The sequence below is a fragment of the Nostoc sp. genome, from assembly GCF_036919675.1.
Classification (GTDB): Bacteria; Cyanobacteriota; Cyanobacteriia; order Cyanobacteriales; family Nostocaceae; genus Nostoc.
The window spans coordinates 1-57,671 of record NZ_JBALCP010000072.1 but is presented as its reverse complement, the minus strand read 5'-3'; the positions used below and the strand labels follow the sequence as shown (position 1 = coordinate 57,671).

Annotated in this window: 42 protein-coding genes and 1 pseudogene; 27 read left to right on the top strand and 16 right to left on the bottom strand. The window is 41.3% G+C overall.

What is annotated here, in order from left to right; translation table 11 throughout:
• Nucleotides 1-35: 35 nt before the first annotated feature.
• Nucleotides 36-437: pseudogene (locus V7K49_RS15355) on the top strand (hypothetical protein); the annotation flags it as partial.
• A gap of 178 nt (nt 438-615) precedes the next feature.
• On the opposite strand, the gene V7K49_RS15350 reads toward V7K49_RS15355, so the two are convergent.
• The 4 genes from V7K49_RS15350 to V7K49_RS15335 all read right to left on the bottom strand — a co-directional run bounded on the left by V7K49_RS15350 (nt 616) and on the right by V7K49_RS15335 (nt 8,216).
• The gene (locus V7K49_RS15350) at nt 616-1,614 is read right to left on the bottom strand and encodes an RNA polymerase sigma factor, RpoD/SigA family (protein WP_334871512.1); all 999 of its coding nucleotides are present in this window, start codon (nt 1,612-1,614) and stop codon (nt 616-618) included.
• A 618-nt stretch (nt 1,615-2,232) separates the two neighbouring features.
• Complete coding sequence (locus tag V7K49_RS15345) at nt 2,233-2,514, bottom strand: peptidase (protein ID WP_334871513.1); 282 nt, start codon at nt 2,512-2,514, stop codon at nt 2,233-2,235.
• Between the two features lie 393 nt (nt 2,515-2,907).
• On the bottom strand, nt 2,908-3,333 hold the full coding sequence (locus tag V7K49_RS15340) for a DUF4363 family protein (RefSeq protein ID WP_335206278.1): 426 nt from the start codon (nt 3,331-3,333) through the stop codon (nt 2,908-2,910).
• Between the two features lie 227 nt (nt 3,334-3,560).
• Nucleotides 3,561-8,216 carry a GAF domain-containing protein gene (locus tag V7K49_RS15335; protein ID WP_335206277.1) on the bottom strand — a complete coding sequence of 1,552 codons (4,656 nt, stop codon included), beginning with the start codon at nt 8,214-8,216 and terminating at the stop codon, nt 3,561-3,563.
• Nucleotides 8,217-8,499: 283 nt separating this feature from the next.
• On the opposite strand from V7K49_RS15335, the gene V7K49_RS15330 reads away from it, so the two are divergent.
• The 9 genes from V7K49_RS15330 to V7K49_RS15290 all read left to right on the top strand — a co-directional run bounded on the left by V7K49_RS15330 (nt 8,500) and on the right by V7K49_RS15290 (nt 16,460).
• Entirely contained in the window at nt 8,500-8,823 is a 324-nt protein-coding gene (locus tag V7K49_RS15330) for a YnfA family protein (protein WP_334871516.1), read from the top strand.
• A gap of 366 nt (nt 8,824-9,189) precedes the next feature.
• A complete protein-coding gene (locus tag V7K49_RS15325) occupies nt 9,190-10,608 on the top strand; it encodes an ammonium transporter (protein WP_442948670.1) in 1,419 nt (472 codons plus the stop codon).
• A gap of 130 nt (nt 10,609-10,738) precedes the next feature.
• A complete protein-coding gene (locus tag V7K49_RS15320; RefSeq protein WP_335206275.1) occupies nt 10,739-11,575 on the top strand; it encodes an SGNH/GDSL hydrolase family protein in 837 nt (278 codons plus the stop codon).
• A 119-nt stretch (nt 11,576-11,694) separates the two neighbouring features.
• Nucleotides 11,695-12,909, top strand: a complete 1,215-nt coding sequence (locus tag V7K49_RS15315; protein WP_335206274.1) for a 4-hydroxy-3-methylbut-2-enyl diphosphate reductase — start codon at nt 11,695-11,697, stop codon at nt 12,907-12,909.
• Nucleotides 12,910-13,035: 126 nt separating this feature from the next.
• Nucleotides 13,036-13,815: a class I SAM-dependent methyltransferase gene (locus V7K49_RS15310; protein ID WP_335206272.1), complete on the top strand. Its 780-nt coding sequence runs from the start codon at nt 13,036-13,038 to the stop codon at nt 13,813-13,815.
• 13 nt (nt 13,816-13,828) lie between these two features.
• Nucleotides 13,829-15,061, top strand: coding sequence for a precorrin-6y C5,15-methyltransferase (decarboxylating) subunit CbiE (cbiE, locus tag V7K49_RS15305; RefSeq protein ID WP_335206271.1), 1,233 nt, complete (start codon nt 13,829-13,831; stop codon nt 15,059-15,061).
• 130 nt (nt 15,062-15,191) lie between these two features.
• Nucleotides 15,192-15,899, top strand: coding sequence for a hypothetical protein (locus V7K49_RS15300; RefSeq protein ID WP_335206270.1), 708 nt, complete (start codon nt 15,192-15,194; stop codon nt 15,897-15,899).
• A 133-nt stretch (nt 15,900-16,032) separates the two neighbouring features.
• Nucleotides 16,033-16,236 carry a type II toxin-antitoxin system HicB family antitoxin gene (locus tag V7K49_RS15295; RefSeq protein WP_335206269.1) on the top strand — a complete coding sequence of 68 codons (204 nt, stop codon included), beginning with the start codon at nt 16,033-16,035 and terminating at the stop codon, nt 16,234-16,236.
• A complete protein-coding gene (locus V7K49_RS15290) occupies nt 16,233-16,460 on the top strand; it encodes a type II toxin-antitoxin system HicA family toxin (protein ID WP_335206268.1) in 228 nt (75 codons plus the stop codon). The genes V7K49_RS15295 and V7K49_RS15290 overlap by 4 nt, the downstream gene beginning before the upstream one ends.
• Before the next feature lie 19 nt (nt 16,461-16,479).
• Here the strand turns inward: V7K49_RS15290 and V7K49_RS15285 are convergent, their stop codons facing one another.
• The gene (locus V7K49_RS15285) at nt 16,480-22,161 is read right to left on the bottom strand and encodes an alpha-2-macroglobulin family protein (protein ID WP_335206281.1); all 5,682 of its coding nucleotides are present in this window, start codon (nt 22,159-22,161) and stop codon (nt 16,480-16,482) included.
• A 481-nt stretch (nt 22,162-22,642) separates the two neighbouring features.
• Here V7K49_RS15285 and pbpC point away from each other — a divergent pair, with 481 nt between their 5' ends.
• Nucleotides 22,643-25,039 (top strand): penicillin-binding protein 1C, encoded by a 2,397-nt coding sequence (gene pbpC, locus V7K49_RS15280; RefSeq protein ID WP_335206267.1) that lies wholly within the window; start codon nt 22,643-22,645, stop codon nt 25,037-25,039.
• A 32-nt stretch (nt 25,040-25,071) separates the two neighbouring features.
• Here pbpC and V7K49_RS15275 read toward each other — a convergent pair whose 3' ends face one another.
• Complete coding sequence (locus V7K49_RS15275) at nt 25,072-26,712, bottom strand: sensor histidine kinase (protein ID WP_335206266.1); 1,641 nt, start codon at nt 26,710-26,712, stop codon at nt 25,072-25,074.
• A 57-nt stretch (nt 26,713-26,769) separates the two neighbouring features.
• Entirely contained in the window at nt 26,770-27,261 is a 492-nt protein-coding gene (locus V7K49_RS15270; RefSeq protein WP_335206265.1) for a hypothetical protein, read from the bottom strand.
• 835 nt (nt 27,262-28,096) lie between these two features.
• On the opposite strand from V7K49_RS15270, the gene V7K49_RS15265 reads away from it, so the two are divergent.
• The 6 genes from V7K49_RS15265 to V7K49_RS15240 all read left to right on the top strand — a co-directional run bounded on the left by V7K49_RS15265 (nt 28,097) and on the right by V7K49_RS15240 (nt 34,658).
• Nucleotides 28,097-29,140 (top strand): nitrilase-related carbon-nitrogen hydrolase, encoded by a 1,044-nt coding sequence (locus V7K49_RS15265; RefSeq protein WP_335206264.1) that lies wholly within the window; start codon nt 28,097-28,099, stop codon nt 29,138-29,140.
• Between the two features lie 319 nt (nt 29,141-29,459).
• A complete protein-coding gene (locus V7K49_RS15260) occupies nt 29,460-30,881 on the top strand; it encodes an aldehyde dehydrogenase family protein (protein ID WP_335206262.1) in 1,422 nt (473 codons plus the stop codon).
• 406 nt (nt 30,882-31,287) lie between these two features.
• The gene (locus V7K49_RS15255; RefSeq protein ID WP_335206261.1) at nt 31,288-31,734 is read left to right on the top strand and encodes a DUF3598 family protein; all 447 of its coding nucleotides are present in this window, start codon (nt 31,288-31,290) and stop codon (nt 31,732-31,734) included.
• A 159-nt stretch (nt 31,735-31,893) separates the two neighbouring features.
• Nucleotides 31,894-33,282: a histidine--tRNA ligase gene (hisS, locus tag V7K49_RS15250; protein ID WP_335206260.1), complete on the top strand. Its 1,389-nt coding sequence runs from the start codon at nt 31,894-31,896 to the stop codon at nt 33,280-33,282.
• Nucleotides 33,283-33,548: 266 nt separating this feature from the next.
• On the top strand, nt 33,549-34,184 hold the full coding sequence (locus tag V7K49_RS15245) for a restriction endonuclease subunit R (RefSeq protein ID WP_335206259.1): 636 nt from the start codon (nt 33,549-33,551) through the stop codon (nt 34,182-34,184).
• Between the two features lie 159 nt (nt 34,185-34,343).
• Nucleotides 34,344-34,658, top strand: coding sequence for a hypothetical protein (locus V7K49_RS15240; protein WP_335206258.1), 315 nt, complete (start codon nt 34,344-34,346; stop codon nt 34,656-34,658).
• 76 nt (nt 34,659-34,734) lie between these two features.
• Here the strand turns inward: V7K49_RS15240 and V7K49_RS15235 are convergent, their stop codons facing one another.
• From V7K49_RS15235 to V7K49_RS15225, 3 genes are all read right to left on the bottom strand, one after another.
• A complete protein-coding gene (locus V7K49_RS15235) occupies nt 34,735-35,949 on the bottom strand; it encodes a GUN4 domain-containing protein (protein ID WP_335206257.1) in 1,215 nt (404 codons plus the stop codon).
• 281 nt (nt 35,950-36,230) lie between these two features.
• Nucleotides 36,231-37,283 carry a glycerate kinase gene (locus V7K49_RS15230; protein ID WP_335206256.1) on the bottom strand — a complete coding sequence of 351 codons (1,053 nt, stop codon included), beginning with the start codon at nt 37,281-37,283 and terminating at the stop codon, nt 36,231-36,233.
• Between the two features lie 15 nt (nt 37,284-37,298).
• Complete coding sequence (locus V7K49_RS15225; protein WP_334871539.1) at nt 37,299-37,631, bottom strand: DUF565 domain-containing protein; 333 nt, start codon at nt 37,629-37,631, stop codon at nt 37,299-37,301.
• Between the two features lie 554 nt (nt 37,632-38,185).
• Between V7K49_RS15225 and V7K49_RS15220 the strand changes: the two genes are divergently transcribed.
• Nucleotides 38,186-38,818 (top strand): hypothetical protein, encoded by a 633-nt coding sequence (locus V7K49_RS15220; protein WP_335206255.1) that lies wholly within the window; start codon nt 38,186-38,188, stop codon nt 38,816-38,818.
• Between the two features lie 289 nt (nt 38,819-39,107).
• Complete coding sequence (locus tag V7K49_RS15215) at nt 39,108-41,105, top strand: ArnT family glycosyltransferase (protein ID WP_335206253.1); 1,998 nt, start codon at nt 39,108-39,110, stop codon at nt 41,103-41,105.
• A gap of 67 nt (nt 41,106-41,172) precedes the next feature.
• Here the strand turns inward: V7K49_RS15215 and V7K49_RS15210 are convergent, their stop codons facing one another.
• On the bottom strand, nt 41,173-44,436 hold the full coding sequence (locus tag V7K49_RS15210) for an ATP-binding protein (RefSeq protein ID WP_335206280.1): 3,264 nt from the start codon (nt 44,434-44,436) through the stop codon (nt 41,173-41,175).
• 687 nt (nt 44,437-45,123) lie between these two features.
• Here V7K49_RS15210 and V7K49_RS15205 point away from each other — a divergent pair.
• From V7K49_RS15205 to V7K49_RS15185, 5 genes are all read left to right on the top strand, one after another.
• Complete coding sequence (locus V7K49_RS15205) at nt 45,124-45,705, top strand: KaiA family protein (protein ID WP_334871542.1); 582 nt, start codon at nt 45,124-45,126, stop codon at nt 45,703-45,705.
• Nucleotides 45,706-45,809: 104 nt separating this feature from the next.
• Entirely contained in the window at nt 45,810-46,124 is a 315-nt protein-coding gene (gene kaiB, locus V7K49_RS15200) for a circadian clock protein KaiB (RefSeq protein ID WP_334794197.1), read from the top strand.
• Between the two features lie 449 nt (nt 46,125-46,573).
• Nucleotides 46,574-48,136 carry a circadian clock protein KaiC gene (gene kaiC / locus V7K49_RS15195; RefSeq protein ID WP_334871544.1) on the top strand — a complete coding sequence of 521 codons (1,563 nt, stop codon included), beginning with the start codon at nt 46,574-46,576 and terminating at the stop codon, nt 48,134-48,136.
• A 103-nt stretch (nt 48,137-48,239) separates the two neighbouring features.
• On the top strand, nt 48,240-50,480 hold the full coding sequence (locus tag V7K49_RS15190; protein ID WP_335206252.1) for a TolC family protein: 2,241 nt from the start codon (nt 48,240-48,242) through the stop codon (nt 50,478-50,480).
• 976 nt (nt 50,481-51,456) lie between these two features.
• Complete coding sequence (locus V7K49_RS15185; protein WP_292770842.1) at nt 51,457-51,834, top strand: hypothetical protein; 378 nt, start codon at nt 51,457-51,459, stop codon at nt 51,832-51,834.
• A 47-nt stretch (nt 51,835-51,881) separates the two neighbouring features.
• Here the strand turns inward: V7K49_RS15185 and V7K49_RS15180 are convergent, their stop codons facing one another.
• Entirely contained in the window at nt 51,882-52,055 is a 174-nt protein-coding gene (locus V7K49_RS15180; RefSeq protein ID WP_334871546.1) for a hypothetical protein, read from the bottom strand.
• Between the two features lie 12 nt (nt 52,056-52,067).
• Here V7K49_RS15180 and V7K49_RS15175 point away from each other — a divergent pair, with 12 nt between their 5' ends.
• From V7K49_RS15175 to V7K49_RS15165, 3 genes are all read left to right on the top strand, one after another.
• Complete coding sequence (locus V7K49_RS15175) at nt 52,068-52,574, top strand: hypothetical protein (protein WP_273763224.1); 507 nt, start codon at nt 52,068-52,070, stop codon at nt 52,572-52,574.
• A gap of 304 nt (nt 52,575-52,878) precedes the next feature.
• The gene (locus tag V7K49_RS15170; RefSeq protein ID WP_334871547.1) at nt 52,879-53,139 is read left to right on the top strand and encodes a GNAT family N-acetyltransferase; all 261 of its coding nucleotides are present in this window, start codon (nt 52,879-52,881) and stop codon (nt 53,137-53,139) included.
• Between the two features lie 2 nt (nt 53,140-53,141).
• On the top strand, nt 53,142-53,921 hold the full coding sequence (locus V7K49_RS15165) for a photosystem II S4 domain protein (protein WP_335206251.1): 780 nt from the start codon (nt 53,142-53,144) through the stop codon (nt 53,919-53,921).
• A gap of 98 nt (nt 53,922-54,019) precedes the next feature.
• Here the strand turns inward: V7K49_RS15165 and V7K49_RS15160 are convergent, their stop codons facing one another.
• The 4 genes from V7K49_RS15160 to V7K49_RS15145 form a co-directional block, all read right to left on the bottom strand.
• Nucleotides 54,020-54,796, bottom strand: coding sequence for an SDR family NAD(P)-dependent oxidoreductase (locus V7K49_RS15160; RefSeq protein WP_335206250.1), 777 nt, complete (start codon nt 54,794-54,796; stop codon nt 54,020-54,022).
• Nucleotides 54,797-54,971: 175 nt separating this feature from the next.
• Nucleotides 54,972-55,880 (bottom strand): hypothetical protein, encoded by a 909-nt coding sequence (locus tag V7K49_RS15155; protein WP_335206249.1) that lies wholly within the window; start codon nt 55,878-55,880, stop codon nt 54,972-54,974.
• A gap of 268 nt (nt 55,881-56,148) precedes the next feature.
• Nucleotides 56,149-56,283, bottom strand: a complete 135-nt coding sequence (locus V7K49_RS15150) for a hypothetical protein (RefSeq protein WP_335206248.1) — start codon at nt 56,281-56,283, stop codon at nt 56,149-56,151.
• A 191-nt stretch (nt 56,284-56,474) separates the two neighbouring features.
• Nucleotides 56,475-57,032, bottom strand: a complete 558-nt coding sequence (locus tag V7K49_RS15145; protein ID WP_335206247.1) for a hypothetical protein — start codon at nt 57,030-57,032, stop codon at nt 56,475-56,477.
• Nucleotides 57,033-57,671: the final 639 nt, after the last annotated feature.

Sequence of the window (57,671 nt, the reverse complement as noted above, 5' to 3'; positions counted from 1 at the left end):
ATCTGTAGCCTTCTTTTAAAAAGTTGGTATTATTTATGGCTGATATCCGTAAGCTAATCAACCAAATTGCGATCGCAGAAACACAGTTGTTTGCTACCCAATTCCTTGCGCCTTGTGTTAAAGGTGGACGAGTTCGCACAAGGGTAGCCGGGATGGTCTACACCTTCACGCCAAAGCCTAGTAAATTTGAAGGTTGGGGTATCTTTGAGGCTGTGGATGAGAAGACAGCAACGGTTGTAGAAGAAGCAGACTTCCCCCAAATTGCGGAATACCTGCAAAACTTTCCCCAAATACGGCTGCGGTTAGCACACCAACTGCGGAAACAAACTTGGTTAGGATATCCCGTGAATGAAGCAGATATACGTCAACGGTTGAAGGTAGTTAAGCCGATCGCAGTCCACTTAGTTACCGAGGGTATCGCCTTTGACCACGCGGTAGGGGCGCAAGGCCTTGCGCCCCTACGACAGATGTGGTTCAAATACTTGAATTCTGCTGTAAGCAAAGAGCAATTAACAAGTGGCGAGGTGTAAATCTCCGTTACAAAACTTAATTACTCTCTTTTTTAGGAGACGCTACGCGCAGCGTCTCCTAGAGAGCGTCATTACGAATTACAAATTAACTAGCTAGATAGTTGTGTATCTTATCCTTCTGTTTTCGTAGACTACCCAAAGCTTGTTGCTCTATCTGTCTTACTCGTTCTCGACTAATACCCATACGTTGACCAATCTCCGCTAAAGAAAGTTCCTTTTCATTTGTTAAACCAAAACGCAAAGTTAATATTTCTCGTTGCTGGGGAGTTAATGTTGACAATAAAAGTTGAATATTTTGTTGGAGAAACTTTTGGTCAGCGTATAATTCTGGGGAGAGTCCATCATCCTCCAACATATCTTGTAATTCTGTATCTTTTTCTGAGCCAACTCGCAATTCTAGAGAGACAGGTTGACGTGCTAAGAGGAAATAATCTCGAATTTGTTTAGGATCTAAAGATAGTTCTTCGGCGATATCAACTGCGGTAGGAGTCCGACCTAGTTTTTGAGTTAGTTCACGTTGAATACGCTTGATTTTGTTCAGTTTTTCTGTAATATGAATAGGCAAGCGGATAGTACGTCCTTGTTCGGCGATCGCTCGTGTAATTGCCTGACGAATCCACCAATAGCCATAAGTTGAAAACTTGTACCCTTTAGTAGGGTCAAATTTCTCAACTCCTCGCTCTAAACCTAAACTTCCTTCTTGAATTAAGTCGAGGAAATCTAGGTTATGTCTTTGATACTTCTTAGCAACAGAAACCACAAGTCGCAGGTTAGCCTGAATCATTTTCTGCTTGGCTTGATGTCCCTGATGTAGCTGTTGCAGCAGTGATTTTTCACCGATATTTATATTTTCAACCCACTCTTGTTGTGTCGGTTGACGTTTTAATTGAATAGCTAATTTTTCTTTTGCAGCAAGTAAAGCTATCATTTGTTGAACTTGCTTGGCGAAATTAATCTCTTGCTCATTAGTTAATAAAGGTATACGTCCAATTTCACGAAGATAAGTACGCACTGGATCAACAGTAGATAAATATTTTTCATTTTTATTGTTTACTTCTAGAGACTGCAAAGATAGATTATTCATACTTATTTTAACCTTCAGAAATACTTGTTGGTTTAGAGGTAAATAAATTTCAATCCGAGAAAATTAGTGTAACATTCAGAAATCAAATTATAATGAAATTATTAATTTTGGATAATTAATTTGCTAAGGTGACTTGTGACTGGAATCGGTTTTTAGCTTGATTTTAAAAGGTGAAATTCAAAGATTGGTCAAGATTTTTCTCGTTGTGATCACGGATAATTATTTCGCCAAAACTAATATTTTTTAAGTTAAGAGCTTGATGTTACAGGAGCTTGTCAAAGAAGTGAAAAGGTTATGTCTGTCCAAATTCCAGTTCGTTATGAAGCAATAGAAATACCTCTATAAACAGCTTCTGCAATGGGTTTTACGGCACTGGAGACAATGGGTTATGCCTTGATTACACAATTGCTTTACCAGGGGAACCTACTTGTTTTTATATCTTAAAAGACGCGATCGCTCTTGAGTGAGGTTATAGCGCTACTCGTTTGAATGCAATACAGTCTGACCTTTCTCCTTTTAGGAGAAAGGCTTTGAATCTTACTCCCCAACGCTACAAGGGTTGGGGCTGTTCTTGTTAGGTCTGTATTCCATGCAATTAAGAACCGCCATATGTCTTTTCTAATTCTTCTCAGATTTTGACCTTTTCCTACCAAACAAACTAGTCATACTTAATCCAGTAACCAACAACCCTAATAGTCCTAGTCCGTTCAAAATCGGGTAGATTCCCTGTAAACCAAAGATTTCACCACGATGAATCGAAAGCACTAGACTACGCCCAACTCCAAGGTTAGCTGACCACTCACCTACCAGCGTAGCTGCAATACCAGTTAACAATGTTATAGCAAGCGGTAAAGCCAAAATAATTGCTAGAGTCCGGTGGTACTTGCGAAATGAACGCATTATCCAAAATCTCCAGTGGAAACTATAGCAGTTTGCAACTTGATCAAGTACAGAACTATTTATCTCCAAGCCAGATATAAAGCTTGTTTTCCTAATGTCTCCTGTCTTTTGACCGAATTCTAGATTTTAAGTTTTGGATAATGGAATTCTAAGATTCAAAATTCAAAAAGGTCTGTCCCTTGCGCGTCTTGTAAGAGTTGCCCCCGAATTTAAACGCGAAAACAATTCTATTATCCAAAATCTAAAATTATTTATTCAGAGCAACTACCTGGAAACATGGGATCAATCTAAAATCTAAAATCGTTCGACTGAGCGACTTGTACTGAGCGAAGTCGAAGTAAGCCGAAGTCCAAAATCCAAAATTGTTTGACTCCTGCTGTATGTTAGTTTTCCCTACCCTTTAGAAACAGTGGCGATATTTGTGTCAAGTGTTTGTAACCCCTTAAGAGCTTTCGCTTTATCTTTTGCTTTCAGCGCACCCTTCACCTGGGTCGCACTATCTTCGATTACATTATAGGTTTTTGAAGATTTAGTTTTGACACCATCCTCAACCTTAGACCAAGAGTTTTCAAACTTATTAAATTCCTGTTGAGCTTTGTCAAAATTTCCGGCTTGCACCGCAGTTTTTGTATTTGAAACTACACTGACCAAAGGATCAAAACCTCCCTGCGTAGTAACAGGAGCTTTAGATGCTGTTGTCCCCCCAGTGGTTTCAGTGGTAACAGGAGTCTGGGTAGTAGATTTTTGATCGCTGTTACATCCTACCAATGTCAGTAAGCCAATTGCAGTAACGGGGATGATGTAGATTAAGCGTTTCATAAGACCTCTTGAATAATCATAAATCGCCAAGTACTGACGGTATCAGCTACTATATCAGCAAACCTGTCATCTAAAGTTGCTGGAGACGTAGGAAGATTTTATGCAGGTTTTGTTTTGGTGAATACTGTAACAATCTATACTTGTGGATACTACTACGGCTGCATCAAGGCTGTTTTTGTATCTTAATTGCGGGTTTATGCCCGATCATTTTTAATTGGTAATAATGTCTAATTTGTTACTTTGTTTCTGATTAAAAAGTCTTGAATGCAGTTGAGAAATTCTTTTAACTCTAAAATTAAGTTAGTAGTATCTTTAAGCTCTTGATGGTAAGCCAATTGTTCTAGTTTGTCAGCTGCTAGGTACATAGCTGTGGCTCCAATATTGACACTAGCACCTTTAAGGTGATGAGTTTCTCGCACAATTTGCCCAAAGTCATGAGATGCGATCGCTGCAATAATTATTTCTAAACGGGGTTTAATATCTTCGACGCATACTTGCAATAGATTTAATTCAAATTCTGCGTCATTTCCCGATATCCGATGCAAGTGTTCCCAATCAATTGCTAGGTCAGTGGAAACTGTCTGTTCATACACAACTGCCTCTTGTTGTGAGGAGATCACGCCTGTCCAATGCTCTAGAGTCGCAGCCAATTTTTCTTTAAACACTGGCTTACTCAGATAGTCGTCCATTCCGGCATTCAGACACATTTGTTCGTCTTCTTTCATCGCATTAGCCGTCATCGCAATCACCACAGGACGACGACGCAGGGCAAAAGCGTCCTCTTGCCAACGATGAATTTCTTTTGTGGTTTCCAAACCGTCGAGAATTGGCATTTGGCAATCCATTAGAATCAAATCGTAAGGAATTTTTTCTAATAACTGCAAAACTTCCTTTCCATTAGCAACAACATCGGCTTTATAGCCCAAACTCTGGAGTTGCTTCAAGGCTACTTTCTGATTTACCAAATTATCTTCAGCTAGCAGAATTCTTAACTTGGATTTAGTAGAGGGGTTAGGGGAAGAGAAAGTAAGAATGCCTGAAGTTTCTGTACTCTGGATTTCTTCAATAGCCTCAAGCCTTGAGCCTCTAGCCCCTTGCTCTGATTCCGGCACAGTTTCTAAAATAGTTATGATGGTATCGCGCAGTCGTGATGGCTTAATGGGTTTGACCAAATAAGCAGCAAATCCGATTTGGAGCGCCTGCTGCACTTGATCCCGTTGATTAGTAGAGATGATCATAATCAAAGGGATCTCAGCAATTGCAGAATTGGCTTTAATTTGTTCTCCTAAAGTCATGCTATTTGTTTGGGGTATTTGCATATCAACCAAGGCGACATCATAGGATTTTCCTTGCTCACAAGCTTTCTGAATAACTTTCAGGGCCGCAGCAATACTGTCAGCTTGATCTACCTGCATTCCCCAATGAGTAGCTTGATGGTAGATAATTTTGCAATTAGTAGCGTTGTTATCTACTATTAACAAGCGGCGATTGTGTAAAAGTCCGCGTTCGGATTTTGGCAAAACAGGCTCAACAAGCTTTGTAAAAAGCACCTCAAACCAAAACTTAGATCCTTTCTCCATCTGACTTTCTATCCCAATCACTCCTCCCATCAAGGTCACCAGTTGTTTACAGATGGCTAATCCCAAACCGGTACCACCATACTTGCGAGTCGTAGAAGCATCCACTTGGGTAAATGGCGTAAAGAGTTTGCGTTGGTCTTCAGGGCTAATGCCAAGACCTGTATCTGTGATGGCAAAATGGATGGTGGCTGTAGTGGAGGAAAGCGAACGCAATTCGGCTTGCACTAATACTTCACCAGCGCTGGTGAACTTGATCGCGTTGCTGATTAAGTTCATGAGAATTTGCCGCAGCCTACCACTATCTCCTTTCAGGTGGCTGGGGACGTTGTGCTCAATCATGGCGGCAATTTCTAATCCCTTGTTATGAGCTGAGGGAGCCAATAATTCCACTACTTCTTCCACACAAGTGGATAGGTCAAAATCTAGAGTTTCAAGAGCCATCTCTCCAGCCTCAAGTTTGGAAAGATCCAAAATCTCGTTGATTAAACTTAAAAGGGCCTCTCCACTACTCCGAATTGTTTCAATAAAATCTCGCTGTTCTGCATCTAAGGGAGTATCTAACACTAAACCGGTCATTCCCAATACAGCATTCATCGGAGTCCGAATTTCATGACTTATATTTGCCAAAAAGGCACTTTTCGTCTGAGAAGCTAATTCCGCTTGGCGACGGGCAATTTCAAGTTCTTGTCGCTGACGAGTTTCTGCTGCTAATAGTTGGGCTTGGGCTAAGGCAATACCTACTTGGTCGGCTATTTGCCGCAAAAGATCAGTTTCAAAATTAGACCAGTGGTGGGAATCATCACACTGATGAACTATGAGCAAACCGCGAAGTTCTTCTTTGACAAGAATGGGCACAACCAAATTGACTTTGACCCCAAACTGTTGCATTAATTCCAGATGGCTTTGTTCGACTTTCAGCAGATCCAAATTAGCCAGCCCTAAAACGTGTCCTTGACGGTACTGCTGTAGATAGTATTGTTGTAGATATTCCGCTTGGAAGTAGGGGGGAGTGATGCTTTGCTCTTTGATTGCTGGTAAGCCAGAAACTACTGCTTCAATAACGGTAGGTGCAGACTCATCTGGCAAAAGCTGATAGATCAAAACTCGGTCAGTCTGGAGAATCTTTTGCACCTCCTCGACAGTGATTTGGAGAATTTCTTCGATTTGTAAAGACTGGCGAATCTTGAGGGTGATTTCGGTAAATAGTTGCGATCGCAAGTTTTGGCGTTGTACTTCTTCTTCAGCCTGTTTACGCTGAATAAACTGCCCCACTTGCTCGCCAATCGAATTCATCGTTTTTGCTAAATCTTCGTCAGGTGGCTGGATTTCACGATTGAAACAGGTAATGACACCAAGGATTTTGTGACCGCTGCGGATCGGAAAACCAAAAGCTGCCTGTAATTCTACTTGAGCGTTAATTTTGAAGCGGGAGAAACTGAGTTCTTTAACAACATCAGCGATCCAAACAGGTTTAGAACTAGCCCAAACCCGACCAGGTAGTCCAATTCCTGGTGGAAAGGTGGTTTGGCGATTCAGTGCTTCAAACTCTTGCACCTCAAGGGATGCTTTATGCCACATATCGAGAAAACGCAGCACATTTGCTTGCTGATCTACCATCCAAATTTCACCCAAATCCCATCCCAAACTCTCGCAGATCCCTTGCAGTATTTGGTGAGTAGCTTCGCCCGTCGTGGTGGACTCCGCTAAAACGCGGGTTGCAGCATATTGTGCAGTCAGATGCTGTTCAGATCGTTTGCGATCAGTGATGTCAATGCCAGTGCTAACTATGTGTTCCACTGATCCTTCATAGTCTTTTAAGAAGGTATTCGACCAGGAAATCAGTCGCCGACTGCCATCCTTCATTAGCCAATAGTTTTCGTACTCTAAGAAGCCTCCACCAGTTAGCAATTGCTCAAAAACTGCTTTGACTGACTCCACCTCTTCAGGAATTAGGAACAAGTTCCAGAAATACCTACCCCTCACCTCATCGAATGAGTAACCTGTTATTTGCTCACAAGCTTGATTGAAGCGAACGATTTTCCCTTGAGAGTCAAAAACTATTACTAAAGCGCTGGCTGTATCAAGGACTGCTGAGATGAAGTTGCGTTCTTGATTTAAGGTTTCTTCTTTCCTTTGGCGCTCAATCACCTGACGATAGATGAAGTAGTAGACTACAGCCAGAACGATAAAACTGACGCAGATGGCGATCGCAAATGTCAGAATTGTGTTGCGACTCGTGGCCTTTTTTGCTTGTGACTGCTGTTGGAGTCGTCCCCCTTCCTCGGTTTCCATCTCATTGATCACCTTGCGGCTATCATCCATGAGATTTTGTTGATTATTTCTCACTATTACTTGCAATGCCGCCTCTAATCCCTTGTTCTGGCGCAAGTCGATAGTCTGTTTGAGTTGAGTGAGTTTAGCCGTTATCAGAGATTCAAGCGTTGTGATCTGCTGTCGTTGGTTCGGTTGATCTATTGTTAAACTCTTCAGTTTGGGAATTTCTTGATCGACGTTAGCAAGTGCTGTTTGATAAGGTTTGAGATAAATTTGTTTTCCAGTGAGGATATAACCATTTTGCTCAGTCTCCGCATCCTTGATTTGGGACAGTAGTTCTTCTATACTGTTAATTTTTTTAGAAGTATTTTTTCCGATACTGCCATTATTAGTATATGCTCTTGTATTTTGATCAGAAACCACACCAATCAAAACTAAAATTGCCGACGCCAAACTGAAACCTGCCACAATCCTTTTGAAAAATTGCTTGCGTACCCTCTGCGTCTGTTTGCCTTTGTTGGTCATAAGTACCAAACTTGCTAAATTTCGGCGCAATTCCAGTTGCTTAATGACTTGACGACCTAAGGTTCGTAATGCTTCTATCTGATCTGGAGTAAGTTCTCGTGGTACGTAGTCAATCACGCAAAGTGTTCCTAGCGCATATCCCTCAGGATTAATTAGAGGTACACCAGCATAAAACCGAATATTTGGGTCAGATGTTACCAGTGGGTTTGCGGCGAACCGTTCGTCATTTGTTGCGTCAGGCACAATCAAAACATCAGGCTGTAGAATAGCATGGGCACAGAATGCCAAATCTCGATGTGTTTCTTGGGCATCCAAACCGACTTTTGACTTGAACCACTGACGGTTTGTATCAATTAAGCTAATTAAACCAATAGGAGTCTGACAAATATACGAGGCTAAACGGGTGACATCGTCAAAAGCGCCTTCAGATGGCGTATCGAGGATTTTATACTGCAAAAGCGTCTCGATTCTCTGTACTTCGTTATCAGGTAATAGTGCTTTCATCCTTGAGCCTTATCTACATTCTGGGGACTGGGGAAGAAGCAGAGGGGCAGGGGGAAGAAGCAGGGGGCAGGGGAGGCAGGGGAGGCAGGGGAGGCAGGAGAGCAGGAAATAACCAATCCCCAATGCTCCATGCCCAATGCCTAATGCCCAATGCCCAATACCCAATGCCCAATGCCCAATGCCCAATGCCCAGTTCAACAAACTTACTTTAATTAATGACAATAGTTTAGTTAAAAGCGTTAGCGTAATTTCACTGAGTTCGACTTATTAAAAAATCAGTCAAATGATTAAGTCCTTACTGTATTTTTTGTGGGCTGGTTTATTTGAAATCGGGGGCGGCTACCTAGTCTGGTTGTGGTTGCGTGAAGGTAAGCCGTTCTGGTGGGGCATACTGGGTGGAATTGCTTTAGCTTTCTATGGGGTTATTGCAACTCTCCAATCAGCAAATTTTGGCAGAGTGTATGCAGCTTATGGTGGCGTGTTTATCGCAATGGCAATGCTTTGGGGTTGGAAGGTAGACGGGGTAACTCCAGACCGCTACGACCTAATAGGAGCAAGTTTCGCTTTAGTGAGTGTTTTTATTATCATGTTTGCACCCAGAACTTAATTGACACTCTTAGTGCTTTTAGGGCTGATATTTGGGCAGATTCTCTGATAATTTAGAATAATTATCAATTCTCACAAGGATCTTGGTTTGTAACAGTAGGTAACTAAAAATTTGGAATTTTGTAGCGGTTGAATAAAATGTTATTCTTCAAAAAAAAGATGCAATGATTGCACATGTACACCCTTATTTAAATCTTGGCAACTACAATCAGGATTATATTTTTGTTAACATTTGCAGAAAATTAAGGTTAAGTATCTTTCAAGACAAAAATGTCTAACTAAAAGGAATCAAATGTAGTGAAGTATACAAATAATTGGTGCTTAGGAAGAAAAACAAGTGTTGAAGAAAGTTGTAATGATTGGGGCTATGACCCTACTGATTTTGGGTGTACCGCTGATGGGCAATGCTTTTGCCCAAACCCCAGATGCTGCGCCGCCTACTGCTGATACTGGAGATACGGCATTTATGCTGATTTCAGCAGCACTCGTGCTGCTAATGACACCAGGATTAGCGTTTTTCTATGGTGGATTTGTGCGATCGCGCAATATCCTAAACACATTGATGATGAGCTTTGTGGTGATGGCGATCGTGGGAGTTACCTGGATTTTGTGGGGCTATAGTCTTGCCTTTGCGCCAGGTTTACCGTTCATCGGTGGATTGCAATGGTTGGGGTTGAATGGTGTCGGTTTAGAGATTCAAGGCTACTTGCCGCATCTGCCATACGAAGATGCGCTCAAAGCAGCAGACTCTAAATATGCTGATGTTGTCTTCTATGCCGGAACGATTCCCCACCAGGCGTTCACGATTTATCAAGCCATGTTTGCGATTATCACCCCAGCCTTAATTTCTGGGGCGATCGTTGAGCGGATGAGTTTCCGCGCCTATTCGCTGTTTGTGCTGCTGTGGTCAACCTTTGTTTACGCCCCCCTGGCCCACATGGTATGGGCGAAAGGTGGATTTTTAGGTTTGTACGGTGGTTTGGGTGCCCTCGACTTTGCAGGTGGCACAGTAGTTCATATTAGTTCTGGCGTTTCAGCTCTAGTAGCTGCGATCGTCCTTGGGCCTCGGAAAACCTATCCTGATCGTCTTAGCCCTCCACACAATGTTCCTTTCATTTTGCTGGGTGCTGGCTTGCTGTGGTTTGGCTGGTTCGGTTTCAATGCTGGAAGTGCCTTATCTGTTGCTAGTGGAACTTCTGGTAACTTGACAACAAATTTAGCAACAACAGCCTTTGTTGCCACCAATACAGCGGCGGCGGCAGCGGCTTTAATGTGGCTAATTTTAGAAGCAGTTTTACGGGGGAAACCGACTGCCGTGGGAGCGGCTACAGGAGCCGTTGCTGGTTTAGTGGGCATCACTCCCGCCGCTGGATTTGTGACACCGCTATCAGCGATTTTAGTTGGTTTCGTTACCGCCTTGGTTTGTTTCTATGCTGTGAGTTTCAAGCACAAGCTAGAAATTGACGATGCCTTAGATACCTATCCTGTGCATGGCGTTGGTGGTACAGTGGGGGCAATTTTAACAGCCATCCTTGCCACGACTGAAGTCAACGGTGGAGGTAAAGACGGAGTGCTGCGTGGTAATTTTGGTGAATTGGGAGTTGAACTAGTAGCAATTGCCGTTGCCTATGCGATCGCAGGTGTTGGTACGTGGATTATTCTCAAGGTTATCGATGCTACAGTCGGGCTGCGAGTCAAAGAGGAAGCTGAATTGCAAGGTTTGGATATCAACGAACACGGTGAAGAAGGTTACAACTCCGAGTTTGGCGATCGTCCCACTTTGTAAACAGGGCTGAGTCATTCAATTTTAGATTTTGAATTTTGGATTGAAAGAAAAATCTAAAATCCAAAATTGGGGTAATTTGCGATCGCTAGCGTTAAAATTTGATTCTAATAATTGGTAAATTTCGCTAGTCGTGTCTACTTCAGCAAAAACCTTTCCGATCTGGGCATTTTTCTCGCTGTTAACCAACGGCATCCTCATGTTGGCGGTCATCCTGCTAATTTGGCAACAGCAGAGATTGGCCGCCTTTTTTGGGGGGGTAATAACATCCCCAGAGCCAATCAACCTGAACAACTCACCTCAAATTGTTACACCTGATTTAGGTCGCCGTCACCAACTCACTTACCAGGAGTGGGTAAACATCCTTAAGCAAGAAGCCAAGGTAGCTGCTGACCAACGGACTCCGCATTTAAGCATACTGGCGGGAGATTCTTTGAGTCTGTGGTTTCCCCCCGAGTTATTACCCGAAGGTAAAAATTGGCTCAATCAAGGAATTTCTGGCGAAACCAGCAATGGACTTTTGAAAAGATTGAAGATATTTGACCGCACCCAGCCAGAGTTAATTTTTGTGATGATTGGTATTAATGACCTAATTGGGGGGATGAGCGACGGGGTAATTTTAGATAATCAGCGGCAAATTATTAGTTACCTACGAAAGGCGCATCCCACAGCCCAAATTATTGTCCAATCGATTTTGCCACACGGGGCAGAGGAAGCAACCTGGAAAGGACGAGAGAAACTCCAGACTATTGCCAATAGTCGCATTCGCCAGTTGAATCAGCAACTGCAAAGCATTTCTACCAAAAAAGGTGTCAAATATCTCGATTTATATCCCCTGTTTACCAACAAGCTAGGTAATCTCCGCCGCGAATTTACTACTGATGGCTTACATTTAAGCCCTGAAGGCTATATAGTTTGGCGTTCTGCATTGCAGATTTATAGCGAAATCGAATTAAAACCCCAGCGTTAACGTCCTTCGAGGGAAAAAGGGTAAAGCACAAAAAGAAGTAATATCTTTGAAGACAACTGTGTATAAATCGCCTCTTGGCGCGAGAAAATAAAAAATAGTGGTTTAAGTAGACAAATCAAATGGATACAAAAGCTTTTAAGCGCAGCCTGCAACATTCAGAGAATTACAATCGCAAGGGCTTTGGTCATAAAGCAGAAGTTGCCACCCAGTTGCAATCTGAGTATCAGAGTAACTTGATTCAAGAAATTCGCGATCGCAATTACACCCTACAACGAGGTGATGTGACGATCCGACTAGCACAAGCCTTTGGCTTTTGCTGGGGTGTAGAACGAGCTGTGGCCATGGCCTACGAAACCCGTCAGCACTTCCCCACAGAACACATTTGGATTACTAACGAGATTATCCACAACCCTTCTGTAAATCAACGGATGCAGGAGATGGAGGTAGAATTCATCCCCATTGAAGGAAAGAATAAAGACTTTTCTGTTGTTGGAACTGGTGATGTAGTTATATTACCTGCTTTTGGGGCTAGCGTTCAAGAAATGCAGATACTTCACGATAAAGGTTGCAAAATTGTTGATACAACTTGTCCTTGGGTATCTAAAGTTTGGAATACAGTAGAAAAACACAAAAGAGTCGATTATACTTCCATTATTCACGGTAAATATAAGCACGAAGAAACAGTCGCTACTAGTTCCTTTGCTGGCAAGTATTTAATAGTGTTGAATTTGCCAGAAGCAGAATATGTTGCTGACTATATTAGCAATGGTGGGAACCGTGAAGAATTTCTGACAAAATTTGCTAAAGCTTGTTCAGCAGGATTTGATCCCGATCAGGATTTAGAAAGAGTTGGCATTGCCAACCAAACTACGATGCTTAAAGGCGAAACTGAGCAAATTGGCAAGCTTTTTGAGCGGACTATGTTGCAAAAGTATGGCCCCACTGAGTTAAATCAGCATTTCCAAAGCTTCAATACCATCTGTGACGCTACCCAAGAACGGCAAGATGCAATGTTAGAGCTAGTAGAAGATAATTTAGATTTGATGGTAGTAATTGGTGGGTTTAATTCATCGAATACTACTCAATTGCAACAAATTGCTTTTGAGCGGGTAATTCCTTCCTATCATATTGATACTGTTGAACGGATTAAATCAGGATATTCGATAGAACATCGGCAATTAAATGGGCAGTTAATAACTACAGAAAACTGGTTACCAGATGGAGAAATTGTCGTGGGAATTACTTCTGGTGCTTCTACGCCAGATAAGGTGGTAGAAGATGTGATTAAGAAAATTTTTACTGTGAAAGCAACAGCAATACTGGTTGAACAGTGATCAGTTATTGATTTTATCTCTTGGTGAAACACTACACCTATAACAGTTATCAGTAACTAGTGAACAATAGTTACTGATAACTGTTGACTGTTCACTATATTTAAAAATTTGTGAGAAATTCAATAAATGGCTATTTATGAGCAAATTGGTAAAGGCTATGATTTGACTCGTCGGGCTGACCTGGAAATTTGTGCCCAATTAGCTGTTCACCTTCAGCTAAAATCAGATTACTCATATCTAGATGTAGCGTGTGGCACTGGAAATTACACACTAGCTTTGGCAAAATATGGTGGTGTTTGGTATGGAGTAGACCAGTCGAAACAGATGATTGATACTGCTACGAATAAGAGTAATGGTGTAGCTTGGCAAGTTGCAGAAGCTGAGGCGTTACCTTATGCTGATGAGACTTTCTCTGGTGTATTATGCACGCTAGCAATACATCATTTTGCTGCATTAACTCCTGCTTTTCAGGAAATTTACCGTGTCTTGGCTGCTGGTTGTTTTGTATTATTTACTGCCACACCTGAGCAAATAAATAAATATTGGTTAGTCGGATATTTTCCAGAGGCTATATATAAATCTGCTGAACAGATGTCAAGTTTAGAAAAGGTCAAATATGCTCTCAATGAGACAGGTTTTAAATCAATAGATATCGAACCTTATTCTATTTCGGAAAACTTACAAGACCTGTTTTTATATAGTGGAAAACATCGTCCGGAAATATATTTAGACGAGAATGTGCGTTCTGGAATTTCTACCTTTGCTTTGCTAGCTTCTGCGGATGAAATCGCAGCAGGGTGTGAAAGGCTAGCAGCAGATATTAACACAGGACGCATCACAGAGATTGTCAATAAATATGAAAACAATCAAGGAGATTACTTGTTTGTAATCGCCAGTAAAGTATGAATCATGAATTAGCATGACACAGAAATGGCTTTCTATCGTCGGTATTGGAGAAGATGGATTACAGGGGTTAAGCGCGATCGCTCTTTCCCTAATCACTCAAGCTAAAGTAATTGTAGGAGGCGATCGCCATTTAGCAATGCTCCCTACAGATGATCAACGTGAGAAACTAATCTGGACATCCCCGATTAGCGCCTCAGTTGAGGAAATCATCCAGCGGCGGGGTGAATCAATTTGTGTACTCGCAAGCGGCGATCCGATGTGTTACGGCATTGGTGTTACCTTGACACGGCGAATTCCCATTTCAGAAATGACGATTATTCCCGCACCTTCAGCCTTCAGCCTCGTCTGTGCCAAGGTTGGATGGTCTTTAACTGAGGTAGAAACCTTGAGTTTGAATAGTCGTCCATCCTCCCTACTCCAGTCTTACATCTATCCGGGAGCTAGGCTGTTAATTTTAAGTGAAGGGAAGGACACACCCGCCATTGTTGCCCAAATTTTGACAAATCGCGGCTATGGTGGCAGCAAAATCACCGTATTGGAGCGCATGGGTGGCATTCATGAAAGAATTGTGGAAGGTACGGCTGCATCTTGGAGTGAAACTGAAGTTGCTGCTTTGAATGCGATCGCAGTTTATTGTATTGCTGATGCTGGGGTTATCCCTTTACCAAGATTACCAGGACTACCAGATAACGCCTACCACCACGATGGACAGTTAACGAAGCGTGAAGTTAGGGCAATCACCTTAGCAGCTTTAGCACCCACACCGGGAGAATTGTTGTGGGATGTGGGCGCGGGTTGCGGCTCGATTTCTATTGAATGGATGCGAAGCCATGCTCGGTGTCGGGCGATCGCGATCGAACAAAACTCGTCTAGACTACTATATATTGCTGATAATGCCGCCACTCTCGGTACTCCAAATCTGCAAATCATTGAAGGGAAAGCGCCCCATACCCTGAAAGATTTGCCAGCACCAGATGCCATTTTTATTGGTGGTGGGGTGACAACAACGGGACTTTTTGATGTTTGCTGGGAAGCATTGCGATCGGGTGGACGTTTGGTGGCAAATGTTGTGACGGTAGAAGGTGAGCAAACTTTATTTCAATGGCATGAACGAGTCGGTGGCGATTTAACTCGTATTGGCATTCAGCGGGCGGAACCTATTGGTAAATTTTTGGGCTGGCGAGCAATGGCACCGGTGACGCAATGGGTAGTTGTGAAATCTGAAACTAAGCGATCGCTTTTGTAGTTTAGTTATAGTTGGTAAAACGAAATATCTAACGACAAGTTTGGAGCGCGTCTGTACTAGTTTAGTCTGGTCAAAAACCGAGAATTAGCATAATATCTCAGTAATATCCCCCTTGCGCCCAGTTGATTTTATGTACGTAAACGCAAGACTACCTTTCTTAGGATTGCTGAAAGTTTCTCTTTTGGGAGTTGCATTTCCCCTGTTGTTGACAAGTCATAATTGGGCGCAAGCAAATACTAAGCAAGAAAATAGTGTGCTGTACGCTCAAACACCAGCACAGTCTAAACCGCAACCGAGTAAGCCTGCTGATTCAAAAAAGACAAATTTACCACCTCAAGAGCAAAAGCAACAGGAAGGTGAAAAATCTGATGAAGATAAGCAGCAGGATCTACCTTGGACTGTAACAGCAGCTACGCTTGCAGTTGTGGTAGTTTTGTACTTGGGAATTCTTCGATTCTATCCCCTATTGCTGCTACGGCTACCTGCGGAATTGAAGGTTCCGAAAACACCAATCACACCAGCCGAGTTCAAATTTCCACTTGGTTTTGTAATTTGGTTAAAATATCGTCCTAGAGTATTGGATGCTTGGGTTCAGAAAGACATTAATCCTTTTGAGAAAAAATTTTTAAAGAATGAAACCATTGATGAGCGCAAAGATTACGTTTCTCTTCCTGTGGAGTTCAACAAGCAGGAGATTGAGGAACTGACAGCAATAGATTTAAGAAAAACTTTTGAAACAGAAAAGCGAGTACGACTGCTGATTTGGGGAGAAGGAGGTTCAGGAAAAACAACTATTGCCTGTCAAATTGCAAAATGGGCAATTGGGCGTAGGGGATAATGCGTAGGCTAGCAAGAACCGTAGGCATCGCGCCTTTCAAATTTTCGCACTTCAATTACAATGCGTAGGCGCAGCCCGGCGCAGGCATCGCTAAAAATCATTAAAAATAGAAAAGTAAGTTCATTGCCAAGTTATGAAACTCAAAGTTCTATTAGAACCCAGTGACGAAGGCGGATACACCGTTCATGTTCCCTCACTTCCTGGCTGTATCAGTGAGGGAGAAACAGTAGAAGAAGCATTAGAGAATATCCAAGAAGCAATAGAACTTTACCTTGAGCCATTGGAAGATGAATTGATTACTCAAGAAGGCGTAATTGTCAGGGAATTGGTACTGTGAGCAAAGTTCCCAATTTACCCTACACTCAGATTATCGCTGCTTTAGAACGGAATGGATGGATAGTTGTACGCCAGCAAGGTAGTCACATTAGATTGGAAAAAACCTTACCAGATGAAGTTTTGAAATTAACTGTTCCAGCTCATCGGCCAGTTAAGCGTTCCACCCTAGCTAAGATTTTAAAGCAGGCTCGTATAGACCTAGAAAGATTTTTAGATTTGTTGTAGCCAAAGATAGCATAAATAATTACTTCCCATCCTCCAGTATTAATGTAGACTCAGCTGTACGCCCAAATTCTTCTGGTGCATATTGCAGGTGAACTTGGGCACCAGGCCAAGAAAATGTACCTGGAGTAACAGAACGGACTAAGTAATGCAGGCTATAAACTCCTGGTTCCAAGTGGTCGGCATAGGCGATAATGCGATCGCGGTAGATATTTCTAAAGCTAAGTTCCCAGCTATCGGCTTTTGCTTGTAATGCAGCTGTGGTAGTTTGAAAACTCGCATCCACCGCCTCAAAACCTGATGGTAGCGGATCTTTAATCACCACATGATCCACAGGATGATCAGCGATGATTTCTAAACCAATATCAAACACATGTCCAGAAGCTAAAGTCAAGGGTTTATCAAAAGCGTAAAGACCTGTTTTTTGCAAAACTTTCTCTTCATTTAATTTGCTAATTTCCCGTGTAACCCGTAAACCGTTAAACCTACCTGACTGATTTCCTTGCAAGCGATAATTATAAGCAACTAGATAGTGCAAAGTCCCATTACCTGACTTTTGTAGCGTTAAATCATTACGACCACGAGGTAATTGATTCATCGGCACATTTAGCTGTAAGCTAGGATTTTGGTAGCCATCAAAGCGATTTTCTCCTAAGTTATTACCAGCTAATTGCACAGTGGCAACAAAATTAGGTGGCGTAGGTTGCAGTTGGCTATATTCTACCAAAGCTGTTAATGCTTGAGCATTATTATAATTAGTTTGCCATGTGCCATTCCGTCGCAATGCGAGAAGACTTTGGAATAACTTATCTATAACTTCGGGTTTACTCTGCTTGGCAATAAATAAGCGTAAAGCTTGTGCTTGCGTCGTGGTAGATGAACTCATCCATCCCCAACTAGCTGGTAAACTTACAACTGCTGTGCTACCAGTTTCATATATATTCTGTTGTAACTTGTTCACCAGTTGTTGAGATTCATTTTGCCATTCGGGGAATTGAGATAAGTATCGCGCTAATTTAATTTGAGTTACTACATCAAAATTATTGCGCTGTTCATAAATATCTGCGAGGAAAGTATTGCGTTTTTCTCCTACTTCTGCTAAAGCGATTAAAGCATTAAGTTGCAGTTGTCTTTTACATAGTAGCTGTTTACAAAATTCGTATTCACCAGGATTCCCTAGAACTTTTTGCAGATAAGTTTTGAGGCGAGATAGCATTCCAGAATCGACCAAATTAGGGAACACCTGACTGGCTTTAGCTAAAGATTCACCCACATAGGAAGAAACCCAAGGGTCGGATTTTTCTTGTCCAGGGAAAGCAGCAAAACCACCATCTGCTATTTGGAGTTTTTGTAATTTTTCAATTGCTTGATTTGCCTGTTGGCTAGGATTAAATTCTGCAAAGGTCTGACCATATTTTTGTGTAAGATTTTGCAGATTAGCAGCAATGATTAACTGACTTGCAGCAGGTTCTGTAAACGGCAAATCATCATCTTCTAAAACCTGCTTTGCTGGTGCTTTAATTTCCGTTATCAAAGTACTCGTCAACTGAATATCTAAACCTCCTGCATCAGGGAAGGTATTTTTATCAACATTCAGAGGAATCTTCACCTGTTTTTCAGTTACACCAGTTTCAACGACTTGTTCTGTAATTTCAATTGGCTTAATTTCCAAAGGTACTTCAAAAGCATCTGCGGCTGTACCATTTAGTTGAGTGGTAAAGCGAACTTTACCAACTCCCATACTATCCGCCACCATTGGAAAACGATAAGCATGAGTTGCGGATTCAGCTTTGGTTTGCAAAGCTGTAGTTGTGGGGTTTTTATCGGCAAACTTCACATTATCCCTAAGTTCACCATTTATTGAGAGATTTCCTGTATTTCCAGTGTTGTTAGTTACGGATAAACCAGCAAGGATGCGATCGCCTGGACGGGCAAATTGTGGCAAGATGGCATTAGTTAGCAGTGGCTTTGTGGTGATAAACGTCGCGTCCCCATTCCCGAAACGCAGATTTCCATCGGTGGCGACAGCCATCACTCGCCATGTAGTTAAATCATCTGGCAATTTAAAGGTTATCTGTGCATTACCATTAGCATCGGTGAGAACAGAACCGTTGTAGTAAGCTAAGGCTTGAAAATCTGTGCGAGTACGAGTATTGGCTGCACCAGTCGAGAAACCACCGCCATAACCCCAACCTTTGGGTTTAGTTACATCTTGTGATTGTAAAATTACATCTGGTCGATTATCGCTAAAGCGGGTAGATATTGGCTGTTCTGCATAAACTGTATCCACCAAATCTGGTGCACGATAACCAGAAAGTTGTAGCACCGCCTCATTCACCACCATGACTGTAAACTGTCCTTTGGTGGGATTGCCTTGATTATCCTTGAGTTCTAGCTGTATTGTTTCCTCTGCACCAGGTTCTAATGATGCTTGCACTGGCTTAACTTGCAGTTTTAAATACTTATCTTCTAAGTTAACTTTAAAAGGTGTAAAACCAATCTTCACCAAGTTATCTAAACTTCCCGCCTCCACTTGGTTAAGAGGTTTACCTTGCCTTACTAATACAGCTTCGATGGCTGCATTTGGCAGCATTTCTGGGGTAACTTGAAACTGAATTTTTGGTGTGCCTCCCTGAACTTTGGTAATCTGCTGATAAAGGGGTTTGTCTTTAATCACAGCAAAGTACAATTCTGCATCTGGATAGGGAGATTGAATTAGTGCAGTAGCAGTTTCACCTGGTTTAAACTCTTTTTTATCTAATTTAACTTCTAAGGCATCTTGTTCTCTAGAACCCCAAAATACTGGATTTCCTCCAGTTGCCCAAATTTGTAAATCTGTGGTACTTAATTCGTTTTTGGCATCATTAAAATTGGTTCTAATCCGGTATGAACCAGATTCGGGTGCTGTTAAATTTACCGATTGTGGGCTGCTACTAGATGTAATTTCTGCTTGTCCGACTGTCTTATATTCGACTTGATTTTTTGGTATTTGGCTACCTTCTACCAGTTGAGCGACGCTACTGTATTTAATCTGTTGTAATTCCAGACGCACCCGTTGACCTGTTATCGGTTTTCCTATAGGGTCGCTAACAACCACATCAATTGGAAAAGCCTTACCAGCATCAGTGATAAAATTACTTTTTAACCCGATGAGGCGATTGCTTGGTAAGGCTGTAAAAGTTTTGGAATTAGCTACAGATAGATTAGAAACATCTGCAACTTGCACATCCACCTGGTAAGTCATCGGATATGGTAAATCCTTAGCCACTGTTACCGTTTGGGTAGTTGTCCCATTAGCATCTAATTGGGCATTAGTTTGCAACACATCACTAGATATAGTAGGAGTTTCCTCCGGCCATAACCATTGCCTACCAAAAGTAAATTCCTCCCAACCTTTAGGGATAAAGTTAGCCTGTTGGCGAGTAATAAAATATTTTGCTTCTCCACCTTCTACAGGTGCACCAAATAAATAATTACTTTTAGCATTAATATCAACTTTCTCCTCTATGAGAGCAAATTCTTTATCTAAGTTGAGTTCGACTTTAAAGTTGGGTGGCTTAAACTCAGCTACCCGAAATTCTCCAGAAATTTCTTGCCCGTTTTTCCCTTTTGCCTGGATTGTATGGTAGCCTAAGCGCTGAGTAGTCTTGATTGGCAATTCTAGAGAAAATGTGCCAAATTCATTTGTAATTTGCGAACCTAAGTTGGTCTTTTGTCCATCAGGATTTACCAAAGTTAATTGGTATACAGCATTTTTATCTTGCTGGATTGTGCCATTTTGTAAGAAGTCAGCAAACCCAGTTAACCAAGCTTTTTCACCTGGTTGATATAACTGTCTATCTGAGAAGATTACCCCGCGTGATTCTGGCTTACTAGCTTGCCAACCTGCATCAATGCCATATCCATAAACGCCGCTATATTCTTCAGTTCTGGCGAATGCCCAATCTTGATTTTCATGGGCAATTACTAATAATTGTGGTGATTTACTAGAGGTTTCATTCCCAGAATAACATTGCTGTAATCCTTCACGGACAATTCTAAAAGTTCCATTTTCATCAGTTTTACCCGTTGCACAAGGTAAAGGTTCGGGGCGAGATTTTGCCTGTAATTTTGATTGATAAATTTCAATAGCGCTATTTTTAACTGGTGAACCATCTGTAAGATGATTAACACGAATTAAGCCTGACTCAGGAAACCACTGAGTAAATACGCCTAAATTCGTCAATTCAACCAAGCCATAAGTTGTCGGTTCTCGCCACAATTCCTTACCATTCTCCTGATATTTATTAGTCCGGGCTTGCACTCCGTAAGCTAACATTCCTGTAGCAGCACTTATTTTTTCCCGGAGAGGAACAGCAATATCAACTGATTGATTTTTCTTACCTGATACCTTAAAGCTTTGCCAATCAGAGGGTTGTGGTAATAAATCATTACTATTATTAAAATAAACTAAATCTGTTGGTTTAACTACTCGATAAGCTGCTTGATACTTAGATTCTGGCAGATTTCCCGTACTAATATTTAGCTGTAAATCTTTACCTGTGGGGAAAATATTCAAATCTGATGGTACCCAGATATCCCCAGCTAAATCTCCAGTATCATATTTAACTGTGACAGGTTTACCCAAAGTTTGCCCAAACTTATCTTTGAGATTAGCACCCATAGTAATTGTATAAGTCTTGGCAGGTTCTAGCGCATAAGGATTGATGCCGACAATTTTATCTTCATCGTTTACTTGCAGAATTCTCGAAATGGCTTTTGGGGCTGGATTAATGGTAATATTTTCTTTAGCTGAATCTGCTAATAAGACATTATTAAATTCTAGCTGCGGACTGCCTTTAAGAAATCTTCCAAAAGTTCCACCTGCATCTGGCTGTCCATAAAAGTTAATTTTCTGAAATGCTAAAGGCGAATAAGTTGCTAACTTAGTGGCAAATTCTTTCTCTGTAGGTAGATTGCCATAAGCAGGACGTATTCCTGGAGAAAATACCAGGCGATAACGGGTTGCTTTTTCAAGATTTTGCTGTGGGATGAGATTATAAATCCAATTGCGTGCTGAAGGGTCAAATTTTTCTAAAGGGTCTTCATTTTCTTCTTTTAATGGTTTTTCTTCTTTGTTTAATTCAACTTTAAAACCTGTACCTTTATTTTTACCTTCAGGAATTAACTGTAAATGTTCTTGTACAGAAGCTAAATCTAATTCTACATTGGAAGTAAACTGTAACTTTTGTTGTAAATTAATTGGTTCAACATCAGCCTTCTCAATGGGATTGACACCGGGTAAATTAGTCAGCTTAATAGATTCGGTATTGAAAGTCCAAGGTAAATCTTTGTCTAGGCGATGATTTTTTAAATCAACTAAACCTGCTTTGAGAGTGACTTGAAATCTTGTCGCTATTGGCAATGCTTTCTCAGCTTGAAAACCTAGCATCCGCGGTGTTAAAAAGCGAAATTGACCGGGTAAAGGTGGCGAAAGCGCAAATTTTTGTAATAATTTTTGCTGTTCTGGGCTATCAAGACTTTCAACTGGTATTAAAGCCTCTTTAAAACGGATGCGGATTTGGTTAAGAGATTTTGCATCTCCAATGGGACTAATTTGTTCAATCCAGTCTGGTAATTTCGGCGGTGTGAGTGGGGAAACTGTTGGTAGTTGTTCTTTACTTGAGTTGATACCAAAAAAATTACACCCTGCGATCGCTAGCATTAATGTAAAGATAAGAAAAAACTGTATTGTTCCCTTCCGGCTTGAAGAATGGCTAATTTTTTTTAACAAACCGCCAAAGACGCGATAGGTAATCTTATGGTGGAAACGCTGTAGAACTCTGATAATCATCTTTTTAGTAATTCAAAATTAAAAATTCACAAATTATGGCTAACAAAAGTTCGCACTCCCTGATTAAGTGAGCAATGCCAACACTAATAAAGTCCGCCCATTGACTAGCTATTTATACTCAAAACTTGGATTTGACTATGTTTATTTACATAGATAGCTAATTCAGTGTGATTGTTCCAAAAAATAACTACAATTCTTAACTATAAAGAAGTATTTAAATTTCGCAAACATTAATTTAGATTTGCTAAGTTAGTAAAAATGAATTATTAAGGATTTGACATATTTACTGATGTAGATGTAAGTAAGTCGGCGGGAAAATTAAGGTAAGTTTTCTTAGACAGGGGATTCCCTGATGAAACTAATTTCACGATCGCTAACCAAAATTAAGCACAAACTGCGTAAAACTAGTAAAGTTATCTTAGCTGGGCTGCTCATATGCCTAGTGGTACGCTTACTACCTTATTTTGCGCCCCTTCGTGCCGCAGATATTGCCCAAAATCAGTTGGCAATGCAATTTAGCGATCGCAATGGTTTACCATTAGGAACACTGCTCACCCGTGACCAAGAGCATACATCAGTAGTACCACTAAATCAGGTTTCTCCCCAGTTTATCCATGCTATTTTAGCCGCCGAAGATGGCAGCTTTTACGATCACGGGGCGTTGGATATAAAAGCAGTTGTCCGCGCCAGCAAAGAAGCCATCCACGCGAAAAGAATTGTTTCCGGCGCTTCCACAATTACCATGCAATTGGCGCGGATGTTAGATCCTGTCCCCCGCAACTTCTCTGGTAAACTGAGTGAGGTTTGGCTATCTTGGCGGTTAACAGCAGGGATGAACAAAGATGAAATCCTCTCTGCATATATCAATCGGCTGCCAATGGGAGGCAATATATATGGTGTGGAAGCAGCCGCGCGGACTTATTTTTCTATCCCAGCTAGTGAATTAAATCTTGCCCAAGCTAGTTTGTTGACTGCTATTCCCAATAATCCCACATACTTTAACCCTTATGAGCATGGGGAACGGCTGAAGCAGCGACAAAAATACGTCCTTAATCGGATGGTACAGGAAAAGTATATTAGTGGAGCGATCGCAGCCCGAACACACACTGAAAAGGTTGTGTTTCTGTCTCGCCAACAGGGAATTATCGCCGCACCACACTTTTTGTTTTGGTTAGCCAATCAGATTCCCCCAACCCCCCTTGAAAAGCAGGGCTATGTTCCCCCCTTATTAACGGGTGTTAGGGGGGATCAATCCGTTATTCGCACGACTATAAATCGTCCTTTACAGCAGTTTGTCGAAGCACAGGTGCAGCAGGTAATTTCTTCCTTAGCCGCGAACAATGTCCATGATGCATCTGCATTGGTGATTGACAACCGCACTGGTGAAGTTTTAGCTTATGTCGGTTCACCTGACTACTTTAATGAAGCAAAACTGGGACGCAATGATGGAGTGCAGGCGCTACGTCAACCAGGATCTACTCTCAAGCCTTTTGTGTATGAATTAGCTTTAGAAAAAGATTTAATTCACCCAAATACCATTTTGGCAGATGTACCCGCCCATTATGCAATTCCCGGCGCGAAACTTTATAGCCCAACAGATTATACCGAACGCTTTCTTGGCCCAGTGCGGGTGCGAATCGCTTTAGCAAATTCCCTAAATGTACCAGCAGTGCGGGTATTAGAAAAGGTAGGCGTGGAAACTTTCTTAGAACGACTGCATCAACTGGGATTTGAACACCTCAATCAAACTCCAGAACATTATGGTTTGGGTTTGACTTTGGGTAGTGGCGAAGTCACTTTATGGGAATTAGCTAGAGCTTACGTTACTATGGCACGACTTGGAGATAGCATTCCTTTAGTAAGCACATTTTCCAATTCCCCAATCCAAAATCCCAAATCTAAAATCCGTCTTGAAAAGTTTGCTATCAAGGGAGACTTTCCTTACAACTTTTCGCAAAATTCGACGACGATATGGCAATTAATCATCAACATACTCAGTGACAGCCATGCTCGTGCAACAGCTTTTGGTGTAGACTCTGTGTTAAATTTACCCTTTCCTTCTGCTGTTAAAACTGGCACTTCTTCCAATTTTCGTGATACTTGGACAGTTGGCTTTACCACAGATTACACCGTCGCTACTTGGGTAGGCAATTTCAACGGTGAACCAATGCGACAAGTTTCAGGCGTTACAGGGGCAGCACCTTTGTGGAATCGGATTATGTTACACCTGCACGAACATCAAGAACCAGCAGGTTTTCCACCCCCAGAAGGTTTAGTGCAATTACCTGTTTGTGCAATTTCTGGGTTACGACCAACACCAGATTGCACCTCAGTAGTGCAGGAATATTTCTATCCAGAAGATAAAATTGCCTACGAACGAGAAAACAAGTTCAATTTACCACCAGAGTATGATGAGTGGTTGGCAAAACAACAGCAATCAAATTTTACTTCTACCAATTTGAGAATTTTATCTCCGCATAATGGCGATTTATTCTTACTGTATCCAGGTGAAGAAGCGAAGCAAAAATTGGAATTTAAGCTAGCGGGAAATAAATTTGCGCCTGTAGAGTGGTGGCTGAATGGGAAAAAGTTAGATACAAACTCAGCTAATTCTTTATTTTGGTATCTGCGTCCTGGTAATTGGACTTTGGAAGCGAGAAGTGGGGAAATGAGCGACAAGGTAAGTTTTCAGGTAGAGTTAGCTAGTATTAAACCTACGCGTCGGGGATTTTCTATTAGTAATTCTTAGGGAGATAGGGTAGACGCCCAGAGTTGTCGGCATCATTTAGACCTGCTATCTGGTGTTAATATAGTTACTTCCCGTGTCTGCTTCATAGGAATCTCAATCACAAACTCTGTACCCTTACCAGGTGCAGAAATACACTTGATTTTTCCCTTATGCTTATCTGCTATAATCTGGTAACTAATAGATAATCCTAAGCCAGTACCTTTACCTATAGGTTTAGTAGTAAAGAAAGGGTCAAACAATTTAGTCTTAACTTCCTCGGTTATTCCTGGTCCATTATCTTTAATACTAATAATCACGCAATCTTCATCTTTAACTTGAGTATGGACAATAATAGAACTATGGTGTTTTTTAACCTCTCCTTTTAAACACTCTGCTTCTAGTTCATATAAAGCATCAATAGCATTACTAAAGATATTCATAAATACCTGATTTAATCCTCCTGCATAACATTCAACAAGAGGCAAATTACCATAATCTTTGATTATTGCAATTTCTTGCTGTTTATGCTTTTCTTTGAGACGATGCTGTAAAATTAATAGCGTACTATTAATTCCTTCATGAATATCAACAGGTTTCATTTCTGCTTCATCAAGACGCGAGAAGTTACGCAAAGTTAGCACAATCTCGCAAATGCGCTCAGTACCAACTGCCATTGAGGATAAGATTTTCGGCATATCATCAATAATAAACTCTAAATCCATCTTCTTAATCAGACTAGTTATTTCTGGGTTATAATTAGAATCTTCTTGCTGATACAGTTTAATTAAAGTTAGTAATTGCAAACTATATTCTTTAATATAGAGCAGGTTACCAGAAATAAAATTAACTGGATTATTAATTTCATGAGCAACACCAGCAACTAGCTGACCTAATGAGGACATTTTTTCAGTTTGAATAAGTTGTACTTGAGTGTATTGCAATTGTTGCAGTGTCTGTTGTAGTTGAAAATTTTTGTATTTTAATTTTGCGGTTCTCTCCGCCACTTGCATTTCTAACCTACAATTCGCTTCTTCTAAAGCGGCTTGTGCAATTTTTTTAGCCTTTAAGTATTGCTGCAATAAATGCAATACTAAAAGCCATGCCGGAATCAGCATTGTTAAACTTATAATAGATTCTAAAACTGCCCAAAATATTTTTTTGTAATATTCATCAACTTTCTGCTGTAACTCAAGTGAGATATTACGATTTCTTTTTGCAACACCATCAGCATAAATGTGTTTCTGAGTTTCATATTCGCGGTTGGAAAGTAGTAGTTGTGCTGTCTCTTTGTGATTTTTCTTAACTAATTCAAAAGATTCATATTCCATTGTAACCAAGCGCTGATTAGCAACATCAATTTTTTTGGCATCCTCATTTTTATATGCTTGAGGAGCCAGTTTAATAGATTCTTTAATAGCAATGTCAAGTTTAGGTTCAAATTGGCGATATCGTTCCTCCCAAGTAGAGTTACCTGTAGCAGCATTCATGCGGGCTGACATCGTTAATACTTCATCAAGATAAGTAATTTCATCACTCAGCGTTTGTAGTTTAAATTCATGTTTAGTAATACTATTGAAGTTATAATATGCTTGCCAGTTGAGCCAAATTTGAGGAAGAAACAAGAGTAATGTCAGCAGTACTGTTACAGTTACTAGTTGAGAGGCAACGAATCTCACTTTATAAGGTAGGTGCATTTTAATAGTATTCTTTAGATATATATTAAAAGTAGATATTAACCAAACTTAATCCGATTATATAAGTTTGCCATGCTCAGTATTAATCCCAAAAAAGTTTCTCAAATATCCTACATTTTCAGCTTCATAGATTTCAAAATTAATTGTATTTATTTGTTTGACTTTAATGCTTTTGCCATAGATAAAACCTAAATTAAAAATTATTAAATCTAACGTAGAAAAATTATAAGGATATGGATATATAAATTTAGCAAAAAATTTATATATGAATAAATGTAGTTTATTAGTCTTTAAGTCATTACCCATTGTAAATCCAATTACAAAAGCTTCATCTTGAGGAGAAATACCTCTACCTAAAAGTATGTGAATATAATCATGATGGCGCAGACTAATTTTTCCAGGTAACGCCAATAGACTATTAGGGTTCTCTAATAACCAAATTACAAAAGGAATTTTAGGTTTATGTAAACTAAATACTACTGAATGTACTTCATTTAAATTCATTTGAGCTATATCTAGTTGAACAGTTTCATCTAAATCAAAAGCCATATGTCTATTTGTAACAAAGGAACTAACTTATTAATATTTCCTTTTCTTCTAATTTGTCTATATTTACCAAAAAAATTATTTTTATTTTCATATTATATATAATAACACCTAGTTTTTCCAAATCTTAAGTGTTATTACTTAGCTTTTTAATCAGGGCAAAGACATCTAAATGAGGAATCATCGACTGATACAGATTGCTGCAATTCTGCTGTGAGAAACTGCCTAAAATAATAATTATGAAGAACTAAAGCAATCTACTTACACTTGAGAAGATAAAGAAGTGCAAGTAAACAATAACTGTAAAAGAATAAGCTATATGCTATCCATCTTTTGAAAGGGGAAAATCTAGTTTAGTTTTTTCAAGCAGCGATCGCCTTCCAATCCCCAGTTGGACTCCAGAACCCGAAATCTTGACCTCAGACTTACAACATCCGAACAAAAAGCCTGAAACTTACCCTTCTGAACTCCAAGCTTCACTCTCAGAACTGCACATTTGACCCTGTGAACTCGAAACTTGGACTTCAGAAGCTCAAACATCCCCTTCTCACATTGGAAGAGGCTAGCACCTGCCGTAGGATGCCCGTTCGCCGCAAGGCGTCCCGTTAGGGAAGGGCTGTAGGGAGAGGACCGCACCGGCTCTCCAACGCAGTGGCTCCCCGATGTATTTCAAAAATCAAATAGGAGTCCTGAATACTATCTAATTATCCTTGCTGGTACAGTTATCACAAGACCAAAGACTAGGACTTACGCACAGATGTTTTGATCTGAATTGACAGATAAACTTGTACGATCGCTCTGGGGTGACGATCGCATTCTATAGAATTGGTGAGGAATTTTGGACAATAACACCGATAATCTCAACTCATTCCGGGCCTTGGCACTCCAAGTTACGTGCCATGCAGTCAACCAAGCAAGCGATCACTACGAAGCGCGATCGCTCATGCAAAACTCCATCAACCGTCTAGCTCAACAAATTGCTGCCAGTATCGCTTTCATTGGCTTTGATTGTCGTTTAATTGTACTGCCAGAATATTTCCTCACTGGTTTCCCGATGGGAGATTCTCTCTTAGGGTGGGCAGAAAAAGCCTGTATAGAAATGGCTGGTGCTGAGTATGAAGCACTTGGTAAAATTGCCCAAAAGCATAAAATCTTTTTGGCTGGTAACGCCTACGAAGTTGACCCCAACTTTCCCGGATTGTACTTCCAAACCTGCTTTATACTTGACCCCTCTGGCTCAATCGTCTTGCGGTATCGACGGCTGAATTCTTTGTTTGCTCCCACCCCCCATGATGTTTGGGATAAGTATCTTGACTGCTATGGTTTAGAGGGAGTTTTCCCCGTAGCCAAAACTGCGATCGGTAATTTGGCAGCTTTAGCATCAGAAGAAATTTTGTATCCAGAAGTGGCGCGGTGTTTGGCGATGCGAGGAGCGGAGATTTTTGTGCATTCCACCTCAGAAGTGTATAACAAAAACCTCACCCCCAAAGACGCGGCAAAAATCACTCGCGCTGTTGAAAATATGGCATACGTGGTTTCAGCGAATACCGCAGGCATCGCTAATATTGCCATCCCCATTGCTTCGGCTGATGGTGGTTCTAAAATCATTGACCATCGCGGAATCGTTTTAGCAGAGACAGGTGCAGGCGAGAGCATGGCAGCATTTGCAGAGATTGATTTAGGAGCATTACGCCGCGATCGCCGCCGACCGGGGTTAAATAATTTACTTGCACGCCAGCGGTTTGAGCTATACGCCGAAAGTTACCGCCAGTCACACTTTTACCCCGCTAATACTATGCTGGAGGGAGAAGTAGACCGCAAACACTTCCTCCAAACGCAGCAAGCCACCATTGAGCGGTTAGCCAAACTGGGAATAATTTGAATTTGGGAATGGCGCATTGAGGAGCCACTGCGTTGTCCGGATTCCCCCGCTTGTACCCCTACGGGGATCTTGCTAGCAAGAGCGTCTCCCTTAGGAGAAGCGAGTGGTGTCATTGGGGAGCCACTGCGTTGCCTGGGTTCCCCCGGTTGTCCCTTGCGCGTCTTTCTTAGGAGAAGCAAGTGGCGTCATGGGGCATTGGAATACAAAAAAATAACTTCTAACTCCTGTACAGACGCGATTAATCGCGTCTCTCCTAACTTCTAACAGACGCAATCAATCGCGTCTCTACTCCTAATTCCTAACTCCTAACTCCTGCCTCATGACAAAACCAATAGAAGTCCGCAATCCCCGAACTGGCAAATTTGACTACGTAATTATCCCGCCGCCCCCAAGGCTGCTGGCACAGCAATGTAAGCGTACCCGCAGGGCGCAAGTTCGCTGGCAGCAGTTGGGTTTAGAGGGGAGAATTGAAGCCTTACAGCAGTGGAAACAAGCTATATTATCCGGGCGCGATCGCTTAACGGAGGCTTTGGTAAATGATACAGGAAGATTGTCAACCTCAGTATTAGAAATAGATTCCTTCCTCTCTAGCATTGATCGCTGGTGTAGATTAGCGCCGGAATTGCTGCAAGAATCTGCAAAAAATACAGCCATTCCGTTTATCGCCTTGCAACAAACATCTGTTCCTTATCCCCTAGTTGGGGTAATTAGCCCGTGGAATTTTCCGCTGTTGCTGTCTAACATTGATACCATTCCGGCATTGCTGGCGGGTTGTGCTGTCATTGTCAAACCCAGTGAAATTGCTCCCCGCTTCGTAGCACCACTGACAACAGCACTCAACGCCGTTCCCAAATTGCGCGATGTATTAACTTTTGTTGAAGGAGCAGGCGCAACCGGTTCTATTTTGATTGAAAATGTAGATTTGGTATGTTTTACAGGTAGTGTAGCGACAGGGCGAAAAGTAGCAGAAGCTGCTGCTAAACGGTTTATTCCAGCTTTTTTAGAATTAGGGGGAAAAGATCCTGCGATCGTCTTGGAATCAGCCAATTTAGAATTAGCAACCTCAGCAATATTGTGGGGTTCCGTCGTCAACACCGGACAGTCATGCCTATCAATTGAGCGAATTTATGTTGCTGAATCGATATTTGAAAAGTTTTACCATCAACTAGTAGCCAAAGCTTATCGCCTTGAGCTAGCCTACCCTACAGTCGAAAGTGGAGAAATTGGCCCCATCATCGCCGAAAGACAAGCAGCCATTATTAGCGACCATCTCCTAGATGCAGTTGAAAAGGGAGCTGTAATTCACTGCGGCGGTGTAATTGAAGACTTAGGTGGAGGTTGGTGGTGTCGTCCGACAGTTCTCACCCAGGTTAATCATTCTATGAAAGTGATGACCGAAGAGACTTTTGGCCCGATTATGCCAGTCATGCCTTTTTCCACAGTAGAGGAAGCAGTCTCTTTAGCGAACGACTCAATTTATGGATTGAGTGCTGCTGTGTTTGCCGAGTCAGAAGCAGAAGCCTTAAAAGTTGCCCACCAGATAGATGCAGGTGCCATCAGTATCAACGATGCTGCACTCACTGCCCTTATGCATGAGGGAGAGAAAAACGCCTTTAAATTCTCTGGTTTGGGAGGGTCACGCATGGGTGCGGCAGCGTTGAAACGGTTCATGCGAAAAAAAGCTATTTTGATCAAAACTAACGCTACTAATGACCCTTGGTGGTTTGATAGTGAAGCTTGACACTCTCAGTTAATAAATTAAAATATAGGGTGCGTTATCTCTGAGAGTACCGCACCGTCAACAATTCAAGGTGCGTTAGCCTACGTCATAACACACCCTATAAATTTATGTGGATTCATATACATTGAATTTTTCTTGCCGATTTACTTAATGCATCGACTCACAATGCCATTGTATCGACTCAGAATGCCATTGCATCGACTCACAATGCCATTGCATCGACTCACAATGCCATTGCATCGACTCACAATGCCATTGCATCGACTTACAATGTTAATGCATCGACTTACAATGCCAATGCTAACATTTAGCAGTTTTTGTAGGGTGAGCACTGCTTACCCGCTCAAACTGTTATTTTTACCTTGTGTTGTGCGTCTTACCTATGTTTATTGAGAGGTGAATTGCAATGTCAAATATTCGAGAAGGAATGCCCGTACTTGCCCGTCATGAAGGAGATTGGGTAGGAACTTATACATTAATTGATACAGCAGGAAAAATCCTTGACAAGTATGAGTCTCACTTAACTTGTCAATTTCCAGAAAATAGCCCTCATCCCTACTACCAAATCAATCGCTACAATTGGTCTGATGGTAAACGAGAAGAGTATGAATTTCCCGGAAGCTATAAAGATAATAAACTTTGGTTTGATACCGATCGCATTCAAGGAAAAGCTTGGGAAGTAGATGATTCAGTTGTTATTTTGTGGTTTGCTTATAAGACAAATCCAGAAATGACCATATATGAAATGATCTACATTAGTCCTGATAATAACAATCGTGCCCGCACTTGGCATTGGTTTAAGAATAATCAAATCTTTCAACGCACCCTAGTTCAAGAAGAACGGCTAAAATAGTAATTTCTCCCCTCAGAGATAAGCACTCATTTTTTTATTATTCAGTAGTTTTGTAGTTTTGTAGGGTGTGTTATGCCGCAGGCTAACACACCATCTTAGATTTTCAGTGCATTAGGACTAATGTCCATAATGCACCCTGCCGATTAGTAAGGTACATGCATGGCAAAAGGTGACAAAATAAACTTTTCGACTCCTAGCGGTTTTCCAGAATTTCTGCCTAGTGAAAAGCGTCTAGAATTATATTTGCTATATATCATCCGTAGAGTTTTTGAAAGCTATGGATTTACGCCCATCGAAACACCTGCTGTAGAACGTTTAGAAGTGCTGCAAGCTAAAGGAAATCAAGGTGACAACATCATTTATGGCATTGATCCCATCCTGCCACCAAATCGACAAGCTGAGAGAGATAAATCGGGCGAAACTGGTTCGGAAGCAAGAGCTTTAAAGTTTGATCAAACAGTTCCTTTGGCGGCTTATATTGCCCGTCACCTAAATGAGTTAACCTTTCCCTTTGCCCGCTACCAAATGGATGTAGTTTTTCGGGGAGAACGGGCAAAAGATGGACGTTTTCGTCAGTTTCGTCAGTGTGATATTGATGTAGTTGCTCGTCGTGAACTCAGTTTGCTCTATGATGCTCAGATGCCTGCAATTATCACTGAGATATTTGAAGCAATTAATATTGGTGATTTTCTGATTCGCATCAATAATCGCAAAGTTCTTACTGGTTTCTTTAAGTCAGTGGGAATTGCTGAAGACAAGATTAAATCCTGTATTGGTATTGTTGATAATCTAGAAAAAATTGGTGAGAATAAAGTAAAACAAGATTTAGAAAAAGAGGGTATTTTAGCAGAACAGGCTCAAAAAATTATTGATTTTATTAAAATTGATGGTTCGGTTGATGAAATATTAGACAAGCTTAAGCACCTCGCAGAAAATCTATCAGAAACTGAGCAATTGAGCCTGGGAGTTACCGAATTAGAAACGGTAATTGCAGGCGTGCGTAATCTCGGAGTTGCCGAAAATCGTTTCTGTATTGATTTATCCATTGCCCGTGGTCTTGATTACTATACTGGTACAGTTTATGAAACAACCTTATTAGGACATGAAGCCTTAGGTAGTATTTGTTCTGGCGGTAGATATGAAGAATTAGTCGGTGTATTTTTGGGTGAAAAAATGCCTGGTGTAGGCATTTCTATCGGCTTAACTCGCTTAATTAGTCGTTTACTAAAAGCTGGCATTCTTAGTACTTTAGCTGCAACACCAGCCCAGGTGATGGTAGTGAATATGCAAGAAGATTTAATGCCAACTTATTTAAAAGTTTCTCAACATCTGCGTCAGGCTGGAATTAATGTTATAACTAACTTTGATAAGCGCCCCTTGGGTAAACAATTTCAGCTAGCTGATAAGCAAGGAATTCAGTTTTGCGTAATTATTGGTTCTGAGGAAGCAGCAGCCCAAAAGTCCTCGCTGAAAGATTTGAAAACAGGTGAGCAAGTAGAAGTGCTACTGGTAGATTTGGCTGAGGAAGTTAAAAGAAGGCTCGGCTAATAAACTTTCAAGATGACTTCTAAAATCTCTTTTTCTCTCTGCGCCCTCTGCGTCTCTGCGGTTCAAAAGTTTTTTATTTAACCACAGAGGCACAGAGAACACAGAGTCAAGAAGTTGAAGAGGAGTTTCTTGAGGGTTAATATTTGATTAACTGACAAATCTTTTTTGTTGCAGCTTAACAAACTTGGTCAGTCAAATAGGGGGTAAAATAGATTTTATATAGATATTTGGATTAGGTTGCACCTTAATCAAGCAAAAAAAAATATATGACAATTCTCAACGCTAGTAATTTATCCTTAGAAGAAGTTCATCGTCTGTTTGGCTTTCAAAAACAGTACAATGACTCATTTTCTAATTATTTATCTCTGGAGCCTCTCACCGAAACAGAACAGCAGGAACTTAAACAAATTCAGCATGATTTTGATAGATATCTTACAGCAGGCAAAGTTTCTGAAGGTCAAGTAAAGTTTCTTGCAGTTGCGCCTTTACTAAGATTAGCTGGTTTTTATCGCTATCCTATCGAGATTGTTTTGGAAGAGAATATTGCTGATATTGAAGTTGAAGATGAAGATATCAAAATTAAAGGAAGATTTCATATTTTAGCTATTAGTAAAGCTAAACATACAAAACCTAAAACATATTTTTGGGTACTGTTAATTGAATCTAAAAATTGTCAAGTTGATATATCAACAGGTTTACCTCAGTTACTCACGTATGCTTATAAAAATTTAGATAATCAAAAATCAGTTTGGGGATTAACGACTAACGGTAGAAGTTATCAGTTTGTTTATATTGAACAAGGAAATCCACCTATTTATTATCTTTTATCAGAATTAAATTTAATGGAAAGAGAGCGTTCAAGTCAGTTGCTACAAGTTTTAAAAGCAATTTGTCAGCTTTAAAAGGGAATTTAAAGATACATTTAACAATAATCAATAGTAACGAGTAAAGAAAAACTCTAATAATCTTGTGACTTTTGACTTTTACTTCGGCTACGCTCAGTACAAGTGACTTTTAACTTTTGACTTCCCGACAGGGAGTGGCATCCAGCGTTTTTGAAGTTGGGTAAAACTCTGGATGAATGCGCTGCAAAGTATCGAGGATTCTGCAAAAAATACCGCCCTCAAGCAAAAAAAGAAACGCGCAACTACTGGGGAAGCAAGTTATTGCTAGGGTTGAAGGCTAAGGCTAAAGCAAAGGTGAAAAAATCGTCTCCAGGACAAATGAGACTACCTTGGGATGAATGGGAAGCAATTAACCAAGAAATAGAAAAAGTAGCGAGTAGATTTATCTTTGCTAATTGCTATGACAGCCAAAAAGCTAGCATTGTACTACAAGCACAACAAGAAGACTTTTTTATGCCCCGTACCAGGTAACGGAAACGTATAAACCGCAATACTTCCTGCGAAATGACTTGTTTGTGAATCTTTACAAATTCCTGTAAGCCTTGCCTTATATGTTACAGTTTATAAGTATCCACGCGAGACAAGACGCGAACGACTGTAGCCGTATCCCCCCCGTAAACCTTTTCTCAAAGCCTTCAAATGGATAGCTCCCAAAAGCAGGCAAATATCCCTGGGGCGAATCGGTGTTAAAGGTCATGTCTGAGTAAGATTGCCAGTCGTTTAAATGTAAAAATATTCCTTTTCGCCATCCGACGCGATCGCCAAACTTTTTGTAGTCTTTTCCAACGCTTTCCCAAATGCGCTTTTGCACACTAAATCCAAAGTGCCCATCACTGTATTTTACCCACAGTTGGTCAATGGTGCGTAAGTCAGTGCAAGGAAAGTTATTAATAGATTCAGAATTAAGCCAGCCTTCATGTTCTCTGTCTGATGCTTTGAGCATAACAGTCAGAGTTTCTTGATCTGCTTCTTTCCACTGGCCAGCTTTCAGTAAATCGCGCAACCGCCTATAGTCTACACCCTTTTCAGAGAGGAGATCATTACGAGTAGATTGCTGTTGTAGTCGCAGCTTATCAGCTTTTGCTTGTTCTCGTTGTCTTTGTAGCCTATCTGCCTGTTCTTGTTCTTCTTGTTGTCTTTGTAGTCTTTCTGCTTCCTGTCTTTGTAGCCTATCTGCTTGTTCTTGTTGTTCCTGTAGCCGCAGCCTTTCTCGTTGCTGTTGTTGCAAGTTTCTGGTTTCCTCTTCTTGTTCGCGTAGTCGCAGCTTATCTGCTTCCTGTTTTTGCCTTTGTTCGTCTCTTTGTTTATTTAACTTCTCAGCAGCCGCCCGAATTCCTCTAGCTACATCTGTAAAGGCTTCATCTTGATTGTGCCAATTCCTTGACACTACAGGATCAGCATTCTTAGGCAAAGCTTGAAGTTTTGCAAATAGTGCGCCACCCCAATCAACGCTTCGCAGAATAACCGGGATAACACAAGCCTCTCCAGCATGGTGACGTTCTATTGCCTTCTTCACTTGGACATCCCAGCAATATTTAGAAAAAAGAAAATCTGAACTGATGAGCAACAGAATGATGTCGGCGGTATTTAGATTATCATTAATTTGGTAATCCCACTCCTCTCCAGGTAGTATCTTCCGATCGTGCCAGCTTGAAATCACACTTTGCCGTTCTAATATGATCAGGTGTTTAGTTAGTTCATCCCGTAGAGCTTCGTCTTTGTGAGAATAAGAAAAGAAAAGCTTTAACGATACCTCTGGCATTTTTGGTTTAAGGAGTAGGATAAATCACGCTTTAAGCAAATTATAGTGTTTTTAGCTGATTTGCTTAAGAAGTAACGCCAATAGCTAAGGCAGAAGTGACGACAACAAGCCCGCCTCAGAATTCATTCTGAGTCTAATAGCGAAAGTCGTCTAAAGACGACTGAGTAACGGTTATAGTCCGTTTTAACGGACTTTAGCTATTAGCCCGGAACTTTAGTTCTGGGCGGTTTATGTCTCAATACGGTTGGGTTTCGTTCCTCAACCCAACCTACAACTTGAAATTACGAATTAGCCCGATCGCAATACACTTCACCAAAGCTATGATCGGCATGAATCTCAATCACTAGATCAACCACTGTTCCATCTTTTACCAACGGCTTGATGAATAATTCGGGGTGAAGCGATCGCCAAAAATAATTGACAAATTCCTCTATCTCTGCATTACTCATCCCCGATTTACCCGCAGCAATCATCTGCTGTTCCGCCTGTTTGCGCCACTCCAAAGAATAGCGATAATCGGTGGGATATAACAAAATTAAGCTGTCTAATCGCTCCCACAGTGGTAAATAATCGTGGAGGCGATGATTAATATCACGGGCAAATGCTCTATCCTCATCTGTGATAATTGGCGGTGGTGCAGTATCAAATACATCTGGCTCAATTGGGCGCACACCCACAAACCAACCTTCAAATAGTATAATATCCACATCTGTTACCATTTCTGGAGTCGTGCGATCGCCAGCGCCTCCATAGGCAGATTTATCAAAGCGGGGAACTATAACTGGACTTTGCAACTGGCGGATTTGATCTAGTACATTTAAGCCTAAATCTACATCGTGGGTTCCTGGTGGCCCACGCCAAATCAAGCGGGGATCTTGCTGTGTTAAGATCAAGCGTTCGCTGTAAGTTTTATACAAGTCATCCAAAGACAAACTCAGAGTCCGGTATCCCAACTGATTGAGAATCAACTTGAGAACATTGGACATTGTGGTTTTACCAGTGCCTTGTCCTCCCAAAATGCCTTGAATCAGAGGGCGTCCCAACTGTTGGCGATGCGATGCGAGTTTGATCCCCAAAGGAAGCCACAAGTCCCACAATACCTGTAACATTTCCTTGGGTTGTACCTGGAGAGTAGTTAGGCAGAATTGGCTAAAAGCTGGGAGGATAGATTTTAGTAAATGCGATCGCCTCTCGATCACTTCATCGACATTTTCCGGTGTGATCCCAAAAGCATTTGCCCTGACTCTATCTGCCAGCGCGGCAACTCTAGCTTGCTGCTGCCAAGTTTCCCCCACCGCATCCGTTGTCAAAATTTCACCCAGCCACAAATTCATAAATTCCTCATCTCACTACGATCCCAGCTTAAAGGCTTCGAGAAACAGGCTGTAGGTGAAACCAACTTTCAGGAGATTTAGTGAGTCTACCAAGAGCGATCGCTTTTCCAAAAAGCTGCGACTATAAAATATCCTACTAGTAATTTCTGTCAGCAGTACTAAAAAAGCAGCTACCACAATGTCGAATACACCTTCTTGACCGGCTGTAGTGGAAACTGCGTTTCCCAGAAAAAAACCGAACAAAAAACTAATTATCAGCAACGATAGTCGCCGCCAAGGATTTAAAAACCATTGCCCCAAGCGTGTAGCAATGGCATCCAACAAGTTATTCAGACGAGTGTTTTGCATCAGATAGACTTCTGGGGAAAAGTCAAGATATCTTGAAATATCTTTATATTCAAAGAGGATATTGGTTTTAGCCTAAGCTTGTTTGTTAATATTATAGATATGTGCTGGGCTTCCAGTATTGATTTAAATTTGCACATCCGATCATCTTTAGGGAAGTACAGGTCCTTAAAAGGGTGGTTATTATAACGCAAGATGAAATATACATCTTAGATTTATCTAAGGTTTGGCAAAGGACGCTTTGTTGAGGCCGCTAGGGGTTTTAAGAAGCTTTGATTTTTTTATCCAAATGAATTGGCTGGCTCGGTATGTAATTTTATTGTTTTTATCTAAACCTCCGGTCAAGATACAAAGCAGTGCGTGTTTATACCCTTTGTTTGTCATCAAGGAAATAATATACTCCGAATATTTTCTACTCAAAATGATATTTATAATACATTGGTATCCCTAATTTTAGGAAAGTCTATATTAGGCTACTTTCTATGATTGCCTTTTGTGATAATAGGCTACTATTTGCTCAAGCCTAGACAAAATATTTATTTCTAAAAATTATCAATATGAAATCTTCAGTGTATCGCAACGTCGGTGTTACAGCTTGTTGCTTGGGACTGCTTGTTACTCTAATGGGATGCTTTGGAGTGAGCGTATCCTTAGAGTCCACAAACCCAGATACATCTTCACAACTGCCAACTGAAACTACCCAGTGGAATACAACTTCGTCTACACCCGTTTCACCTGAAAAACGTATTTCCACTAGTCTATCGACTCCAGGAGCGACCCCAACCAATCAAGTAGAACATAGCAGTATAGAGAATACTCATCCTGTCTTGGCAGATCGTGATAAATCAGCAAGCATTGCCAACGCTCAAGGGACTTTGCGAATGAGCAATCAAACAAATCAGCCTGTGCGGCTGGCTCTACTGGCGCGACAGTCCGTAGCAAAAGGTGGTACTAAACAGACTAACTATGATGTACCAGCACATTGGGATTTTGCTCCCCAAGAAGGTAGTGATAAGGGACTGATTCTATCCCTACCTCAGAATAATTTAAAGCTGGAGAAGGGAGATATTTTAGTTGCTTTTGCACAAGATGGCTCCCGTCGTTACTGGGGTCCCTATGTTGTTGGGGAAACTCAATTACCTAAGTGGAATTCCCAAAACAGAGAATGGCAACTAGTGCTGAGTCCATAGTTGATATTTAGTAGTACTGAAGAAATAGTCCGGTGGGCGCGTAAATTCAGCTACCATCACCCAGACAGAGGACTTAGACAAGGGGCAAAATCCCCTTGTCTAAGCTAGGTAAACGCCATAGTGTACTAGTGTGTTGGAGAACTTTCTCTAGTGACTTGGAGCAACTGTCGTTACTGAACGGGAAAAAGTGTAGAGTACTGAGTAGAAGAAAATTGTTGAATTTCAAACTCCGAAGAACAAAAGATAGATAACCAACGACTATTGATTAGTGATTGTTGACTATTGACTAATGAGAATGAAATTGAGTGTTAAGCACACTGTTGATCAGTGGTTCAACAAAATAGCAAAGAATCCAGCCCTTGGTTTAACTGTGTCCATTTTGTGGTTGATATTGATTGGCTGGATAGCTTTTGGGTGGAATTTGGGCAACACTGGCTTGGTTGATGAGACAGAGCCGCTATTTGCCGAAGCTTCCCGCCAGATGTTCGTCACAGGTGATTGGATTACCCCATTTTTTAATGGTGACACTCGTTTCGATAAACCTGCTTTAGTTTACTGGTGTCAGGCGATCGCCTATGCAATTTTTGGGGTGAATGAGTGGGCAGTACGCCTTCCTTCAGCGCTCGCAGCCTTAGGCTTAATTTGTTTAGTTTTTTACACCATCCAGTGGTATACGGCTAAACAAGACGAATTAGAGGAAGTTTCACGTCCTACTCGCCGCTATTTAACATCTTTTATGGTAGCAGCGCTCATGGCACTCAATCCCGAAACTATTATTTGGGCGAGAACGGGTGTCTCTGATATGCTGCTCACTGGATGTATGGCATCAGCTTTGTTATTTTTCTTTCTAGGGTACGCAGGAAAGCAAGGGAGCAGGGGAGCAGAATTAATAACCAATACAACTCTTGGAGAGGCTGCGCCAACGGCTTCGGCTCCATCGAGTGTTCGCGTAGCGTCTCGTAGAGAAGCCGAGATGCTCAGTACAAGTGCCCCATTCCCTAATAAGTGGTACTTAGCTTTTTATGTGCTGATTGCAGGCGCAATTTTGACTAAAGGCCCAGTGGGAATTGTTTTACCAGGGCTAATTGTTGCGGCCTTTTTGCTTTATGTGGGAAAGTTTCGAGAGGTGTTGCGGGAAATGCGCCTTCTCATGGGTATACTGATAATTTTAGGTTTATCAGTACCCTGGTATGCTTTAGTAATTTGGCGCAATGGCTGGAATTACATTAACTCCTTTTTTGGTTATCACAACCTGGAACGTTTTACAGAAGTAGTTAATGGTCACTCAGCACCTTGGTATTTTTACTTTTTAGTCGTACTGCTGGGTTTTGCGCCCTACTCAGTGTATTTACCAGTCTCTATAGTAAGACTAAAGTTTTGGCAGCGATCGCACTGGCGATCCCTTGAACGTTTTCAGCAGTTTGGTTTATTTGCCTGGTTTTGGTTTGCTAGCGTCTTTGGCTTTTTCACCATTGCTGTTACCAAACTCCCTAGTTACGTCTTGCCTTTAATGCCAGCAGCGGCAATCCTGGTAACCCTGTTGTGGAGCGACCTTTTACCAAAAACGGATAATCCAAATGACACCGCGACACAAGGACACGGAGACACGGAGAGAGGATTTAATCATCTCCCAGCGTCTTCTTCCATCCCCCCCTTACTCCTCTGGAGTGGTTGGGTGAATGTAGTGTTTTTATCATTTTTGGCAACAGCACTGTTTAACATCAGCCACATATTAGGCACTGATCCAGCTATAAGTAACTTCCACGAATTAATTCAACGATCTGGTTTACCACTAATAGCCGCCGTAATTTGGCTAGTTTGTGCTGTTTTAGTTGCAGGTTTATTACTGAGTCGCCGTTGGAACTACATTAGCAGTATTAATTTAATAGGATTTGTGGCGTTTATAATTTTTGTCTTAACGCCTACTTCGTTCTTTATTGATCGAGAACGTCAATTACCTTTAAGGGAGTTGTCTGCGGTCATTCTACAAGCAAAACAACCAAATGAAGAATTGATCATGCTTGGCTTCAAAAAGCCTAGTGTAGTCTTTTACAGCCACATTCATGTAAATTATTTAGGATTTCCCCAACAGGCTGTAGAGCATATTAAAAACCAGGCTGCCAAAGGACTAAAACCTCCCTCAGTGCTGGTGTTGGCTGAACAGAAAAAGTTTTTACAAATGGACTTACAGCCAGATGATTACAAGAGTTTATCAACCAAGGGTGCTTATAACTTGGTGAGAATTCCTTTTAAGAAAAAGAAAAATGAAAAAATAGATATATCATAATTGGGCATTGGGCATTGGTTATTAATTCTGCTCCTCTGCCCCTCTGGCTCTTCCCCATTCCCCCCCATTAACACTTGTGATTGTAACCGTTGACAGCTAAAGCTTGATTGATTTGGTTTAAGAGGTCTTCCATTGATATTGATCGCGGTAATATTTGGGTAGCGATCGCACCCACAACAGTTTCTAGAGATTCCAAACCATTCTTCTTCTGCTTGTCAATTTTCTCGTAAGCTACCCCAGGCTGGGAAATAGTTTCCGGACGATTTAATCGCTGATTGAGTACCAAAATTGGTGGTAACTTGTCAGGCGAATCTCCCAATGTTTTCAGTGCTTTTAGCATGTCTTTGTGAATAGCGGATTCTCCTAAACAAATTAGCAGTAAGTCAACGCTTTGGTGGCGAATTTGTTGTAACACTTCTGCCCAACAGGGACTGATCGCCGCTTTGAAGCCTGCTGTTTGTAAATACTGAATTAAAGCTTGGAACCACTCAGACCCCCGTTTAGCAGTTTCACTACTAATTGAGCAATTTTTTTCTGTCTGATAACCGTTAACTTGCTTGCGTCTTCCCTGTGGAAAATCACGCAGCATTGTCAAATCCACTACCAAGATATTGGCAGGACAGCAAATACCAGAAGCAATTTGCAGTACTGATAGTAAGGCATCTGTTTTCTCGGTGCGACTGCTTTTGTCTTTAGCAAATGGTGTTAAGTAAGGAAATACAGATAACCCTGGTATCTTAGAAGCTATTAGTGTGGTTGCAACATCGCAAGTAACCAGTGGTATAGCCGCCAAACGTGGATGCCCAATTAGTTGTTGCAGATAAATTTGGGCAGTGGTACTTTCAACATCTAGCAAAATTACATCAAACTGCCATACCCTTGCCAAGAGTTCTGCCTGATCGAGGTCATCTACTTCAATCACCCGGTGTTCTCGAAGTGAGGGGTGGGGATTGACCGATTCCAAATGGGGATTCACCAACCTGAGAATTCGCAGTGGAGTCTTAGTTGGGATAATTGCGCTATTGTCTAACCCTAGCTGCAAAACTGCTTGTGCAGTACATAATTTTTCTAGAACTGGTGCTAATACCTGATGCTCTATTGGCAAACTTAAGAAACCATCGGCTCGGTTAGCAAATGCTTGCTCCTTTTCGGCTCCCGTCGCTGTCACAATTACAGATATATGACGGGTTGCGCTGTCAGATTTCAGTAAAGTCAGCACATCCCAGCCTGATAGCAGGGGTAGCAACGGATTCAAAAATATTGCTATTGGTTGCAAGCGCCGAGCTTTTTCGACTGCTTCTGTCCCCGCACGGGCAATCACTACCCGATATCCTAAACTTTTGAGTTTTTCGGTCAAGTCTTCAATATATCGAGCTACTGCCTCGACTACCAAGACCAACCGTTGTGAACTAGCGGGATGATGCTGTGTGGGCGTACTGACATGCTGACGATCTGCCACAGGGTTTTCCCGTGTCTTTTGGTATCGCGTCTGTTCGTCTTCTCTGATTCCCACATCTGGCTCAGAAAAGCCTGTTTTCGGGGGACTGGGTGGCAGAAGTAGTGTAAACTGGCTACCTTTACCTTCACGAGATAAGAAGCTAACATCTCCTCCGTGGAGGCGAGCCAGGGCCCGAGTTAATACCAGCCCCAAACCAGTGCCTTCAAATTGGCGGGTGAGGGGATTTTCTAGTTGTTGAAATTTTTGAAAGATTAAGTGTTGCTGGTGTTCAGGAATGCCAATGCCTGTGTCCCAAATTGTAAAGGCAATCCATCCTTCCCAACGACTCACCCGCAGCCCAATTTCGCCAGATATTTCGGTGAACTTAAAGGCGTTGGAAAGTAGATGTACTAGCATCTGGCGTAAGCGCAGCTCATCTGCCACGATCTGATCTAAGCCTATTTCAATAGAGAGGCTGAATTGGGGAGCAGATGAACGGGCATTTTGTTGAGTTTGGGACGTAGCTTTGCTAGGTTGGGTGTGGATGGCTTTGGCTTCCGACAGGGCGCGATCGCACACAGCCTGAATTTTTACTGGCGTCAGTGTCAGATCCATTTGTCCCGTTTCCATGCGGGTCAAATCTAAAATGTCATTAACCACACTCATCAAGTGGCGTCCGCTTTGATGAATCAGTCCCGCATAACGGGCTTGACGCTCGTTAAGTTCTCCCAATTGCTGATCCACAAGCAACCGTGATAATCCCAGAACCGCAGTTAGGGGAGTTTTGAGTTCATGACTAATACAAGCTAAAAACTCATCTTTCAACCGATTTAGTTGAATTAAATCAGCATTCTTTGCTGCCAGTTCTTTGCAAAGCTGTTGTTGCTCAGTGACATCAGTAGCTAAAACCAACCACAAATCATTGCTGAGTGCAACCTCTGACCCTGCACTCATGACTTTAAACTCAGGACTATCTAATGGAATTTTGGCAAACTGCCAGATTCGCTCCTGACCATTTTGCACTTCGACAACGCAGGTACAAGTACCCACCTGACTATCCAAATAGCAGCGACTGTATACAGCATCTGGTGATGCTTCTTGCTGGGCCGGTTCCTCTGCACCACCATGCTCATTCTCCCTACCATTGGGATGAACCGTGATTGATCGTTGAGTGACATATTCGGCTTTTTCGGAGGGCTTCGGCACAAGTATTGCCTCCACTTGTTGCCTAACTCCTTCTGGATCTTTCAAGACTCCTAATTGCTGCCACCAGGCGGGATTTCGTGCTACCACCTCGCCAGTACCCGTTTGCAACATCAAAGGCCAAGGCAGTCTTTCCAGCAACTGCACCAGTGGCTGGTGTCCCAATGATTTGGGTTCATTTGGTGGTGTCTGCACACTAGGATCATACTCATGGCGATGCTCACCAGACGACCTCTGGATGCCTGAGCTTAGTGACCCAGCTATGCGTTCCTTAGCCAACAATCGCAACAGACGTGAACTATCCAGCAGCCCCAAATATTGACCATCAGAGTCAATCAATGCCCAATCTAAGTTCTGGTATTTTTCGGCTTGTTGATAACCCAAGCGCAAGCTCAATTGCTCTACAGGCTCAGAACCTAATATTGTCTGTATTGGCTCAATTAGACCTTGACCCCAGGTAGAGAGTGATTGGTGTAAATTTAGATTTTTATCGTCACTATATGCTAATAATATTTGGATTAAACGGGCAGAATACAGCAATCCTATGGGGCTTTGCTGTTGATTCACTACTACCAAGCGATCGCACTGCTCTTGCTCAAAAATCTCTAGCACTACTGCCAGGGAACTTGTTTGGGGGCAGCTAGGTACGGTTGCCTGAAAGTCATAAAGCGGGTAATCTAGCATTAACATAGGGCTTTGGGGGTTCTTCTTCCTGTGGAAACCTCCGGCATCTCCATCTGCCAACTGTTGATGGTCTTTTCGCCTGAAGCCATATCCTCTAAGAAGACTCATATAAGCAACTCTGGTTATTTCAACGCTATTAAAACAACGGGATTTCCCCTCACGGACACTTACTTGCAAACGAGTGCATTTTTCCAAGAGGCGACTTTTCTTTTTGCCGCTTCTCATTTCTAGCAACTAGCCTCCCCAGTGTCTTACTGGTATTTAAACTCCTCATCGATAGCGACGGCTACAACAATTATGGCCCCAAAGGTTCGCTTTAGAACCTTGAGGAATTATAATGATTTAGAATGCGACAATCCTTTAAGTTCGTTTAAGTATCTTATCAAGGAGCAAAATAAAAAAATTTATCTATTTATTTATTTATATACATAGATGAGATGCAAATAATAAATTAGCTACTCTGTCTTGTTATGCCGACAGATACCTGATCATCAAAGACCTACTAAGTCCTAACACTCAGTTACTGCACTAGGTTGTTGAGTGGCTAGCATTATCTGTTAACACAGAGCGTTATTTTTTTGGGGGTGGAATCACCAGTTTACTCTACACCCAGTATTACCCTAGAAGCGTTAACCAAACTTATCAGCCCACGTTTCTTGGTCAGGGCGATTAAGGAGATGTATTCAAGAATAGATGTTATTACCGATATTGATTCTGCAACCTGATGTTAATAAATGTTTAGATAATCCAGTTGACTTAGACAACCAAAAAGGTTTGAGCCGGTGGATGTGGAAATTTATTGACGCGATTATTGCCCAATTTTGCTACCTACCTGTTGTTGCAACTACCTCTGGAAAAATCAACTATTTACCAAATTGGCTGCAACCAAATCCAAATAAGGCATACACTGACAAGTACATCTATGTATTTGCCTGTCACACCCAAAAAAGCAAACAGCATTTTCAGGAGATGACTCCAGCAGAACGGCAAGGATTATTAAGACAGCTTAAGTTAGATTACAGCCTAATTCTTATAAATTATTTTACCACAGACAAAACACTCAAGGAAAAAATTGATAAATTTATCAATACTATATTTTATGCTAATATTCCTGTGCCCCAAATGATCGAAATTCATATGGAGGTAATTGAAGAATTTTCTCACCAGCTAAAATTAGAAGGAAGGAGCAATGAAACGTTACTTGATTACCGCCTGACGTTGATAGAGATCCTGGCTCACCTGTGCGAAGTCTATAGGAGTTCGATTTCTAAATGAATTAAATTTATTGATGTTTAACTTGGAACAAGCTCCTGCTGTTAGTTAGTCCCAATGCGCGAACGCATCTTGTATTTCTATTATAATAACTAGGCATTAAATATATGAATAAAGCCAACAAAAACTACGTTCTCAAGCTTTACGTAGCAGGGAACACCCCTAATTCAGTCCGGGCATTAAAAACACTCAAAGATATTTTAGAACAGGAGTTTGAAGGTGTTTATGCTTTAAAAGTGATCGATGTACTGAAAAGCCCACAACTGGCGGAAGAAGATAAAATATTGGCGACGCCGACATTATCTAAAATTTTGCCTCCACCCGTTCGCAAAATTATCGGGGATCTTTCAGATAGAGAAAGAGTATTGATTGGATTAGATTTGCTCTATGAAGAACTGAGTGAAGATGATTTTGAAGAGTAAAATAATTAATGATGCAAGAGACCATTTCTAAAGTAAATTTGAATTGTGTAGGGGAGCCAGTACGTTGCTTTAGTCAAGAGAGTTGTAGCACCTGGTGAACCAGCGCACCCAAGTTGGTTTCCTTCTGTAGGCGACTGGTGTTAGCGCAGCGTTAGCGAGTCTTCTCCCAAGGGGAGACGCCAAAGGCGACGAACGAGCGTCACCCGAAGGGCGTTGCTTTAGAGCAAAGCGTAACGCACTGACATGAATGGTGCGTTACTGCAAAAATATTTGTTCTCGCTATCTTTAGTCAGATTGTGTGGTAACACAACGGCAATTATGAGCTAAGGAAGCCTGAGCTACTTCTACCTTCCCTACTTAATATGAAAGTTTATAAATAGTCTCGAAAAAATTGAATCCAAACTTTAGTAATAAAAAAACAGGTTGTAATACCAATTTATTATCAAGCAATGAATGAAAACGAGCAACTAGAACCAAAGCAACCACCGATAATTAGGGGTGTAGAAAAAATTCGCACGATGATCGAAGGGTTTGATGATATTACTCATGGTGGTCTACCACTTGGTAGAACTACCTTGATTAGCGGTACATCCGGCACAGGCAAAACTTTATTATCTCTTCAGTTTCTCTATAACGGTATCACCTACTTTGATGAGGCAGGAGTATTTGTTACCTTTGAAGAATCACCCAGTGATATTATTAAAAACGCCCATATTTTTGGTTGGAACTTGCCACGCTTAATCGAAGAAGGCAAGTTGTTTATTCTTGATGCATCTCCCGATCCAGAAGGTCAAGATATCGTTGGTAATTTTGACCTTTCTGCACTCATTGAGCGCCTGCAATATGCCATTCGCAAATACAAAGCTAAACGAGTTTCAATCGACTCAATAACAGCGGTATTTCAGCAGTATGAAGCGATGGGAGTAGTGCGACGCGAGATTTTTCGCCTAGTAGCACGTCTCAAACTACTGAGTGTCACCACTGTAATTACCACTGAACGTAGTGAAGAATATGGTCTTGTTGCCTCTTTTGGTGTGGAAGAATTTGTTTCCGATAATGTAGCAATTGTTCGCAACGCTTTAGAAGGAGAACGCCGCCGTCGCACAATTGAAATTCTCAAGTTGCGCGGCACAACTCATATGAAAGGCGAATATCCTTTCACGATTACTAATGAAGGAGTTAACATCTTCCCACTGGGAGCAATGCGTTTAACTCAACGATCTTCTAATGTCAGGGTATCTTCTGGTGTCAAAACCTTAGATGAAATGTGCGGTGGTGGTTTCTTTAAAGATTCAATTATTTTGGCAACAGGAGCCACAGGTACTGGCAAAACCCTCTTAGTCAGTAAGTTTATTCAAGATGGCTGCCTCAATGGAGAACAGGTAATATTATTTGCTTATGAGGAATCACGCGCCCAACTATCTCGCAATGCTTCTTCTTGGGGGATTGATTTTGAAGAATTAGAGGATCAAGGTTTACTCAAAATAATCTGTACTTATCCTGAATCAACTGGTTTAGAAGACCACTTACAAATTATTAAATCCGAAATTGCTGTCTTCAAACCAGCTCGCATCGCCATTGATTCTTTATCAGCACTAGCTAGAGGAGTGAGCAATAATGCATTTCGGCAGTTTGTGATTGGTGTGACGGGTTATGCTAAACAAGAAGAAATTACTGGTTTCTTTACCAACACAACTGACCAATTTCTGGGAGCACATTCGATTACTGACTCTCATATCTCCACGATTACCGACACAATTATCATGTTACAGTACGTAGAAATTCGCGGAGAAATGTCGCGGGCAATTAACGTGTTCAAAATGAGAGGGTCTTGGCATGATAAGGGCATTCGTGAGTATAATATCACTGCTGATGGTCCCGACATTAAAGATTCTTTCCGGAACTACGAACGGATTATCAGCGGTGCTCCTACTCGCGTTAGTATCGATGAAAAGGCGGAACTTTCTCGCATTGTTAGACGTTTTGAAGACAAACAGAGTTCCGAACCCTGAATTTAGTATCGTAGTATATTCTTTCCTAAATTTAGTATCGTGTTATATTCTGTGGTGAAGAAAGGTTTTCTGCCGCTAGATTGATTTTCGTGTGAGGGATGCGGTGAAAGGACAGCAATTATTCTATAGCTTCTTGCCTGGTGTGACGGCAGCGGTCTTAACAACTCAGCCTGTTTGGGCTGGTACTGCAAAACTAACTGAGGTACATCTGGCGTCTTCTCCTAGTGTTTTGACTTCTATTTATGGTCAAGACTCGGTTGTGGACACCATGAATACCCAACTGCCTAACGGTGCAGATGTTAGTACTCCAACCCAAGTACCTGCTTTTGGTTTCACTAAACTTAGCATGAAGCCTTTAAGTAATAACAGTATTCCAGTTTTCACGGTTGGAAATACTGTTGTGCCAATAAAACAACTACTTAAGAAAGATGAAGGTAGATTTTTCAGTTTGACACCTACCTCTAATCCTTCCCAACAGCTTGATGTCAGTCGTTCTGCTCTAAATAACCAAAAACAGAGTAATTCAAACGCTTATGGGCATAAATCAAAGAGGATAGTAGTTCCCAACTACACTTCAAAATCCCCTTCTGTCCAAAAAGAAATTTTGTCTCTGTCTTCTGCACAGCAGCCAGTAGTTCAAAAGCTAAATACTGTTACTCAGTTGCAGACATTTTTACAAACTTCAGCCACAGGTGTAGGAGCAGCAAAACTGCTGTCAGCGCAGAGGTGTCCACAGGAGTTGGGAAAAAGTAAGACTGACTCGTTGGCTAATTTGCTCCTGGACTCAAGCACCTGCTTACAAAAAAGTGCTATTGGGCGCGTGGCTCAGAGTAATACTCCGATTCCGACAGATTCGACGCCAACTCCCACTGTGCCAGAAACCGTAACTCCTGTACCAGGGGGTTCAGTGCTACCTCCCATTGTGCCGACAACCGTAATTCCTGCACCAGGCGGTTCAGTGCAACCTCCAACTGTGCCCAGAACCGTAACTCCTGTGCCATCAGGACCGGTGCAAATTCCCGATAACCTGATTCCTAGCTCAAATCCTCTGCAATTTCCCACCAAACCAGAGGAAGTGACATTTCAGGGAAATCAGCCGATTACTTTGGCACAGGCTCTGGAGCTAGCACGGCGGAATAATCGGGATTTACAGGTATCCCAATTGGAGCTAGAACGCAATAAAGCGGCTCTACGCGAGGCGCAAGCTGCTTTATTGCCCACTCTGGGAATTAGCACTGATATTACTCGTAGTCAGTCTGCTAGTAATCAGCTCGCGTCGAAACTCCAAGAACAACAGACGGGTATATCATCCCCAGATAAACCTAGTACAGGTTTCAACGGTCAAGCACAACTGTCATATAACCTTTATAGTTCTGGGAGAGTGCAAGCACAAATCAGAGCGGCTGAAGAACAGGTACGTTTCTATGAGTTGGCTGTGGAAACTGAGTTTGAGACAATTCGTTTGAATGTTGCCACTGACTACTACAATCTGCAACAAGCGGATGAACAAGTACGTATTGCCCAGTCAGCGGTGCTGAACTCCCAAGCTAGTTTGCGTGATGCAGAAGCTTTAGAGCGAGCTGGGGTTGGTACACGCTTTGATGTGCTACGCTCTCAGGTGAATTTAGCAAATGCCCAACAAGATTTGACTAATGCTAGATCCCAGCAGGCAATTGCCCGTCGTCAATTAGCAACTCGGATAAGTTTGCCGCAGGCGATAAATATCAGTGCAGCCGATCCTGTACAGTTAGCTGGTCTTTGGAACCCAACGCTAGAACAAAGTATTGTGCTGGCTTATCAAAATCGTCCGGAACTGCAACAGCAGCTAGCACAACGCAATACTAGTGAGCAACAGCGTAGGCAGGCCCTTGCAGAACTGGGTCCTCAAGTTAGTTTGGTCGCCAGCTACAACGTGTTAGATCAGTTCAATGATAATGTCAGTGTTACTGATGGTTATTCATTGGGAGTTCAGGCAACCCTAAATTTGTATGATGGAGGAGCAGCAAGAGCAAGGGCAGATCAGTCAAAAGCTAATATTGCGATCGCAGAAACTCAATTTGCTGAACAGCGTAACCAAATTCGCTTTCAGGTAGAACAAGCCTATTCTACCCAGCAATCTAGTTTGGAAAATGTTCAAACCGCTAATACCGCTTTAGAACAAGCTAGAGAAGCTCTACGTTTAGCGCGTTTGCGATTCCAAGCTGGTGTAGGGACTCAAACTGATGTGATTAACTCTGAAAACGACCTCACACAAGCTGAAGGTAATCGAGTCAGAGCAATTTTGGATTACAACCGCGCTTTAGCTCAGTTACAACGGTCTGTTACCCTCAGAGCACTACGCTAATTAGCCGAAACTCAACCGTCAATACTTTTGACAGCTGTTGTGTTTTGTAATGCACTTTGTACCTGCCCTCAAGGCATCACAAAGTCCAGTAGTGTTTCTGATCAAAAGCTCCCACAAGCCTCATTTTATCAGTCAATACATTGATAAAATGAGGCTTTTTAGTAAGAAAAGCAGTAGTGGAAACTTTTATTTTTTATAGGACTTACGCACAAGCAACGGAAAATCGAACCACAGAGTCCGCAGAGAAGCCAGTGCGCCCTTGCGGTTCCCCGACTTGTATTCCTACGGAGAAGCAAGCTACGCGCAGCGTCTCCCTTAGGAGAAGCAACTGGCGCGACACGGAGGAATAAGAGTTTGAGAGGTTTTTTGCGTAAGTCCTATTTTAGAAGTCCTTTAGCGATCGCTTGTGGATGATAACTCAATACAGTTTAGTTAAGAATTTCTTCCTTCTCTTTGCGACGGCAGGGCGGTTGGAGGGATCTAAGACTTTGAAAACACGCCCTACGTCTACGCTTAAACCTTTAGCAATAAGGGACTGACAAAAAATAAATTATCCAAAATTATTTGTACATTTGTAGGGGATCTCGGCCTTGCGCCCCTACGTTCGCGGAGCGTCCCGCAGGGATGGGATGTTTTTTTAACTGGAAGTCCCTAAGCAAGAGTTAATGAGATTTTTTTCAGTCTATTGAGAATAAACTACTATTATTGATATGATGCAGTCGCCCTGCGATGGTTTTGGACTGACAAAAGAATTCGTTTGCGATCGTGTACCCACCCAAACTAGGCAATCGCAGGAGAGTTTAGTTGCAAGAAAGTTACTCGAAAAGCAAATTTTATTCTGGTTCTCAACACGCTGTCAAAAACGCCACTATTCATAAAAAGTCTCAAACCAAGACTTTTATCAACAGGTCTATTGTATTAGTCAAAATTGGACTAACATAACTGAGTGTTCGATTGCTCGCCTTGTCAAAGACTCATGACTAAAGTAACATCTCAAGAAATTGCACAGTTTCGCTCTCAATTGGCAGATGATCCCAGCGATATGGAAGCGCTGGATTTGATTGAAGACTGTGATGGAGATTTAGAAGATGCGGCAATGACGCTAGCTATCCGAGCAGGACAACAACCAGAAAGAGCAAATTCCGAGTGGTTAGATGCCTTGGCTAGAAAATGGCGTGTGGTCATTTGCGAACAAGAATATCGAGAAGATTTGCTTAATACTTCACTTCAAAAGATGATGGAACATCTAAAAGCAACGCCGACGTTTCCTAAGATTTTGGCAACGCCAGTTTTAATTTATGTTCTCAAGCAAGGCGTGAACAATTTTTGTGAGCCACTAGATTCGCTAAAGTGATCAGCCCATGTACATTTAACTTGTATTATAACGGTTTGCAGTTGAGTTCAATACAGACCTAACCCCCAACCCCAACCCTTGTAGCGTTGGGGAGTAAGAATCAAAGCCTCTCCAAACTCCTGTACAGAGGCGATTAATCGCGTCTCTACTCCTACCCAATGCAAGATTGATTCCACCAGGACTGATACGCTGTTAATTAAGGCAAAACTTCTATTAGACAAATTGTAAAATCAATGAATTACCTTGTTGCCGTATTACCAGACCGCATTCAAGCCGAAGCTGCTTACTTAGCTTTAGAAGAAGAAGGCATAAACAGTACTATCCTGGGGAAGGGATATAAAACGGCTGACGAGTTTGGCTTAATTGACCCCAAAGACCAAGCCAAAAAGCAAGCACAACTGATGGCAACCTGGCTGATACCATTTGGCTTTTTTGCAGGTTTTACATTCAGCCTGATCACTGGTTTAGATACTTTTGCCTGGGCGGGTGAAGTTGGCAATCACATAATTGGTGGACTGCTGGGTGCTGCTAGTGGTGCTATGGGTGGTGTTTTAGTGGGTGGCGGAGTCGGTTTACTCGTGGGTAGTGGTGATGCATTACCTTATCGCAACCGCTTAGATGCGGGTAAATACTTAGTTGCCGTTCAAGGTTCTGAAACTCTCACTCGGCAAGCAACCCGAATATTACGTCAGTTTGATCCAGAAAATATCCAAGGTTATGCTGACACAAGTAGCGTGTAATGAATCATAGTTTACACATTACGACACAGCGACTTAAGTTGCTTCCCTGTCTTTGGAAGTGGCGCGAGCGGTAATTACAAGAAATAAATCATAAGTAGAGAGGCTTTTGGGGGTAAGGGTTCCTGATGATTGGTATGGATTTGAGTATTAGATATTTTCCCAATGTATGCTCAGATGCTAATAGATGATCTTTCCCAGTTGGGTTGGGGTGTCTAGCTAATGATTCACATTGCCGATTCTACTTTAATTGGCGATTTGGGTTTTATTGACAAACCCGATCAAACAGGAACTGTAGAAATGGCTTATGAAATGCTATCGGCTGATCGCCAGCAGGGATTTGCTTTTGAGGCAGCAAAAGCACTGGTCTATATTTGCCTTTACTCGGCGAGAACTCAAGAGAATTATCGCTCAATCTCCAGACAATCATGCTGCCTCGATTCGCATTCTGAAAAAATTAGGAATGCAACAAATTGGTAGAGATGAAAACCTGCCCAAATGGGAATTAAAGTTAGAATCAAGACAGTTTTTGCAGATAAATTCTCAACTCATAACTCATAATTTTTAAGAATGTTGCCACGAGAAGAACTTTTAAAAGGTGTTGATAATCGAGATAGTGTAGCTCGTGTAATTGATCAAGCCCAGCAAGCCATCAAAACTTGGGAAGTCGTTTTGACAGATTTTCTATCTCCCCCAGAATTGGCGGAAATTCAACGGGTGTTTAACCGATTAACAGAAGTGCAATTAGTTGTGTGGGGTGGATATCCGCAAGCTGAACGCCAAAGAATTGCTATCGCTCGTTCGGAACTTCCCTTAGATCAATCTCAAGTCAGCCTTGTCGCCGTGGAAATTGCTGGTAATTTCCTGTTTGATACCGCCTCTCACCGAGACTTTTTAGGCGCAATGTTGGGAACGGGAATTGTTCGGGAAAAAACGGGAGACATTATAGTTTTGGGAGAACGGGGGGCGCAGGCGATTGTCGCACCAGAGTTGGTAGAATTTTTGGAAATGAGTCTTAAACAGGTGCGATCGGTTCCTGTGAAAACTCAACAGATTGAGGTAACTGAATTAAAGGTTCGGGAACCAAAGAAAAAAGAATTAACTACTGTGGAGGCTTCTTTGCGATTAGATGCGATCGCATCTGCTGGTTTTGGCATGTCCCGCAGCAAAATGGTTGATTTCATTGATGCTGGTGATGTCCGCGTCAATTGGAAAGAAGTTACCCAAGCTAGTTCTCAACTTAAATCCGGCGACTTAATCGCTATTCGTTCTAAAGGGCGTTTAGAAGTTGGAGAAATCGCCGTTACAAAAAAAGACCGCTACCGAGTTCAATTAACAAGATATATCTAATAAGTCAGGAGTAAGGAGTAAGGAGTAAGTAGTTAAAAGTGAGGAGTTTTGAATTTACCATTTTTTTAACTCCTAACTCCTAACTCCTAACTATATACTTAGGCTTTAAAATGTTTTGCTAACATATTCAGCAGAAGTTTGCGCGGTACGAGCCGAGATAATTTGCTTCTAAGTTGAGTATTAGTATTAGAACTAATAACGGTTGGATACCCTTTTTCCAAAGCCTCTAAAGATTCCCGAACCACTTTTTCGCAAGAATACACTTTATCTGTACTGCTTGCCAGCGCTGGAGGAAAATTAGCTTCTGCAAAAAAGTTTGTTTCTATTGGCCCTGGACAAGTGACTAAAATACAAACACCATATTGACGATTTTCTGCCCATAGTGCTTCACTAAAGCTGAGAATAAAAGCTTTACTGGCAGCATAAACAGAAAGGTATGGTATCGGTTGAAATGCAGTAATAGAGGATACGTTAATAATACTTCCAGACCCACGTTGCCGCATCAAGGGGAGAAATTTATGTGTTAAATCTACCAATGCCAAAATGTTTAATTGTACGATTTTGACTTGTCTTTCTCCATCCCCTTCAGCAAAGTCGCCATAGTAACCAAAACCAGCATTGTTGATTAATAAGTCAATGGTTAATCCCTTTACTTTAGTGGCATCAAATACAGCAGATGCCGCATTAGGTTCTGTAAGGTCTTTGACTATAACATCTACTTGAATTTTGTATTGTTCTTGTAATTGTTTCGCTAATTGGCTTAGTTTCTCTTCGGAACGAGCAACGAGTACAAGATTTGTCTTGCGTGCAGCTAGTTCCTGGGCAAAAGCTTTACCAATACCACTAGAGGCACCAGTAATCAAAGCAGTTGGCATTATACATATTAAGATAGTTTTTAGGCACTTTATAAATCTTAGCTATGCTAGTTATAAGTTTTAACTACCCAAAGTGATATATCCAAAAGGGTAAAAGCAGCACCTAGTGCTGAAATCTGAGTGGAGACTTCCTCCACTCAAAACTTCTCCTTCCCTAAGACTTGACTTTCGGAAGCTATATGAATTCTCCAACTACACCAATATGGGAGATTCTTAAATCTTCTTCATCTATATATTGAATAGACGAGTCGATTTTTTCTGGTAGTTCTCTGTCCCTACACGACCATTCAAATACAAATTTAAAGTCCAAGTGCTTGAGGTTAGCAAATATGTTCTTCCATTGGCTTCGGCGAATTCGATTTCCCCACCTTGATTGTAATTCTCTCGAGTAGGCTTCCTGTTGATAAACAAAGAAATCAAATGGTTTTTCATCTGAATTTTTGTGATCCACTAAATGAATGAGATGAAACATAAAGCCATCTTCAGACAGACTACTTACAAGATTTTCTAAAAGTGGTACAACATCATCAATTGGCACATGCTCTAACACAGATTTTGAGAAGATGAAATCTATTTTTTCTGAACCAGGTAGTTTTTGAGATAAATCAATTGGAGCAATGTATTCTATCCCCAAGTCTTGTAAGACTTCCACAGATAAATTTTTAAATGAAAGCAGTTTCTTTAAACGTAAGTGAATAATCTCTCGATCTTCAAATGTAGATAGACTATCTAAAATACTCCAATCTACAGATTTACACACGGCTTTGAAAATATTTTCAGGTTGTAATAACGGGTAAACATCTGTTGCATAAACCTTTTTTGCTCCGAGAAGGTAAAATACTAATGAATGAGTCAGTAACCATCCACTTCCAATTTCAAGACAAATTTTATCACGCAATACATATTTTCCTTTACCAGACTGAAGCAAATAAATAGCAATTTCATTGGCACAAATATCAAGCCTTTTGCCTGCAACAGCTAGCTCACTTGAATGCATTTTATTATATAAAAATTGATATAGTTCAAATGATTTAATAATTGATTTTGTTCGTTCATCAATGAGACTGCTTACTAGATTTTTCATTTTGCACATTTCTCTGGCTTAACTTATCGTCGGGGATTGAACATAACACTATTAACTGTACCAATGAGATTGGTTAATATATAATAACATTGTATGTACTTTGTATTTTATTATATAGTTATGCTAAAGAGCATATTTGCTGAGGGGCGACAAAAACCTTTGAATTGGAGACTGGGGATTAGGGATTGACGACTCTTAAGATTTGAATGGAGATTCAATGGAAAGTCGAGCCAATCCCTTGGTGTTAGTGTTAGCGAGTAATTAAGCATTAAGGGTTGCCCGACTTAGGCGAACTGCCGTGAATCGATGGCTTTGCCTTTCTGTAACCCCACAATATCAAGCAAGCTGCACCGTCTTTGTCAGGAGAAGGGTACATAACTTTTAAAGACAGAAGTTGAAACATAGATTTACCATCTTCCCAATCTCAAAAAATGTTTGTATAAATTTTTACTAAATCAGCCTAGCCATAGGATCATTCTTGTTGTAGAGTTTTCTTTAAGCATAATTATCACTACTTCGCGTCTTTTTTCTCAAGTAGGATGTCCCAAATAATTATTTTTCTAATGACAATTCAAAATGAATTTGAATTGTTAATTACCATTTTTCATACCAATAGATAATTTCTGAAGCTGAACTATTAATAGCAACGCCGTAGCTATCTCCATGATTCCACTTGAAGCCAGGTGTACCTTTGTTATCTGCATTTAATACCAGTATTTCATAAGTAGCTGGAAAAGATTCCGTATGAGAGTCACTGGTGTAGAAGAAAGTTGTCGGCACACCGTTAGGCTGGTTTATGTGGTCGTTTGTGTTACCACCCCTATATTTGTGCTTTGCACTATTTCTGTATTGTGAAAGGAATTTTTCTATCTTGTTTGGTGGCTGTTTCAGCCTAATTTGAAAAAAACTACTTCCTTGCAAAAATTCGGGAGAGTAAGCAATGCGAACGGCTTTGGCATCAGTGGGAATCTCATTAGGAAAATGTTTTACTTGGTCATTATTGGACCATAGTTGATTACGAATTTCTTTGTAGCGTGATGTATCAGTTATTATTTTAGGTTCTCTAGTATTGCTAAAATTTCTTTTCAGAAAAAAGCTTCCCCCGACAATACTAAGACTAGCAAGGGCCAAGAGAAATTGCGATCGCTTCATCGAGTTGGGTGCGTCTAACTTTCATAGTCATATACCCAACTAATAAACTAAATTCGTACTATTGCGGATATAGCATCAGAGATATTAACAGAAACTTTGTGTATCCAGCAGGAATTCGGGGTAATTGTAAAATTACTGTGAAGTTGGTCAATGATTACCTAGTCAGAAATCGTAGGTTATCCTGATTGAGGCTAGTACTACCCTTATGGCTAACGAAATCAATTCCACAGCTATCCATTTTTTTTCAATTCTTCCTGATGTAGGAATAACTAAGGCGGATATATAAATAGTAGATGCACCTTAATTAAATTATAGCCCCTAGCTTTTAGCTGAGGGCTTTTTTTATTGCTGATATTTTTGAAGATAGCAATAAAATTTATTTTATTATAAGTCTAATTTTCCCGGATATAGCAATCAATAAAGCGGATTAATAAATGGTAGATGCACCTTAAAAATTACAGCCCTCAGCTTTTTAGTTGAAGGCTTTTTTATGGCTGATATTTTTTAATCTGTGAAGAAAATAACTTTGTACATAATTTAAATATTCCCGGATATAGCAATCAATAAAGCGGATTAATAAATGGTAGATGCACCTTAAAAATTACAGCCCTCAGCTTTTTAGTTGAAGGCTTTTTTATG

Coding starts and splice junctions, on each gene's coding strand:
- V7K49_RS15350 (WP_334871512.1), bottom strand. CDS start 1,614: ATGAATAATCTATCTTTGCAGTCTCTAGAAGTAAACAATAAAAATGAA.
- V7K49_RS15345 (WP_334871513.1), bottom strand. CDS start 2,514: ATGCGTTCATTTCGCAAGTACCACCGGACTCTAGCAATTATTTTGGCT.
- V7K49_RS15340 (WP_335206278.1), bottom strand. CDS start 3,333: ATGAAACGCTTAATCTACATCATCCCCGTTACTGCAATTGGCTTACTG.
- V7K49_RS15335 (WP_335206277.1), bottom strand. CDS start 8,216: ATGAAAGCACTATTACCTGATAACGAAGTACAGAGAATCGAGACGCTT.
- V7K49_RS15330 (WP_334871516.1), top strand. CDS start 8,500: ATGATTAAGTCCTTACTGTATTTTTTGTGGGCTGGTTTATTTGAAATC.
- V7K49_RS15325 (WP_442948670.1), top strand. CDS start 9,190: ATGACCCTACTGATTTTGGGTGTACCGCTGATGGGCAATGCTTTTGCC.
- V7K49_RS15315 (WP_335206274.1), top strand. CDS start 11,695: ATGGATACAAAAGCTTTTAAGCGCAGCCTGCAACATTCAGAGAATTAC.
- V7K49_RS15310 (WP_335206272.1), top strand. CDS start 13,036: ATGGCTATTTATGAGCAAATTGGTAAAGGCTATGATTTGACTCGTCGG.
- cbiE (WP_335206271.1), top strand. CDS start 13,829: ATGACACAGAAATGGCTTTCTATCGTCGGTATTGGAGAAGATGGATTA.
- V7K49_RS15300 (WP_335206270.1), top strand. CDS start 15,192: ATGTACGTAAACGCAAGACTACCTTTCTTAGGATTGCTGAAAGTTTCT.
- V7K49_RS15295 (WP_335206269.1), top strand. CDS start 16,033: ATGAAACTCAAAGTTCTATTAGAACCCAGTGACGAAGGCGGATACACC.
- V7K49_RS15285 (WP_335206281.1), bottom strand. CDS start 22,161: ATGCTAGCGATCGCAGGGTGTAATTTTTTTGGTATCAACTCAAGTAAA.
- pbpC (WP_335206267.1), top strand. CDS start 22,643: ATGAAACTAATTTCACGATCGCTAACCAAAATTAAGCACAAACTGCGT.
- V7K49_RS15275 (WP_335206266.1), bottom strand. CDS start 26,712: ATGCACCTACCTTATAAAGTGAGATTCGTTGCCTCTCAACTAGTAACT.
- V7K49_RS15270 (WP_335206265.1), bottom strand. CDS start 27,261: ATGGCTTTTGATTTAGATGAAACTGTTCAACTAGATATAGCTCAAATG.
- V7K49_RS15260 (WP_335206262.1), top strand. CDS start 29,460: ATGACAAAACCAATAGAAGTCCGCAATCCCCGAACTGGCAAATTTGAC.
- V7K49_RS15255 (WP_335206261.1), top strand. CDS start 31,288: ATGTCAAATATTCGAGAAGGAATGCCCGTACTTGCCCGTCATGAAGGA.
- hisS (WP_335206260.1), top strand. CDS start 31,894: ATGGCAAAAGGTGACAAAATAAACTTTTCGACTCCTAGCGGTTTTCCA.
- V7K49_RS15245 (WP_335206259.1), top strand. CDS start 33,549: ATGACAATTCTCAACGCTAGTAATTTATCCTTAGAAGAAGTTCATCGT.
- V7K49_RS15235 (WP_335206257.1), bottom strand. CDS start 35,949: ATGCCAGAGGTATCGTTAAAGCTTTTCTTTTCTTATTCTCACAAAGAC.
- V7K49_RS15230 (WP_335206256.1), bottom strand. CDS start 37,283: ATGAATTTGTGGCTGGGTGAAATTTTGACAACGGATGCGGTGGGGGAA.
- V7K49_RS15225 (WP_334871539.1), bottom strand. CDS start 37,631: ATGCAAAACACTCGTCTGAATAACTTGTTGGATGCCATTGCTACACGC.
- V7K49_RS15220 (WP_335206255.1), top strand. CDS start 38,186: ATGAAATCTTCAGTGTATCGCAACGTCGGTGTTACAGCTTGTTGCTTG.
- V7K49_RS15215 (WP_335206253.1), top strand. CDS start 39,108: ATGAGAATGAAATTGAGTGTTAAGCACACTGTTGATCAGTGGTTCAAC.
- V7K49_RS15210 (WP_335206280.1), bottom strand. CDS start 44,436: ATGTTAATGCTAGATTACCCGCTTTATGACTTTCAGGCAACCGTACCT.
- V7K49_RS15205 (WP_334871542.1), top strand. CDS start 45,124: ATGTTATTACCGATATTGATTCTGCAACCTGATGTTAATAAATGTTTA.
- kaiB (WP_334794197.1), top strand. CDS start 45,810: ATGAATAAAGCCAACAAAAACTACGTTCTCAAGCTTTACGTAGCAGGG.
- kaiC (WP_334871544.1), top strand. CDS start 46,574: ATGAATGAAAACGAGCAACTAGAACCAAAGCAACCACCGATAATTAGG.
- V7K49_RS15185 (WP_292770842.1), top strand. CDS start 51,457: ATGACTAAAGTAACATCTCAAGAAATTGCACAGTTTCGCTCTCAATTG.
- V7K49_RS15175 (WP_273763224.1), top strand. CDS start 52,068: ATGAATTACCTTGTTGCCGTATTACCAGACCGCATTCAAGCCGAAGCT.
- V7K49_RS15170 (WP_334871547.1), top strand. CDS start 52,879: ATGAAATGCTATCGGCTGATCGCCAGCAGGGATTTGCTTTTGAGGCAG.
- V7K49_RS15165 (WP_335206251.1), top strand. CDS start 53,142: ATGTTGCCACGAGAAGAACTTTTAAAAGGTGTTGATAATCGAGATAGT.
- V7K49_RS15160 (WP_335206250.1), bottom strand. CDS start 54,796: ATGCCAACTGCTTTGATTACTGGTGCCTCTAGTGGTATTGGTAAAGCT.
- V7K49_RS15155 (WP_335206249.1), bottom strand. CDS start 55,880: ATGAAAAATCTAGTAAGCAGTCTCATTGATGAACGAACAAAATCAATT.
- V7K49_RS15150 (WP_335206248.1), bottom strand. CDS start 56,283: ATGTTTCAACTTCTGTCTTTAAAAGTTATGTACCCTTCTCCTGACAAA.
- V7K49_RS15145 (WP_335206247.1), bottom strand. CDS start 57,032: ATGAAGCGATCGCAATTTCTCTTGGCCCTTGCTAGTCTTAGTATTGTC.